Origin of the sequence: Bordetella genomosp. 4, from assembly GCF_002261185.1 — a bacterium.
In the GTDB taxonomy this organism is placed as follows: domain Bacteria; phylum Pseudomonadota; class Gammaproteobacteria; order Burkholderiales; family Burkholderiaceae_B; genus Bordetella_A.
The window spans coordinates 230,687-286,756 of sequence record NZ_NEVQ01000001.1; the positions used below are offsets into that span (position 1 = coordinate 230,687).

Consider the following 56,070-nt stretch of genomic DNA (forward strand, 5'->3'; position numbering starts at 1 on the left):
CCTGCACTTTGAACACGACGCCGGTGAATTTGGGTTCTTGAGGCTCGACCAGGCGTTCCAGTGCCTGGCGCGCTCCAGGCGCGGGGGCTTGTTCCACCAGCGCGTCCAGGACCTCCTGGACACCGAAGTTGTTGATGGCCGAGCCGAAAAAAACCGGGGTCTGCTTGCCAGCCAGAAAGGCGTCGCGATCGAAGGCAGGAGCTGCCTCCTGAATGAGCTCGATCTCGCTGTTGGCCTGTTCGAAGGCCGAGCCGAAGCGTTTGGCGATTTCGGGGTTGGACAGGCCATTGATGATGTCGTCGTCGTCGGAGCGGCGTTCCTGGCCGGGACGGAAGACGCGCATGCGATCGCGGCGAATGTCGAATACCCCGCCAAAGGCCTTGCCCATGCCGACCGGCCAGGAGAACGGCACGGCGTCCATGCCCAGGTGGCCTTCGATTTCGGAAAGCAGATCCAGGGGCTCGCGGACTTCGCGGTCCATCTTGTTGATGAACGTGATGATGGGGGTGTTCCGGGCGCGGCATACCTGCAACAACCGGATGGTCTGCGGCTCTACCCCGTTGGCAGCGTCGATCACCATGAGCGCCGCGTCTACCGCTGTCAACACCCGATAGGTGTCTTCGGAGAAGTCTTGGTGGCCCGGGGTGTCCAGCAGGTTGATGACGCAATCGCGGTATTCCATCTGCATCACGGATGATGCGACCGAAATCCCGCGCTGCTTTTCGATTTCCATCCAGTCTGACGAGGCGTGGCGCGACGCCTTGCGAGCCTTGACGCTGCCGGCGATCTGAATCGCGCCTGCGAACAGCAGGAGCTTTTCGGTCAGCGTGGTTTTGCCCGCGTCCGGGTGGGAGATGATGGCGAAGGTACGTCGCCGGGCGACTTCTTGGGAAATATTCATGGTTGATGCGATTTTACTGACGCGGATCGTACGCCGGTAACCGGCCTTGTTACATGGGCCTTGTTACGTGTGACGACGAAAAGTGGCCAGGAAGGCGCCCGCCACAATGAACAGAGAACCGAAAATGCGGTTCATCCAGCGGATATGGCGGGCACTGCGCAACAGGCGCAGCACCTTGGCAGCCAACAGGGTATAGACGCCCATGGCGACCAGGTCGGTGAACACCAGGGTCCCGGCCAGGGCCAGGTACTGCGGGGTCAGAGAGGCTGCCGGATTCACAAACTGGGGTACGACGGCCAGCAAGAAAACCGTGCCTTTAGGGTTCATCAGATTGACGAGGATGCCGCGCAGCACCAGATCGCGCACTGAGAAGTCGGCAGGGTTGCCGGCATCGACGGCGACCGGCGCCGCATCGGTACGAATCTGGCGTATGCCCAGATAGACCAGGTAGGCCACGCCCAGGTATTTCACGATCGAGAATGCGAGCTCGGACGTGGCCAGTACCGCGCCCAGACCTACTGCAACGATCACGAACTGCGCCATGATCCCGATGATCAAGCCTACCGTGTTCCAGTACCCGCGTGCAAAACCGTACTTCAGGCCCGAGGTCATGGCCGAAATGGCGCCCGCGCCCGGCGAGAAGGAAATAGCCCATGAGGCCACAAAAAAGGTCAGCCAGGTCGAGAGCGTCATGATGGTTTACAGACAGAATGACACGGGTGAAAGGAACGGAGGGTTGATATTACTTGCCCAACAAGGCCGCACGGGGCGCACCGGCAGCGCGATTGGAGCCTGCCGCGGAACGGCCGGCGCTTGCGGGACGGCCTGACGGACGGCCGTTACCGTCGGTGCTGCGAGGACCTTGCGATTGCGGACGGCTGTCTTGGCGATGGCCGCCGGCTGGGCGGTCGCCGCGAGCGGCTGACGGCTGGCGTGGATTACCTGCCTGGCCCTGACCTGCCGGGCGGCCTGCTCCCGTTCCATGGCGAGGTGCCAGGCCTGCACGGCCTGCGTGGTGTTCCGCGCCATTGCCGCCATGAGGCTCGCCGCCGTTGCGCGCGGCGCGAGATTCGCCATTTGCGCCGCGAGCGTCGTTGGCGCGATGGCCGTTCGTTCCGGCCCCGCGGCTGCCACCAGGGCGTTGGCCGCCCTGGCGTTGCTCGCTACGCGGGCTGCCGTGGCGGCGTGGTTGGCGCGTGTCTTCGTCGCGCTCTTGGCGGGCGTAAGCGGCGGCGGTGTTGCCGGCAGACGGCGTCCAGCCTTCCACCGGCAGGCGCTCGATGGTTTTGCCAATCAGACGTTCGATACCCTTGAGCAGCTTGATTTCGCTTTGGTCGACCAGCGAAACCGCCGCGCCCGTCGCCCCTGCCCGGCCCGTACGGCCGATGCGGTGCACGTAGTCTTCGGGGACGTTGGGCAGCTCGAAATTCACGACTTGCGGCAATTGGTCGATATCCAGGCCGCGCGCGGCAATATCGGTGGCGACCAGCACGGTCACGTTGCCGTCCTTGAAGCCGGCCAAGGCGCGCGTGCGCGCTGCCTGGCTCTTGTTGCCGTGGATGGCAGCCGCGCTCAGGCCGTCTTTCACGAGTTTTTCGGCCAATCGGTTGGCGCCGTGCTTGGTGCGGGTGAATACCAGCACCTGATACCAGCCGCTTTCGCGAATGATGTGGCTGATGAGGTCGCGTTTGTGGTGCTGTTCGACCAGGTGCACGGTCTGCTTCACCAACTCGGTCGCGGTATTGCGCGGGGTGACGGAGACTTCGCCGGGATTGTTCAGTACGCCGCGGGCCAGGCCACGGATCTCGTCCGAGAACGTTGCCGAGAACAGCAGGTTCTGGCGTTGCTTGGGCAGCAGTGCCAGGATTTTGCGGATGTCGCGGATAAAGCCCATGTCCAGCATGCGGTCGGCTTCGTCCAGGACCAGGATCTCGACGCCGGACAGATCCACGGTTTTCTGGCCGCAGTGATCCAGCAGACGGCCGGGCGTGGCTACCAGAATGTCCACGGGCTTTCTCAGCGCGCTGATCTGCGGATTGATGTTGACCCCGCCGAACATCACCATGGAGGTCAACGGCGTGTGTTTGCCATAGGTCTGCACGGATTCGGCGACCTGCGCCGTGAGTTCGCGCGTCGGGGTCAGGATCAGGCAGCGTGGGCGGCCCGGGCTCTTCAGAGCGGGCTTGTTTTGCATCAACAGATGCAGGATGGGCAGCGTAAAGCCGGCGGTCTTGCCGGTACCCGTCTGGGCCGCAGCGAGCAAATCGCCGCCTTTTAACACCTGGGGAATGGCTTGCGCCTGAATCGGGGTGGGCGCGGTGTAGCCGGTTTCGGCGATGGCACGCAAAAGGGGATCAGCCAGCCCGAGGTCGGCAAAAGAAACAGTGGCAGTCAAAACAACTCCAGCAACAGCCAGTCGCTCTAGTTGAGAGACTCCAATCCAGGCGGTCGAATGAGGAGATAAAGGAAAGGCCCGGCTCGTGTCGGGCCTGGCGTGGCGGCCTAGCGCCAGCGATGTGTGCTGATTGGCTAAGCACACGGCGTGTATTGTAGCCCATGCCCATGCGGTTTCACGTAACAAGAGATAGGGGACGTTACATCGCGCCCTGGGCAAAGCAGGCTCAACCTGCTGTAATGTCCCTCTCTTTGTTGAAAGGATTGAGGACACGATGAACATCCCCCGTTGGCTGGGTCTTTCTTGGTTGGCGTTGATTGCCGCTTTGTTGTCGGGTTGCGGCTACAACAGCATTCAGGCGGCAGATGAGGAGGTCAAGGCCTCGTGGTCCGAAGTCCTGAACCAATATCAACGGCGTGCCGACCTCGTGCCGCAGCTGGTGAAATCGGTCGATGCCTATATGACGCACGAGCGTGATGTGCTGACCCAGGTGACCGAGGCGCGCAGTAAAGTCGGCAGCTTGCAGATTTCTGCGGATCAGCTGGATGACCCCGCTGCGCTGGAGCGTTTTCAACAGGCGCAGAGTCAGTTGACGTCCGCACTTTCGCGTCTGATTGCTGTGTCTGAAAATTATCCGCAGCTCAAGGCGGATGGCTTGTTCCGCGATCTGATGACGCAGCTCGAGGGCACGGAAAATCGCATTTCGGTGGCGCGCGGCCGGTATGTGAAATCGGTGCAGGCGTATAACGTGCTGGTGCGTCAGTTCCCTGCCGTGATTACTGCCAAGGTGTTCGGCTATGCGCCCAAGGCCAATTTCAGCGTGGAGAACGAGGCAGCCATTTCGCAGGCGCCGAACATTCAATTCAGCAACCAGGCTCCGTCTTCTGCTCCGGCAACGACAGCGCCTGCTCCGGCTCGGTAAGCGGGTGAGGGTAAATCGGGTGTTGTCGCGTATGGTCTGGCGCAAATGTGTATCCTGGCTCCCCCGCGGGCTGATGCTGATGTTGTCCGGTATGTTGGTTGGCATGCCGGTGAGTGCGCAGCTCGCGCCGGCCGCACAGCATGATGCTGTGCCGCCAGTAATACGAACGATCCCACCCGTTTCATCTGGTACGGGAGCAGCGCCGGTTGTCCCTCTTGCACCCGCGCCAGAGACCTCTGCGTCGACGCCATCGAGGGCGTCGACGGTCTCGCCAGCCGATGGCTCGACAACGAATGCTCCCGCCGGCGTGCCGGCATTGCAGGCGCGTGTCACAGATCTGACGGGCACGCTGGATACGGCGCGTCGCCAAGGGCTGGAGCAGCGCCTGGCCGCATTGGAGCAGCGCAAGGGGGCGCAGGTCGCCGTGTTGATTGTGCCGACGACGGCGCCGGATACGATCGAGCAGTTTGCCACGCGTGTGTTCGATGCCTGGAAACTGGGGCGTAAGGGCACAGACGATGGCGTGCTGCTGATCATGGCCAAGAATGACCGCACATTGCGTATCGAAGTCGGCTATGGCCTGGAAGGCGCCATTCCAGATGCGATGGCGGGCCGCATTATTCGCGAACAGATCGTACCCAGGTTGCAGGCGGGTGATTACGCTGGGGGCATCGAGGCCGGCGTCGCGGCGATCGAGAAATTGGTCGATGGCGAGGCGTTGCCTGCTCCGTCCGCTAATTCTGACGAATCCATGTTCAGCGGTTTCAGCGTGTCGGAACTGGACTTGGCGTTTGTGATTGGAATGACCGTCTTGTTCCTGGCAGGATCTACCCTGGTAGCTGGACTGGGAGCGGCAGTCGCCTCATGGTTTTTTTTTGGTACGTGGTGGGCTGTCGTCGCCGGTGGTGTGGCGGGCCTGTTGCTGAGTGGTGTGTTGGGGGTGTTGGGGGTCAAACGCCTGTTTCGGGAATGGCTCGGCCGGGGTGGTGGCGGTGGCGGTAGTGGCGGCGGTTTTGGTGGTGGATTTGGCGGTGGCCGAGGGGGCCGTGGCGGTTTCGGCGGCGGTGGCGGGTTTCGCGGGGGCTTCGGAGGCTTCGGGGGCGGTGGTGGCCGCAGCGGGGGCGGTGGAGCGTCAGGGCGTTGGTAGGGGTGCTGTTGCTTTTCGGGGGCGCTCTGTTGGGTTCTTAAGACGTCCCGGGTGCGTGCCGGCCTGCTGCACCGGGCCTATCGCACGGGTTCGGCCCGTTAGCAGGGGCCGAAGTCCCCTGCGGGGACTGCCCCGCGCTCTACGGCCCGGCGCAGCAGGCCGGCACGCACCCGGGACTCGCGATTGAGATGAACAACGGATGCTGGCCGGCGTTAGGCGGTTGCCGGTTCTATTTCCAGTGATTCGCGTGACATGGCTTGTAGTTGCGGCATCAGGTTCAATAGGTGGCGGGAGTATTCATGCTGCGGGGCCTTGAACAGTGTTTCGGTGTCTGCGACCTCTAGGAGTTCTCCGTGACGCATGACGCCGACACGGTCGCACATTTGGCGGATGACCGGGAGGTCGTGGCTGATGAACAGCATGGTTAGGCCCAGTTGTTCCTGCAGGTCTTTGAGCAGGTTCAGGATCTGTGCCTGGATGGATACGTCCAACGCTGAGGTGGGCTCGTCGCAGATCAGAAAGCGGGGCCGTGTTGCCAGCGCGCGTGCAATGCATATGCGTTGGCGTTGCCCGCCGGAAAATTCGTGTGGATAGCGTGGGGCCGCGCTTGCGCCGAGTCCGACACCATCAAGCAGGTCGGACACAATGCTGCGGGTCTGGGCTTCGTTATCGGCCAATTTATGAAATCGGATTGGCTCTGCGACGATGTCGAGTACGCGCATGCGCGGGTTGAGGGACGAAAACGGATCCTGGAACACCATCTGGATCTGGCGTCGAAAAGCGTTCATGCGTTTTTCGTCTTTCAGTGTCGTGAGGTTGGTGCCGTTGAAAATCACGGATCCGCCGCTCGGGGTATACAGCCCGCTTATCAGACGCGCGACGGTCGATTTGCCTGAGCCCGATTCACCGACCAAGCCAAACACTTCGCCCTGTGCAATCGAAAAATTGACTTGTTTGACCGCGTCCAGCGTGCGCCGATTGCGCGCCAGAAAGGCACTCTTGAGGACAAAGCGCATGCCGATGTCTTGCACCTGGACCAGTGGCCCATTGGCTTTTTCGCCAAAATCGCGGCGCTGGCCTAACCAGTGTGTGGCGATGTCCATCGGTTTGACGGGTGTCTTGACGTCCTCGATGTAGGTTACCAAGGGGAAGCGCCGCAGTTTGACATCGGGGCGTGGGACGGCTGAAATCAAGCTGCGTGTGTAGGGATGGTCGGGGTTACCCAGGATTTTTGCGGTGGGGCCTTGTTCGACCAGCTTGCCGCGATAGAGCACAGCAACACGATCGGTGATGTCTGCGATCACGCCCATGTCGTGCGTGATGATGATCATGCCGACCTGTTTTTCTTTACATAGCTTGCGCAGCAGATCGAGGATCTGGGCTTGGATCGATACGTCCAGCGCCGTGGTGGGTTCGTCGGCAATGATGATCTCGGGTTCGCAGCACAAGGCCAGCGCAATCACCACGCGTTGACGCATTCCCCCCGAGAACTGATGCGGATACTGTTTGACCCGCAGTTCTGGCTGATCAATGCCGACTTGCCTGAGCAGATCGACCGCACGCTGCTGTGCCTGGGCGTGGCTCAAATCCAGGTGCACCAGCATGGTTTCGACTAACTGGCTTTCTACGGTTTGCAGCGGGTCCAGCGATGTCAGCGGATCTTGAAAGATCATGCCGATGCGGCGGCCGCGCACTTTGCGTTTGTCGGACTCGGGCAAGGTATCGATGCGCTGTCCATCCAGATGTACCTCGCCACCGGCGAGGCGGCCTGGATATTCCAGCAATCCGATCACAGCGTTGCCGATGGTGGATTTCCCCGCGCCGGACTCTCCGACCACACCGAGAATTTCGCCACGATCCAACGAGAGCGACACACCATCGACGGCGACCAGTGTGCCGCGCCGGCTGGCGAATTCTATGCGCATGCGGGCGATATCAAGTAATGCCATGACAGTCCTTTAGCGCAATTTGGGATTGAGGGCGTCGCGTAGCCAATCGCCGAGCAAATTGACCGACAACACTAATGCGACCAAGGCGATACCCGGAAAAATAGATATCCACCACATCCCGGAAAACAAATAGCTATTGCCGATACGAATCAATGTGCCCAGCGACGGCGCGGTGGGCGGAACCCCCACCCCCAGGAATGACAGCGTGGCCTCGGTAATGATGGCAATGGCCAGATGGATGGTGGCGATGACCAGCACCGGACCCATGACATTGGGCAAGATATGCCGGCGCAAAATCGTCAACGGACCAATGCCTATCAGTTTGGCAGCCTGCACGTATTCCTTGTTGCGCTCGACCATGGTGGAGCCACGCACCGTGCGCGCGTATTGCACCCAGCCCGAGATGCCGATGGCAAAGATCAACACATACAGCGCCAATTGGTCATGCATGTCGCGCGGCAACAGACCGCGTGCCACGCCGTCGATCAATAGCGCAATCAAAATTGCAGGGAACGAGAGCTGTACGTCGGCGATGCGCATGATGACGCTGTCGACACGGCCGCCGACGTAGCCGCTGATCAGGCCCAGCGAGACGCCCAGCACCATGGAAAACAGGACCGATGCAAAGCCGACAAACAGGGATACGCGAGAGCCATACAGGATCGCCGACAAAATATCGCGACCCTGATCATCGGTACCCAGTAGAAAGTCTGTCGTGCCTTCGGGATTCCATGCGGGTGGCGTGTTGGCATCCATGATATTCAACGATGCCAGATCGAAAGGATTGTGTGGCGCGATAAAGGGTGCGCATAGCGCTCCGACGACGATGACCAGAGTGATGACGGCAGAAATGACGGCGCTGGGTGTGCGTTTGAAGCTATACCAAAGGTCGCTGTCGGCCGCGCGCGCAAACAGTGGGGCCAGGCGGGCAATCATGAGTGCTCCTTCACTTGCTTTGCACGCGCAGGCGTGGATCGACAACGACGTACAGAATGTCGACGATGAGATTGATCAGCACAAAAAAGAACGCGGTCAATACCAAATAGGCTGCCATCACCGGGATATCGACTGTGCTGATGGCCTGGATGAAGAGCAGCCCCATGCCAGGCCACTGGAATACGGTTTCCGTAATGATGGCAAAGGCGATGATGGAGCCCAGCTGCAGGCCCGTGATGGTGATGACGGGAACCAGCGTGTTTTTCAATGCGTGGCGGAAATTGATCAAGCGCTGCGGCAGGCCACGTGCACGGGCGAATTTGATGAAGTCTGCGCGCAGGATCTCCAGCATCTCGGCGCGCACCAGACGCATGATCAGCGTCATTTGAAACAGCGCCAGCGTGATCGCCGGCAGGATCAGTGCAGCCAGTCCGGATGGCGTGAGCAGACCCGTCGTCCAGCCGCCGATCGCGATGACTTCGCCGCGGCCGAAGCTCGGCAGCCAACGCAACTGCACGCTGAATACCAGAATGAGCAGAATGCCGATCAGGAAAGTCGGCAAGGAAATGCCTGCCAACGATAACGCCATAAATGCCCGGGACAGCACGCCGTGGCGCCGCAGCGCGGTATAGATGCCCATGGGGATGCCAAAGGCCAAGGCCATCAACGCCGAGACAAAAGACAGCTCCAGCGTGGCTGGCAGGCGCTGTTCGATGAGATCGCTGACAGGCTGGCGCTGACGGTAGGAAATGCCAAAATTGCCCTGTGCAGCATTGCTCACGAAGCGTGCATACTGCACGACGAACGGATCGTTGAGCCCCAAACTCTGGCGCAGTTCGGCGCGTTGAGCCTCGGTGGTGTCTTGCCCTACCATGCTGACGATGGGGTCGCCAACGTAGCGGAACATGGCAAATGCAATGAGCGCGACGGTCAGCATGACTAGGACCGATTGCAGCAGGCGTCGCCCGATAAAAGCCAGCATGAGCGGATTCCGTGAGGGGGAAATCAGATACGCGTGATGTGACGGTTCGTACGTATCGTGTTTTCGTGTGCGGTGCATCGCGCAGCAGGGATCGACCCTGCCGCGCGAGACATGAATTCAGCTTGTCTCGCGCTGCGCGAAGCTACGAGGCAACCAGCGAGCCATATCCTCACCAGTCCGCTCATCCTCGCGCAGCGGCTCATCAAGGCATGACGACGTTGCGCAGATCCAATACGTCATCGGCGCGCTGCACGACCTGGAGCGAGTCTTTGATGCCCCAAGACATCGGCTGCTGATGCAACGGCAGGTAGCCGTAGTCTTTGCTCACGATCTCAAAGGCTTCTTTGATCATGGCGTTACGCTTGGCTTGATCGGTTTCTACGCCGATCTTGTTGGTGAGTTCGTCGACTTTCGGGTTGCAATAGCCGCCCAGATTGAATTGCCCCGCCGCTGTCTTGCTGTTTCGGCACGATGCCAGGTTCAACAGCACGTTGTGGGCATCGGTAGAGCTTGGCGTCCAGCCGAGCATATACATGCTGGTGTCGTTGCCGGCCTGCAGCAGGATCTTGCCGAAGTACTTGGACTTGGTTTGTGCGAGCAGGTTGATCTTGATGCCCACACGCGCCAGCATGCCGGCGACGGCCTGGCAGATCTTTTCGTCGTTGACGTAGCGATCGTTGGGGCAGTCCAGTGTGACGGTAAAGCCATCGGGATAGCCGGCATCGGCCAGCAGTTTCTTGGCGCGGGCGGGATCGGGTTTGTAGGGCTCGCCATAGGAGTCATCGTAGCCATTGACCGACGTCGCGACCAACGAGCCCAAAGGCTTGGCGGCGCCGCGCATGATCTTCTGGTTGATGGCGTTGACGTCTACTGCCAGCACAACCGCCTCGCGCACGCGAGCGTCTTTGAAGGGATTTTTGCCCTTGATGTTCGAGTACAGCAGTTCGTCGCGGTGTTGATCCATTCCGATGAACACGGTACGGGCCTCGGGTTCAGTCAAGGGCTTCACGCCGGGGGCGTCTTCCAGGCGTTTCCAATCCTGCACCGGCACGGGCTGAACGATGTCCATCTCGCCCGAGATCAATGCCGCGACACGCGTGGCTTCTTGAGTGATCGGTTGGAAGACGACTTCGTCGATATTCGTCTTGATGTCTTTATTCCAATAGCCGTCAAAGCGTTTGAGCGTGGTTTTCACATCGGGTTGGCGCTCGACCAGAACGAAAGGGCCCGTGCCGTTGGCATGCAGGTTGGCGTAGTTGCCTTGATTGTCGCCCTTGACGTTTGTAGCTTCGGTGGTCTTGTTTTTCTCCGACCACGACTTGCTCATGATGTAGAGAAAGGTCCACTCTCGCGGCAGAATCGGGTTGGGAGTGGGCGTGATGACTTCGATGGTGTGGTCATCGATTTTCTTGACCTCGGAAGCTTTGGCGCCGTAGCCCTTCATGTCCGAGCCCGGCGTCATGCTGCGTTTCCACGAGAAAATCACATCGTCCGCGGTAAAGGGCGAGCCGTCATGAAACTTGACCCCTTTGCGCAGCTTGAACACCCATTTGGTCGGTTCGGTGTTTTCCCAGCTCTCCGCCAATAGCGGGACCAGTTTCATGTCGCCGTCGTAACCGGCGAGTGTCTCGTAGATGTTGCCTTGAAAGCCCAGCGTGAAGGTTTCATTCAACGCCATGGGGTCCATCGAAGTGGCATCGCCCTGATAGGCCCAGTGCAGGGTCTTGGCGTGCGCGGTGCCCGCGACTGTCGCGGCGCAAATGGCCAGCGCCAACGCCGAACGCTTGATGAGAGGAGTGATACGCATAGCCCTTTGTGCTCCGTGTAATGCGCGGATTGCGCGACAGAAGTAACAGGGCCCCCGCCCCGATGGTATGTATAGGCCGGGGGCTCGGCGTATTGCTTACAACGATGCGAGGCCTTGTATGAGGCGATGCGCGACGGCGTGCGCATGATGGCGCGCAACGGCGGCGTTGATCACTGTATAGGACTTCGAATTCACGATAGACCTGACCTCGGGTGATTCGGTTGCTCGGCGTGGGATAAGTGCTGCCAAGGTACGTCGAATCTTATAGAGGCAGTGATTTAAGCGTCAACTGTTTTGGCTTGGGGTTAGTACTCGGTTGCGGCTAGTGAAAAACCCGGGTGTATGCGAGCGTGAGGCGATTGGGAAAGCTTGGACTGGGCGGCAGATTTCCCCAAGATGTATCGGCTCAGGATCCGCCATCCTGGGCCGCCAGGATGCGTGCCAGCTCGGCTATGGTGCGTTTGCGGCGTTCGTCGTCCTCGTGGCCTTTGTTCAATGCGGACCATTCGGGGCGGCTGCGGGCCTCTTTCAGGGCGTCGGGAAGTCGGCCCGAGCGCCATGCCTTGTCGGCCGGCCGATCCAGATGGACGGGATCGCGTGCGGCATGTCCGCGACGTTCCAACGCGTTGATCAGTTGACGTTGCCGCATTGCTAATAGGCGTAGTACTGCATCGTCGACGGTGATTTCGCGATAGCCGCGCAGTTTGCCCATCAGCCGTCCGCCAAAACGTTCGACGCCCTGCCAGAGTCCCCCCGCGGCAGCGCCGATCAGCATGCCGGTACCCAGGCTCAGGCCCGCGCTGAGCATATCGACGGCCGCGCCGGCCATGGCGCCCGCGGCCATGCCGGTACCTAGCTGGATTCCCATGTCTTTCAGGGCCTGGGGGTGAAATAGATCCATGCCCCAGCGGGTGTCGGTCAACGGCAGGCCGTCCTCGGCATAGTCGCTGCGGTGAAAGTTGTATAGCGCGAGCAAGGCATCGACGCAGGCCTGTTCGCGGCGCCGGACCTGTTCGCGCAACGTCGCAGCGTGTGTTTGCAGGGCCTCGTCATCGGGCGGGCTCGCAACCCGTAGCGCGGCCACGTCTATCAGCAGGTCCGCGGCCAACTGCCAGGCGGCTTGGCTGCGTTCGGTGCGCTGGAGCACCATCGCGTCTGACAGGCGATGCAATATTGAGGCATGCCGGTCCAGCAAGACTGCCAATTTGGCATACAACTGACGTTCGCCATCGAGAGGCGGCGCCACCGTGTCGAACTCCAGCGCGGCATGCAAACCCAGACGCGACATCGCATCGCGCCATTCATCGGCACGGTGGGCGGGAGCATTGACGAAGTTCAACACCGGCAACAGAGGCCGGCCGCACGCTGCCAGCAAGGCTAACTCGTCCCGATGTTTGCTCAGCACAGGATCGCGTGCGTCGATCACGTACAGGGCCGCATCGCAGTCCAGCATTTTGGTCAGCACGCGGGCTTCCTGTTCGTAGCGCCGGTGTGCTTCGGGCGAATCCAGAAAACGGCGAATACGTGCGGGACCATCGCGACGCGTATCCGGGTTGTCGAGCCTTTCGAGGTACTCCAGCAAGGCGATGCTGTCTTCCATGCCTGGCGTATCAAACCATTCCAGCACAGGTTTGCCATCCAGTTTCAGGCGTGCGCCTTCTACGTGGCGGGTGGTGCCAGGACTATCTGCGACTTCGCCGAATTCGCTATTGCGCGTCAGCGTGCGCAACAATGACGTCTTGCCAGTATTAGTGTGTCCAACAACGGCGATCTTCAGCATCGGATCACTCATTGCCAGTCTCCAGCCAGCGTAGCGGGCGATCGGCATTTTGCACAATGGCGTCCGGCGCCATGCCGGTCGCCATGAGGCGTTCACGCCATGTTTGCAGGCGGTTTGATGAAGAGGAATGTGCCTCGTGTGTGTACAGCCACACACGCGTTTGGCCAGTCTTGTCCGTCAGCGAAGCGATCAGCCCCAGCGTCCCGCGATCAGGCGTCTGGCGGGCGTCGCACGCGATCAGCAGACGCGGGGTATGGCTCTGAGCCAATGCATCCTGCAAACGATTGCGTTGCTCGCGTGAATCCAGATTGCCCGCGTCGACCACGCCGCCGGGGACATCCTCGGGCGGCCAGGGCAGATCGGTGGGCAGTTCCAAGCCGACTAACAGAGGCTGGGTGCCCAATGAATCCAGCGCGTCTGATTCGATGGAGCGTCCAGCGCCAATCTGGGGTTGATGCAAGGGATCGACCGGACGGTCAATGCCGCTGGACTGTACGGTCGGCAGCAGGCGGTCGCGCAATGTGGCGTAGCCGGGCAATGTCGGATCGATATGCAGACGCTGTTTTGCATGGATTGTTTGGGCCAGGCACAGCAACCATGCAATGAGTCGGGGCAGCAAGCCATACACCACGATCACGCCGATGAGCCAGACCGACCATTGGGCCTGTGCCGCGGCAGGCAGCGTCTGGCTGTTGTCGCTGGCGCGCACGATGTCGTCGGCCGGGATGGCGAATCCCAGCTGTGCAGGCAGCCAGCCCAGCGCGCGCGTCAGAAAAACGAAGGTCTCCGGCTGTAGTAGCGTAGTCGCCCAGACAAAGCGATAGCTGGCGGTAGAAAGCATCACCAGCAAGGTGATCAGCGCTGCGCCCAGCCCTGCCAGCCACAGGGTATGGCTGATCGTGCCGAATAGACTGCGCAAGGCCCCTGCCCGCGCCAGTAGATTCATCAACGCTTGCGGCACGAGGGCCGCATCTGGGCCTCGTGCAAATTTGCGGGTCGCCCAGAGCCACAGACGTCCCAGGCCTGTGGCCTGGCTGGGGCGCAGTAGAAATGACGCCAGCCAAAGCAAAAAGGTCAACGCATGCAGACCGAGCAGCGTGCCGACCGCCCACAGGACATTAACGGGGCGCGTTCCATCGCCTAATGTGCCCGCTGCTGAACCGATCCCGGCCAGGACAGCGATCAACAACAATAGCAGCAGGCTGATGACTGCGCCCTGACGCCAGCGCCCTATCAGTGCGTCCAGACCCTCACGGCGGCCGAGCCATTGTGCGCGCAGCAAGACGCGGTCTTGCAGAACGTCGGGTCCATTGCGCGCGTGGCGTACGGCGTCGGCGTCTTCGAGAGGCCCCCAGTGTTCTTCGCGCAGGCGTATCGCTTCGGCCAACCAGTGCGCTTGCCACGGCGGGGTGTTTTCCAAAGCCGTCGTAGGGGCGGCAGGGGGTACCATCAACGAGCGGGGGGCGCGTCGGTCTTGTCAGAGGCGCCAAACCAGTTCTGCAGCTTGACGCTGGCCTGTTGTTTGACGTCGTCATTGATGTAGAACGCCACCGTCGCCAGTGCCGCGGTCATGACGCTCAGGTCATCGGTGTAGCCCACCAGCGGCGCCAGGTCCGGAATGGCGTCTAAGGGCAACACGAAATAGCCTAATGCGCCGTAGATGACGCGACGCGCCCATTTGGGCGTATCGGGACTTTTCACGGCGTAATACAGCCATAGTGCTTTTTCCAGTGCCTGTCGACCCGCGGCCGACGCATGGCGTGTCGCCTTGCGCCAGAAGCGCTGGTCGGAATAGGCCTTTTCGTAGGTAGGGTTCGCAGTCGACATGGTGCGTTGGGCGTCAGCCCAATGGTGATCAGGTAACAACCCATTGTAGACCGCCCCGCTGACGTCTTTGTTCGAGTCTGTTGACGGCGTTGTGCGGGACGACCCGTTTACAACATTGCGTAGCGCTGGCAGAAGCATCGCTGATTGCAACGTTGTTGCGTATAAATAACGATCGTTACGTTTAATTTGACAGTTACGTTGCTTGTTGTTTCTCGGAACGTTAAATTTGCCGTTAATAACTCATTTTGTGAAAATAGAAATATTTTGTTTCGTTTGTTCCACCTATAGCAGGGCTGCCGCGACTGTACGGGTCCACGGGCTTTGCAGAGAGACATCATGATGCTGAAAAAATTGCTCGTCGCGTCCTTCGTAGTCGCCGCTTTCAGTCAGTCCCCCGTCCAAGCCGCAGGCACTCTGGTAGGCCAAGTGGGAGTACAAATGGTCATTGGGGCCGGCTGTACCATCATCAACGGCTCCGTTGCTGGCGGCATCAATCAATGGGGTACCTTGGATTTCGGCACGTATGCCGATTTAACCAACGTGGTGGATGCTCAAGCGGTGGGAACGTCGGGCAATATCCAGATCCAATGCAGTACTGGATTGACTCCGGTGTTGCAGGTTAACGCGGGTTTGCATGCCTCAGGCGGTCAGCGCTACATGCAGAACAGCACTACGACCTCGAGCACGATAGCCTATAACCTGTATTCGGATGCCGCGCGTTCCGCATTGATCCAGGCCAACACGCCCGTGGACATATCCTCGGTGTCAACGGGCACTGCGGTCAATATTCCGCTCTATGGCCGTGTGGTGCCTACCGGGCAGGCAACGCCGACGCCTGCAGCTGGCACCTATATCGATACGCTGTTGGTGACGCTCGCCTGGTGATAGCGGGTGCGTGATGCGCGCGGCGTGCTGTTGATGGCGGCACTGGGTGGAGCTCTGTTTGGGGCAGCACACGCCCAGGCCCCTACGGCGACCATCGGTTTACGCGCCATGATTGCGCCGGCCTGCGCTGCGGGCAGTCTGGATTACGGCGTGCTGGACTTTGGGTCACACGGCTCGTTGAGCAATCAAGTCGAGACAAGCAGCAGTGTCGGTGGAGGGACCATTCAAGTCACTTGCGTCAATGGCTTGAGCTATTCGATTCGCCTGGATGGCGGGTTGTATGGCAATGGGACACAACGTTATATGCGAAGCGCTGCAGGTGCCGCGATCTCGTATCAGTTGTTCGGTGATGCGCAGTTCAATGTGCCATGGAACGTCGGTATCGCGCTGAATCAAACAGGCACCGGTTCGCTGCAGCAAATCCCGCTGTATGGCCGGGTGCCTGCGCAGACAACACCGGCGGCCGGAACCTATAGCGACATCGTGCGCGTGACGGTGGAGTGGTAAATCGTGCGGACCTGGCTATGGTTGCTGGCATTGGTTGCGGCGCAAAGTGTTGCCGATCCCTCGCCTATCAGTCGTTCGTTTCAAGTACAGGCGTTCGTCGTGAACGGCTGCGTCTTTGGATCGAGCGGCAACTCGGTGAGCGATTTGGGCACGATCGATTTCGGCACCGTGACGAATCTTTCGCTTGGACAATCCGCGTCGAGTACCGCGGGTAATGGTTCCATTGTGCTGACGTGCACGCCCGGCATGAGTCTGAATGTCGGTTTGGGCAGTGGCCTGAACAGCGTCAGTACGAGCGAGCGTTATCTCAAACACGTCAGCGGTACGGAGTTGCTGGCTTATCAGCTCTATCGGGATGCTGCGCATATGACTGTCTGGGGGACCGGGGCGCAGGCATTGTCGATTGCCAATTTTTCGGTCGCGACGCAGACCTACGTCGTTTATGCGCGATTACTGCCTCGCACTGGTCTGCCGTCGGCGGGCGAGTATCGCGATACGGTGGTGGTCGAGTTGCTTTATTGAAGGCGCCGACTTGCAGGGAGTACGGGATGGCTGGGTGGTTTAGAAAGTTGTTGTGGATCGGTTGCCTGGCGCTGTCGGCGGTGAGCGTCGCACGTGCTGCCAGCGCAGTCCTGATCTGGCCGATCAATCCTGTGTTGGAATCGGACCAGTCGGCAACGGCCCTATGGCTGGAAAATCGCGGTAAACAACCGGTGACGCTGCAAGTGCGTGTGTTGGCCTGGGCTCAGGCCAACTACGAGGAAGACTATGCCGCACAGAAGGAGATCGTGGCCAGTCCGCCCTTTGCACAGATCGAGCCAGGCAAGCGGCAATTGGTGCGCTTGATTCGCCAAGGCCCCCAGCCTACACGCGCCGAGGATGCCTATCGGATCGTGATCGACGAGGTACCTGCTGCTGCAGCTCAGGCGCAACCTCAGGGCCTGGGCGTGCAGTTTCAGATGCGTTATTCGCTGCCTTTTTTTGTGACTGCCCCTGGCATCTGGACTCAGCCGCGCAACGATGTAGAGCGTGATCCTGCCACCGCAACACAGCCGAAGCTGAACTGGCAATTGACTACCGTGCAAGGCGCGCGTTATCTCGAGGTTCAGAACACAGGTACGGTGCATGCGCGGTTGAGTAGAGTGCGTTGGACGGGCGATGGCACAGAGGCCGTGCTCAACAACGGGTTGCTGGGGTATGTGCTGGCCGGTCAGCGTATGCGTTGGAAATTGCCGCCTAATGTGATGCCCAGACCGGGAATGCGATTGTCGGTACAGTTGGCAGACAACACGTCGCCTATTGAAGTTCCGGCACGCTGAGCCATGCTCGGGCGACGGCGATTTTGGATCGCGGTTTGGTGGTTCGGGATTCTGTTGGTCATCCAGAGATCGTATGCGGCCAATGCGTTGCCGCCGGCACCTGGGCCTGTGCAGGCGGATGCCGCGATTACGTACTATCTGGGGTTGACCGTGAATGGCCAGGATCGCGGACGTGTCGAGCCTGTGCAACATAGGGATGGCCATTTCTGGGTACAAGCGGCAACCCTGCGCAGCTTGGGGCTGCATGTGCCCGCGGACGCGGCGGGGCTGGTGGCGGTAGATCAACTCCCTGATGTGACGGTGGATTATGACGCTGCGCATCAGATGTTGCATCTGAGGGTGCCCAGCGAGTGGCTGCCCAGGCAACACGTGGGCGGTCAAGGCTTGATTCCGCGCGAGCAGGCACGTAGCAGCCTCGGGGCGTTGTTCAACTATGACGTTTACTATTCTGACCCGGCCCGCAATGCTCGGTCGTATGTGGCGGCATTGACAGAGCAGCGGATATTTGACGGTTTTGGCGTGATCTCCAATACGGGCGTCTATACCCGTTACCTGGGACACGATGCCGAGTTTGGCAGCAATCAGCGTGACCGCTATGTGCGCTATGACACGTATTGGCGTTACAACGATCAACGCAACATGCTCAGTTATCAAGTCGGCGATTACGTCAGTGGATCGCTCAACTGGAGCAATGCGGTACGCATGGGAGGGCTGCGGTTCTCGCGAAACTTTGCTGTGCGGCCGGATCTGGTGACTTACCCATTGTTGAATTTCAACGGTGATGCGGCGGTGCCTGGCGCAGTGGATCTATTTATCAACGGCGCCAAGGCCAGCAGCGCCGAATTGCAGGCCGGACCATTCACCCTTTCCAATGTGCCTTATATCAACGGCGCAGGCCAGGCCACCGTGGTGACAACCGATGCCTTAGGACGGCAGGTGACAACGAGCCTGCCCTTTTATGTATCGAACACGTTGCTGGCCCCTGGCCTGAGTGATTTCGATCTGTCGGTGGGCAAATTGCGCCAGGACTATGGTTTGCGTAATTTTTCGTATGACACGACGGCGGTGAGCGGTACCTATCGTTATGGTGTGAGCCAGTATCTGACGCTGGCCGCACATGGCGAAAGTGCCACGGGTCTGAAACTGGCTGGCGCGGGAGCGGATATCGGTGTGGGCGTTTTCGGTACGCTCAGCCTTGCGGCCAGCAATAGTCACAGCGACAGTGGCAATGGCCAGCAGTATCTGGCGGGCTATTCGTATTATTCGCGCAGGATTGGTTTGGCATTGCAGCGTGTACAACGTGTCGGTGACTACAGCGACCTGAGCAACGTGAATAGCGTGTTGCGTCTCGCCCGCCGCAGCGACCAGGCGACCGGGACGCTGAGCCTGGATGGATTGGGTACGCTCGGTGCGGGTTATTTTGACGTGCGTGCCGATGACGGCAGCCGTACTCGGTTGCTGAATTTGTCGTATAACCGCTCGCTGTGGGGCAACAGCAGTGTTTATTTATCGTTGAACAAAGAGCTTGGCGGCAAGGACTACAGCGCATTCCTGCAATTTGTGATTCCGCTGGGCCAAGGCGGCATGGTGAACGTCGGCGTGACGCGCGATACGCAAAACCGCTATAGCGAACGGGCGATATGGAGCCGGGCGGTTCCCAGTCAAGGCGGCGTGGGATGGAACGTGGGCTATGGAGGTGGCGCGCAACATTATCAGCAAGCCGATATGACGTGGCGCACGCAGGGCATGCAAATCCAGGGCGGTTTGTATGGTGAGCGCGACAACTATACGCGCTGGGCCGATCTGAGTGGTTCGCTGGTGTGGATGGATAACGCGGTCTTTGCCAGCAACCAGATCAACGATGCCTTTGTGGTAGTCAACACAGAGGGATATCGCGACGTGCCCGTGCGGTACGAGAACCAGTTGATGGGCCGGACCGACGAGAACGGGCACCTGCTGGTGCCGTGGGTCGCGTCCTATTACCCGGCGAAGTTCGCGATCGATACGTTGCAGTTGCCGGCAAATGTGCGGGCGGGTGATACCGAGCAGCGCGTGGCGGTCAGCCAAGGCAGCGGATTCTTGTTGAATTTTTCGTTGCAGACGCGCGTGTCTGCAACGGTGACCTTGGTGGATGCCGACGGCCAATCGTTACCGTTGGGCAGTCAGGCGACCGAGCGCAATAGCAAAGTGAGTAGTGTGGTGGGCTGGGATGGCCAGGTCTATTTTGAAGGCTTGCAGGACGATAACCGCGTACACGTCACGACGCCGGATGGCCGGCGCTGTCAGGTCGTTTTTACGCTCGATACGAGCCAAGCGCAGATCGCACAGGTGGGGCCACTGACGTGCGCGCTATCCGCATCGGGAGCTCCGTGATGAAACACGTATTGGCCGGGATGCTGGCGATGGTTGCGGCCTTGTTCAGTCCTGCGGTGCTGGCTGCATGCACAGTCTCTAACGGCATCGCGAACCTGGGGACGTTGAGTTCATTCGCGGTGGCCAGTACGTCGACCACGACACAAAGCAGCACGGGGTTCAAATGTACAGGCAGTTTGTTGTCCATACTGAGCACCAACACGATTGATGCCACACTGAATACCAACGGTAATGCGTTGGGAACCACGCCACGGCTTTACAGTGCTGAAACGGGGGCCTATCTGCCCTACTCCATTTGTAAGGATCCGAGCTGCGGAACGGTTTATAACCTTGGCGCCACCATTCAATGGAGCTCAACCACGTTTCTGGGCATTCTCGGTTTGTTCAACGCGACGGATGGCTCGCTGCCGTTGTATTTGAGGCCGGCGACGGGTATCCAATTGCCCAAGGGGACCTATAAGGACACCATCACGGTGAATTGGGTTTGGCATCTTTGTGCGGCGGGATTACTGGGCGCCTGTGTGTACGATGACGGTAATGGTACGAGCACGATCAGCGTGACGCTGGAAGTCTTGAATGATTGCTTTATCGACAGCGCGCCAAATGTGAGCTTTGGCAATGCCGCATTGATCTCGGCCTTCACACCTGTGACGCAGAATGTCCAGGTGCGCTGCACGCCGCAGGCGACTTATAGCGTGGGTTTTGATATGGGCAATAATTCGTCGGGCGGGTGGCGCCGGATGGTGAGCGGCGCCAATGCGTTGCAATACAACCTCTATATTCCCGATACCTCGACTGTATGGACCACTACGAGCACGGTGCTGGGCACAGGTAACGGGGCCACCCAACAGATACCCTATCGAGCCATCATCAACCCCGCGCAAAGCAATGTGCCCGCGGGGACTTACACCGATACCGTGCGCATGATCTTGAGTTATTGAGCGCCTCGGCAGGACAAAGACCGCGCCGTGAACGGACTTGTCTGTATAGGCTGTGCTATCTGAACGACACATCAATCGTCGCCGTAGCTTGGAATGGCCCGATGCGCGGCCTGTTGCTCAGCCATTTCAGCGACGCGATATATCCATGTTGGACAGAGGTCCCATTGAACACGCCGATAGGCATCGTATTGTTCATGGCAATGGGGGTTGACGGGGAATTGGCGTCGGCCAGCACGATACCGAAACCGCTGTCGCTGGTGGGCAAGATAGTCGTCTGATCCTGTACAGGATAAGTGGTACTGAAACTGGCCACGAGGGCTCGCGTACTGCACGCGTTGCCGGCATTCTCTCCCGTCATGTTGATCTCGACGCTAAAGGGCACAGAGCGCGCGATGGCGCCGGGTTGGGCGTCGCTCGCAGGGATGCGGCCGAAGTCTACGACGTTGCCGTTGTTCGCGCGTATCTGGATGTCGGGATTGCAGGAAACGAAACGAATCCGCCCCAGCCCAGAGATCGATGCTCGGTAGTTCGAGTTGGGATTGCTGTTCAATCCCCCTACGCCGTCGACTTGGAACAGATCATACGTATTGTTGTCGTTGATCTGTCCGGTGGCTGGCGGTGCTGCGCCGGTCGCGATGATGTAGACGGAAAACGTGACGGTCACGGTCTGCGAGGTGGCGCAGCTCGATGCCCTGGATCTGTTCCAGTATAGCGAGCAGTTCGTCCTGTTCGCGGGAGGGGACGTGCCGGGACCGATTTCCAGGCGAGCGCCTTTGACGAGCTCATAGTTCACGGATTGATAAGTCACGCCGACCTTGATGGACGGATGAATGTTCGCGATCCGGGTCGCAGGATCCCAATATAAATAACTGCGCTCGCCGCTAGGCATGGAGGCATCATCTACGCACCGGAATGTGACGGTGAAGTTTTCGGAACGCCACAGCAGCTTGCCTGGCGTCAGGTCGCCAGTAGAAACGTAAATATCATCGTTCAATGTGATGAGCCGATTGATGGCCTGGGTCTGTGCGTCCTTGCATGACAAGGCCATTGCCGCCTGCGGTGCCGCCAGCAACAGCGAAGCCGCCAGAAAAACTAGTTTGATCGAGTGTTGAAACATACCTAGTTTCCTTTAATCCCGCCGTCGCGACGGCATAGCAGGTCGACGCGCTGATAGCCCGCGCCGGATGTGTTGGTTTGATCTGCGGGCAACGCGCTCAAGTCCAACAGGCAGCGCTCGTCGGGCGCGTCGCCCCACTGTACGGAGAGCTGATCTTTGGGCTGCACGCCGCTGACGAAGATCTGGCTCTGCGGGCCTACCACGCCACGATTAAGCCCATCGGCATTGAATACGTTGGCGCCCAAGGGCAACGATTTTCCGCCTGGCAGGCCGCTCTGGATCATCAAGCTGATTCCTCGTCGCGTGTCGAAATCGACCTGCACGATAGCGCCGCGTGTGGGTACGACGTTGGCGGCGACTTTAGTGGCGTCTATGTCGCTGCCCAGATCGTCCGTGCGCAGGGCCACGCGGTTAAAACGATACGGACTCATGCCGGAGACAACGGCATAGTCGTTGCCGTCTATGCGTACGCCGGACTGGTTCTCCACACCGATGCCTTCGCCTTCGGGGGCATGAACCAGGATCATGGTCCGCTGCAAAGGCTGGCTGAGTGTCAGGCCCCCGCTATGAACCATGACGCCGCCACGGACGCCCCAGTTGAATTGGCTGTATGTTTCCGACGCCATTACGCCAGCACTGATTGCGCCTTTGCTGCCGAGGTAATCCACGTTGGCCGCGCTCGATGTGCCAGCGCCTTCGGTGTGGCCGACATTGACTCCATATGCCAGGCGGTTGTCATCCAGGGCAGTACCGTTGACCCCGGTGTTGTAGCTGCTGCCGGACGATCGCGAATGTGTGTAGGACGAGTTGGAACTCAAGGTAGACGAATCCGACCGCCCCAAAGGAATAGAGATGTTGATCCCTACCGTGCGGTCGTTGTAGCCATACTGGGTGCGCGTGTCGCGCACATAGAGGCCGTAGCTCAGCGATTTCATGCGCCCGTTCAGGCCGATTTGAATATTGCGTTCTTTGTCGTTCGAGCCCCAGTACGTCTGGTTGTTGTAGTTGGCATAGAGCGACATCGTATCTGACAGCCGCTGGTTGACCGCCATTTCCAGGCGGCTGCGTTTGTTGTAGTAGCGCGTACTGTATGCTTGGCGTTGACGCGACGAGGACCAGCTCGGCGTGCCGTCAGAGAAATCGGTCGGATCCCAATAGTCGGCCTCGTAATAGCCATTTTTCCAGTTACTGCGTTCGGACGCCGCGTCATTGAAATCGTAATAGCCCGAAGTCGAATAGCGGTGCCCGACCAGGCGGAACTCGGTTCCCAGATCATTGAGGGATTTGGAATAGAGAAAACGATAGCTTTGCCCGCTTTTGCTGCCGCCGCTGGCCAGTTCGGTATGCGCAGCAGTCACGTCCAGGGAAATCGAACCGAAGCTGCCCAGGCTTTGCGCCGCGCCTATTGCCGCGGCGCTGTAGTGTTCCGCCAGCAGCAGGCCGCCATACGGTGTCGTGTTTGATTCCAGGCCGCGGGCCACCGTGGCTTGTACGAAATTGGGCCGGTATCCGCTGTAGCCGCGCAACTGGCCCGCATTCACTTCGAAATTCCACAGCCCGGGCCGCAGCATGGTCTCTACGGCGGAGAACGCTTGTTGATAACGCTGCGTTGTGCCGTCAGCCTCGATGACGCTGACCTCCAGATTGCCGCTCATGCGATTGGGGACAATGTCGGTGATGGTAAATGGGCCAGGAGCCACGTTGACGGCATAGATCAAGTTGCCGTCCTGGCGGATCTCGACCCGTGCGTTGCTGGCGGCCACGCCGCGTACGACGGGGGCGTAGCTGCGTTGGCTATAGGGCAGCATTTCATCATCGCTGCGCAACTGCACACCGCGCATCTGCATGCTGTCGAACACTGAGCTGTCCGTGAATGTATCGCCCAGAGTCAGGCGGCTGCGCAGGGATTGCAAGTCGCGTTCTGCCCAGACGCTCTGTGTGGTCCATTGTGTGCCAGAGCCGTGGCTTTCATGGCTGACGGTCGCATTGTGGCGAAAGCGCCAAGCGCCCAGGTTGATGCCGCTATTGAACGAGGCAAAGAAATAGTCCGAATCACCGAGCTGCTTTTGATGGTTGTGGCTGCCAGTGAGGTTGTAGTTCACGAATCCTGCATTGATCCCCTGGTCGCGCAGCGAGGGCTGCACATAACCGCGCGGCAACAACACCATGTAGCGCTGCGGAATGCTCAAGTCCAGGCGCTGTTGATTGCCGTTATAGGAGGCGTATGCATCGGCAATGGCAGCCTGTAGATTGACGCAACCTGCCGGCAGCGCGTTATCGCTGTTCGTTGTGGCGGGCAGCGCAACACCCCATGAACGCAGTTGCGGTTCGGTCAGGCAAGGTTCGACTCGGCCTGTACGCGTTTTGACGAATACGATGTCTTCGCGTGCCGTTTCGCTGCCGTTGACGTGGACGCTGAAGGGATAGGTGCCAGGCAAAATGGCGCCCGGGCTGGCCAACGTCGATACATCTGCCTCGCGGACGTTACCTCGTAAAAAGTTGAGATTGAATTCCGGTTGCGCATGCGCAGCGAGGCTGCCGCTCAACGCAGACAGGGTCGCAATGACCGCTTTCGCGGAACGCGAGATGACAAGGCCCCTCCGCACCGCGATGCGGACTGTGCAAAGCAAATTAGACATGGCGGATGAACTAACTAGGTGAGGGTCAGGCGATCACGCGTCGACAAAGAGGTACATGCAGCAGGAATGTTCTTCAGTACTAACGTTGCAATGCCACGTCGGTCACTTTCGTTATGCCGCCGTAGTCGTTGATGTAGCTGAAGCTCAGGGGTTTGCCCGCTGCCAGGCGCAGCGTCTGTGCTGGTACGGCCAATGTCTGCCCGGGGGCGATCATGTCTACGTCTATACGCTGTTTGCCGGTGCCTGCTGCGTCTTGATCCTGTATCTGAGAGAACGTAATGTGCAGCGGGCTCGGATTCGTGATGGTCAGCGTTTGCCCGTCGAGCCGCCATTGCAGGGCGCGCGCGGCCTCGTCCAGCCTCATCTTGATCTGGCTCGGGCGGTAAAACAGTTTGATCCGCGTGCGTATTGCGACTTGCAATGTATTTGCGGTCTGCACGCTCGGCGGAATTTCCTGGACGTTGACCCAGAATAGCGATTCTTTGTCGGCGGGCAAGCCCTGGCCGGAATAGATCATGCGAACCAGCGCTTCTTCGCTGGGCGCCAGCCGCATCAATGGCGGGGTGATTGCGATGGGCAAGTTTTCAGGCATGCTCTTCGCGTCACCGGTGTCCAGCCAGGTTTGCACCATGTACGTAGACGAACTCTTGTTTGTGATGGCTACCGACGCGGATGCTGCCTGGCCGTTATAGATCACGCGCGTTGCCTGCACATGGATGGCGGCGTCGGCCGGACCGGACGCCGAAAAATAAAACGCTGTTGTGACCAATAGGCCTGCCATCCAACGGGAGCTGCGATTCAGAATATGCGAGAAAGTCATTGCGGTGTCTTGCGATTGGGCTTGCAATATGCGGCAGGGGAACGCGCGACGTTCGCCCCCGCATTGTCACGTCAGACAGGCCTCACGACGGGGCTGCTCGAGTCCGTCATGAGGCCTGATGCCAATTAGCGGTACTCGATCGAGAAGGTCGAGCTCGCGTTGGCTTCACCGGCGGTGACGGCGTTCGCGAACGACTTGTAACGAGCCTTCAGGTTGACGGTCGCAGTGCCGTCTGAGCCGACCGTGACGTAGGCCGGATTGGCCAAGGTCTGGTTGATCGGAAACACGTTGTCGTTGTTGTCCAGGATCTCGATACCGACGCCAGTAGCAACGCTGACTGCCAGCAGTTCAGGCTGACCTGCCGGCGTATTGCCGTCAAAGCGGACGGTGTAGTCACCTGCTTCGCAGTTTTCCAGGTCGATGGTGAAAGCCTTGGAGCTCGACACATCGCCGACGGCCTTGAACAGCGTGGTCGGGTACGTTCCGATCACAACGGTCTGGTCTTTCGTCGCCGTGGTGACATCGCAGGTCGACTGGATGATTTCGCCTTGGAACTGGACGGTGCCGCTAGCTGCATGTGCAGCCATCGGCAATGCTGCCGCCAATGCCAGACCCAAGGTTGCTCGTTTGAAAATAGAAGCCATGATTTCAGTTCACAAAAAATACGCTGAAGTTCGAAGAGGGCAGCATTCCGTAAATCCGGATTTACCCGGGAGGTTCTGGATCTTTAAAGCGCCTAGGCATTGTCTAGAGGCTTCAAAGGCTGTCCTATCCCCAATCTGAGCCATGCCGAATGCAATGACATATTTCAGAGTGGCTAGCGTATCATCTTGATAACAATAGACAATGTTTTGTACTGTCAAGAATAGTCAAGTGTGATCTAAATAGGCCTATATTCTCTGCGATTGCTGAGATTTAGGAGCAAATTAGGCCCGATATAGGCAAATTTGCAAATCTACAATGAACTTTCCAATGTTCATCCATTATTCGCAATATTTCATCTGCGAAAAAAACATATCAATTTGTAATTTAAAAGACGGTGAAAATGTATCGATTGATATGAAAAATGGAGGGGGGTGAGGCCGTTATGACACGGCGTGATTGGCGTTGATCGCCGGAAATGGACCGTTCCATCGCGACGGCGCATCTTGCGCCCTGCGGGGGCGCAATAAGCTCGGATGTTGCTAAAACGCTACGTTTACGCTGCAAGTACTAGCAGGGTAAACAATAAAAAACCCGCCAGGCACTTGCGGCCGCGGGCTGTGTGGACGTGCTGGCACAGGATTGGACTGTGGTGCCGGTGAAAGGAATCGAACCCTCGACCTTCTCATTACAAGTGAGCTGCTCTACCAACTGAGCTACACCGGCAGACGCGCCGCCATGGCAGGCATGGCGGGCGAAGGGTTTGCATTGTATAGGAAACTCGGAGCATGCATGTGCCCGCCCCGCATTTCCACCGGCAAATTCGAAGAATTTACCGATAACGAACGACGTGCTACTTGACGATGGTCAGGCGGGGACGTTTGGGTTCGTCATCATCGCCGTCGCTACCGTCGGCCGGGGCGGGTTCGCCCGGTTCGACGTCCGTGGCATCGGCAGGTACGGCGGCATCATCTGCGCTGGGAGCCTCGTAGGGCTGGACTTCGAAGCCCATGCCTGCACCTGTTTCACGCGCGTAGATCGCACTGACGGCAGCCACGGGTACCCAGACGTTTTCCGCAACGCCGCTGAAGCGGGCTTGGAATTCGATGAATTCGTTGCCCAGCACCAGTTTGTTGGTGGCCAGCGTGCCCACGTTGAGCGTGATCTGCCCATCGCGAACATGCGCCATAGGCACCCGGGTATGCTCGTCGACTTGCACGGTGATGTACGGCGTATAGCCGTTGTCGGTGCACCATTCGTGCAAGGCGCGCAACAGATACGGTTTGGTGGAAGTTTCACCCATCGTACACAGCCCTCCGCTTAGCGACGCATCACTTTTTCAGAAGGCGTCAGTGCCTCGATGTAGGCGGGACGCGAGAAGATGCGTTCGGCGTACTTTTGCAGCGGCGCGGCGTTCTTGGGCAGCTCGATGCCGTAGTGATCCAGGCGCCACAGCAAGGGGGCAACTGCCACGTCCAGCATGGAGAACTCTTCGCCGAGCATGTACTTGTTTTTCAACAGCAGCGGGGCCAACTGAGCCAGGCGGTCGCGGATGGCCTGGCGAGCGGCGGCCAGTTTCTTTTCGTCGGGCTTGCTGCTGCGGTCTTCCAAGGTGGAGACGTGCACGAACAGCTCTTTTTCGAAGTTGTACAGGAACAGGCGGGTGCGCGCGCGCATGACGGGGTCGGCCGGCATCAATTGCGGGTGCGGGAAACGCTCGTCGATGTATTCGTTGATGATGTTGGACTCGTACAGCACCAGGTCACGCTCGACCAGGATGGGCACCTGGCCATACGGGTTCATGACAGAGATGTCTTCGGGTTTGTTGTACAGGTCGATGTCGCGGATTTCGAAATCCATTCCTTTTTCGAAGAGCACAAAGCGGCAGCGTTGCGAAAAAGGGCAGGTGGTTCCGGAATAGAGCACCATCATGGCGGTGAGTCCTTGTATGAAAAGCGAAAGGCCAGCGCCGCTAATCTAGCAAACGCTGGCCCCGATTACCAGGGTGGGGCGGGCGGACAGCAGCCCGATCGGGATTAGGTTGCCGGCCCCGAAGTGTATTGCATAGTCCAGCTGTCCGGTGGGGCTAACTTCAGCGAACGTGTTTCCAATAGGAAGCGTTCAGACGCCAAGCCACCAGCAGGAACAGGCCCAGGAACAACAGCACCCAGACCCCTAATTGCTTGCGGAACAACTGTTGGGGTTCGGCCATCCAGGACAAAAACGCGGTCAGATCGGCCACATCATTGTCGTAGCTAGCCACTTTGGCAGGGTCCAGAGCCTTGAACTTAGCCTCAAGTGTAGCGTGTCCGTGGAAATTCGCGACTGGCTCGGTCTTGACCTGGGCGTAACCCTGGCTGTCGTAGGTGGTGGTGACGCGTTCCCAGCCGCCGCCCGAGACCTCATGCATGGCCACGGTGGTGAGCTCGCGCGGGCCTTGCAGTTCCCAGAGGACGTGCGGCATCCCTACGTTGGGAAAGACCAGGTTGTTCCAGCCGGTGGCCCGGGCGGTGTCCCGGTAGAACGTGCGCAGATAGGTATAGATGTAATCGGCGCCGGTGGGACCCGCGTTGATCGATTTGGCGCGGGCAATGACGGACAAGTCTGGCGGCGTGGTGCCGAACCATTTTTTGGCGTCCTGCGGCGTCATGGCGACATGCATCAGATCGCCGACTTTTTCGCCGGTAAACAGCAGGTTTTCCTTGATCTGCTCGTCGGTCAGGCCGATGTCTTGCAGTTTGTTGTAGCGCATGGAGGATGCGCTGTGGCAGTTCAGACAGTAGTTGACGAACAGCTTGGCGCCATTTTGCAGGGCGGCCACGTCGTTGACGCGGTTAGGGGCGGTTTCCAGGGGATAGCCGCCCTCGGCGGCGTAGGCGCCAGTGCACGCGAACATCAACGCGACAGCACCAATCAGCTTCTTGATCATGGTCATTCCGTTTTCGGTTCGTGGGTCAATGGGCATGGAACGTCACGCGGTCGGGCACGGGCTTGAACGTCCCTAACCGGCTCCAGACCGGCATCAAGAAGAAAAAGCCCAGATAGATCAGCGTGCCGATTTGCGACATGAGGTTGTACACGTCGTTGGGCGGTTGCGTACCCAGGAAACCCAGCACCAGGAAGTTGACGATGAAGATGCCGTAGAACCATTTATGCCACGTGGGGCGATAACGGATGGATTTGACGGGGGAATGATCCAGCCACGGCAGGAAGAACAGGATGACGACCGCACCGCCCATGGCGACGACGCCCCAGAATTTGGCGTCGATCACGCGCAGCAGGACGGCGACGATGATCAGCACGGCGGGGATGGCAATGCGCAGGATGCCTTTCAGGCTGCTCTTGAACAGCAACGCGATCGCGCCCAGGACAGCGGCGCCGGCCAGGATCCAGGTGAATTCGGCCGTGGTGGCGCGCAGCATCGAGTAGAACGGCGTGAAATACCACACGGGCGCGATGTGCGGCGGCGTCTTGAGCGGGTCGGCAGGGATGAAGTTGTTGTATTCCAGGAAATACCCGCCCATTTCCGGCGCAAAGAACACAATCGCTGCGAAGACGATCAGGAAGCCGGCGACCCCCATGATGTCGTGCACGGTGTAGAACGGATGGAACGGAATGGCGTCCTTCGGTCGGCCATATTTGTCTTTCGGACCCTGCTTGACCTCGACGCCGTCGGGGTTGTTGGAGCCGACTTCGTGCAGCGCGACCAAGTGCGCAGCGACCAGGCCAATCAGCACGAGCGGAATGGCGATGACGTGGAACGAGAAGAAGCGGTTCAGCGTGGCGTCGGACACGACATAGTCGCCGCGGATCCAGATCGACAGTTCAGGGCCGATGAACGGAATGGCCGAGAACAGGTTCACGATCACCTGAGCGCCCCAGTAGGACATCTGGCCCCAGGGCAGCAGATAGCCGAAGAAGGCTTCGCCCATCAGACACAGAAAGATGGCGACGCCAAAGATCCAGACCAGTTCCCGCGGCTTGCGATAGGAGCCATAAAACAGCCCTCGCAGCATGTGCAGATAGACGACGACAAAGAACATCGAGGCCCCTGTCGAGTGCATGTAGCGCACCAGCCATCCCCACGGAACCTCGCGCATGATGTATTCAACCGACTGGAATGCGCGTTCGGCGTCGGGCTTGTAATGCATGACGAGGAAGATGCCGGTGACGATCTGGATGACCAGCACCAGCAGGGCCAGGGACCCGAAGAAATACCAGAAATTGAAGTTCTTGGGCGCGTAGTATTCGGAAAGATGCGCCTTCCAGGTTGAGGTTACCGGAAAGCGCCGGTCCAGCCAGCCCAGCAGCCCTGTTGTCTCGACGGTTTTTTCGCCAGCCATGAATGGCTCCTTCTATACGAGGCGTATTTTGCTAAGGTCGGGGTAAAGCCGCGCGCAGCGCGCGTCAGGCCTTGTTGTCTTCGTCAACCCCGACGATGATGCGGGTGTCGCTCAGGTATTGATATGGCGGAACTTCGAGGTTATCGGGCGCGGGTTTGTTTTTGTACACGCGACCGGCCAGATCGAAGGTCGAGCCGTGGCAGGGGCACAGAAAGCCGCCTTCCCAGGATGCAGGCAGGCCGCCGCCGCCACCGGTTTCGAAGTGCGCAGTGGGAGAACAGCCCAGATGGGTACAGATGCCCACACAGACGAACAGATCGGGTTTGCGAGACCGGTCTTCGTTTTTGGCGTATTCCGGCGTGAAGCCCGGACGCTCGGAATTGGGGTCCGCGAGATAAGGGTCTTGTTTTTTGATGCCGGCGAGCTGGGCATCGCTGCGGCGCAGGATCCAGACCGGTTTGCCGCGCCATTCGACAGTGCGCATTTGACCAGGGGCCAGATCGGCAACGTCGACTTCGACGGGGGCGCCCGCAGCGCGGGCTTTTTCGGATGGGGCAAAGGTACTAACTAATGGAATGGCGGTCGCTACACCGGCCACACCACCCACCGCACAGGCCGTGGTGACCCAGAAGCGGCGAGAAGGATCTGGTGGCAGGTTGGGATCAACCGCACCATCTTCGTCATGCAACAGCGTATCCTGACTCATCTTCCCATCCTTATTGATGCGCATGCATTACCTGTATAGCATCAGGATTCACGCACGCAGCACCTGTTGTGTGAAACATGTAACAGTGTCGCAACCGCTTATTATAGCGCCTGCCCAGTCACGGGCGAACGACCTAAGGAGTATTCATGAGCAAAGCATCGGGTTTTCTCAAAGAGTTTCGCGATTTCGCGGTGAAAGGCAATGCGGTTGATCTAGCGATTGGTGTCATCATCGGCGCTGCGTTCGGCAAAATCGTCGACTCGATAGTGAAAGACTTGATCATGCCGTTGGTGAATTTCATCCTCGGTGGCTCGGTTGATTTTTCCAACAAGTTCCTCGTTTTGTCTATGCCCGAGGGCTACACCGGCCCCATGACCTATGCGGATTTGACCAAGGCCGGCGCCAATGTGTTGGCTTGGGGCAACTTCCTGACGATTCTTATCAATTTCATTCTGTTAGCGTTTGTGGTTTTCATTATCGTCAAGATGATCAACACGGCACGCCGCAAGCAAGAAGAAGCACCTGCCGCGCCTGAGGCGCCGCCCGAAGATGTGGTGGTGTTGCGCGAAATCCGCGATCTGCTGAAGAAGTAGTCCTCGATGATGCTGGTCCACGGCCGGCACCTCGGCTTGGTGTGACGCATGCCCCTGGCAGGATAGGGGCGTGCGTCATCGTCCGGGCGGTGGGCGTATGGCGTGGGCAGCCGTCGAGGCCGCATTGCCGCGATAGCTTCGGGCGGCCCGCGTCGATTTAGACCGGGTTGTCGATGTCGATGAATTCGACGCGAATGCCGAAGTGTTTTGCCACGGCTTCACCCAATGCCTGGGCGCCATAGCGTTCTGTGGCATGGTGGCCGGCGCCGATAAACCCTGTGCCGGTTTCGCGCGCCAAGTGATAGGTGGGTTCTGAAGCTTCGCCTGTGATGTAGGCATCCGCGCCGGCATCGATGGCATCGGCCAGCATGCTTTGTGCGCCGCCCGTGCACCATGCGACGCGGCGCAGCGGCTGGTCGGGATCGCCGATGAGCAGGGGCTGGCGCCCCAGGCGTTGTTGCACGCGCGCTGCCAATGCTCCCAGTGTGCCCAGGTCTGGCGCATTGCCGAGCCAGATCAGGTCGCCGTGGCCACAAGTAACGGGAGCTCCTGTGTCGTCGCGTTCGGGCGTCAATCCCAGTACACGCGCCAGTTGAGCGTTGTTGCCCCATTCAGGGTGGGCATCTAACGGCAAGTGGTACGCGAACAGGTTGAGATCGTGCGCCAGCATGAGTGCCAACCGGGTGCGGCGAGTACCGCGTACGCGAGGGTCTTCGTTTTTCCAGAACCAACCATGGTGCACGAGGACCGCATCTGCGTTTCGTTCGATGGCAGCGCGTATGAGCGCCTCAGAGGCGGTAACTCCGGTGATAATGTGGCCTACGCGCGGCTTGCCTTCGACTTGCAGGCCGTTGGGACAGTAATCTTTGAATCGCGGCGCTTGCAGCGTGGCATCCAGCCAGGCCGCCAGTTCGCGGGTGTCGATCGTTTTCATTGCCCTACCTTGTCAGGATTATGCGTCGCTATTGGCTGATATTTGCTCAGGCCGTCACGGTGTGTCTGGCCATTTTATTCGTCGTGACTACGTTGCGGCCCGATTGGCTGCGTCTGTCGGCGCCTGCACCAGCCTCCGATGCTGCGAGACCAAGCGCACCTGCCGCGCCTGTCAGTGGTGCAGGTGTACCTGCCGTCATTGAGCCTGGTGTCTCGTCATACTCCTATGCCGTGTCGCGCGCGACGCCGGCTGTGGTGAACGTGTACACCAGCAAGCATGTGAATATACCGGTCGTGCCATTGCCCGAGGATCCGATTCTGCGTCAGTTGTTTGGCCAGGTGCCGGGCTTGAGTCGCCGTCAGGCGTCCACGAGCCTGGGATCCGGCGTGATTGTGAGCAGCGAAGGCTATGTGCTGACGAACTATCACGTGGTCGAGGCAGCCGATGCGATCGAAGTGGCGCTGGCCGATGGCCGCGCCGGGACCGCGAAGGTCGTGGGAGCTGACCCGGATACCGATCTGGCTGTGTTGAAACTGGCTGACAACTTGCGGCCGCTGCCGGTAGCGGTGTTGGCGACCGACCGCAGTCTGCATGTAGGCGACGTGGTGTTGGCGATTGGCAACCCGTTCGGGGTGGGACAGACCACGACGCAGGGCATTGTGTCGGCATTGGGCCGTAATGGCCTGGGCATCAATACATACGAGAATTTCATCCAGACCGATGCTGCGATCAACCCTGGCAACTCTGGCGGTGCGCTGATCGATACACAAGGCAATCTGGTGGGGATCAATGCAGCGATTTATTCCGAGACGGGCGGGTCTCTGGGAATCGGATTTGCGATTCCTGTCGATACGGCGCGCAAGATCATGGAAGAAATCATCAAGACGGGCGCGGTACGGCGGGGCTGGCTGGGAATCGAGCCGCAAGACATCACTCCCGATTTGGCACGCGCCTTCAGTCTGCCGGCCAATACCAAGGGTGTGGTGATTGCCGGGGTGATTCGTGATGGTCCTGCAGGCAAAAGCGGGCTGCGTGTCGGCGATATCGTTCAGACGGTGGATGATGCCGAGGTGCAGGATACGATGACGCTGCTGCGCTTGATCGCAGCATTACCGCCTGGAGAAAAGGCCACGCTGGGCGTGATGCGCGGCGGCAAGTTGCGCGATATGTCTGTGACTATCGGGACGCGGCCAACACAACCCCGCTGAATCGGAAGAGTGGGCAGGCCGGCGTCCCCATACGGCATCCGGGCTGCGCGAGAAATCGGATCCGCGTTCAGCAGATGCCCGGTGTTCCGAGCTGGGCATAAACGATACTGCCCCCAGGACGGATGCGAATCCAACGTCTGGGGGCAGTGTTATTGGGGCGTCTAGGTACGGTTACCGTTGTTCGGTGAGGCTGCCTGTATCGTCTGAATCGGTGTCTTTGCTGGTGGGTGTGACCATGCGCGCGACGATCAGGCCGACCTCGTACAGCAGGCACAGCGGGACGGCCAGCATGAACTGACTGACGACGTCGGGCGGGGTGACGACTGCAGCAATGACAAAAGCCCCGACGACGACGTAGCCGCGCGCGCTGCGCAGTTTGCTCAATTCGACAATGCCGGTCTTGACCAGTAAGACCACGGCAACCGGGACTTCGAACGTGATGCCGAATGCCATGAACATCGTCATGACGAAGCTGAGATAGGCTTCGATATCCGGCGCAGGCGTGATGGATTGCGGCGCGAAGGTCGCAATGAAATGAAAGACCGTACGAAACACGAAGAAATAGCAAAAGGCCATGCCCAACATGAACAGCAGCGTGCTGGATACGATGAGCGGCAGGGCCAGGCGTTTTTCGTGACGATAGAGGCCGGGCGCGACAAAGGCCCAGGCCTGATACAGCACGACCGGCAACGAAATGACAAAGGCCGCCATCAAGGTGACCTTGACTGGCACCATGAACGGCGTGATGACGCCCGTGGCGATCATGCGTGTGCCTTCGGGCAGCGAAGACAGCATGGGTTGTGCCAAGACGTCGTAAATGACGGAGGCGCCCGGATAGAGAAACAGCACTACGAAAACGCCGATCACGGTGATGGCGGCCTTCATGAGGCGGCTGCGTAGCTCGACCAGGTGCGAGATAAAGGTTTCTTGCGGCTGATCCTGGTCCAGCTCGTCGTGCTTGGCGGTCTGAGTCACGGCGTGGTCGAGGTTTTCGGTTGGGGGGCGGTCGCCGGGTCAGCGGAGACGGCTGCAGTATCGGTGGCGGCCGGTGTCGGCGTGCTGGCCGCTGCCGTGTCGGTCGCGGCCGGCTGGGCGGTATCTAGCGCAGGAGTGCCCGCCGCCGTTGGGCGGTCAGCACTGCCAGCGGGAGTTTCGACTTCTTTTTTCAGGTTCGAGATGCTCTGCGTAGCCTCGCGGGCAGTATCGTTCAGATTGGTGCGCAACGAGTTTTCGGTCTCTCGCAGCGAGGTTTTTACGCTGCTCGCAGCATCGTCCATTTCGCTTTTGAACTTGCGCAATTCGTCCAGCTCGATCTCGCGTTGGATATCGCTTTTGACGTCATTGACGTAGCGTTGGGCACGGCCGAGCAAATGTCCGACGGTGCGTGCCACTTTGGGCAGCCGTTCCGGCCCGATGACAATCAGCGCAATGACGCCAATCACCATCAGCTCAGTGAAACTGACATCAAACATGCGACATCTGCTCGCTTAAACAAAGGGACAAGGACAACGTGGCAAGGCAACGCCCGCGGGCGTTGCCTGAGGGGGTTACACCCTAGCCACGCGGATCAGGAGTTGTTGGTCTTTTCTTTGGCCTGGACGTCGATGGTGTCGTCGGCGACTTTCTGCTGCGAGACCTGTTCGGGCTTCGTATCGCTGTTGGCTTCTTTCATGCCTTCCTTGAAGCCCTTGACGGCGCCGCCAAGGTCTCCGCCGATATTGCGCAGTTTCTTGGTGCCGAATACGAGTGCCACGATGACCAGGACGATCAACCAATGCCAGATGCTAAAGCTACCCATGATGACGGTTCTCCGGGGTTATGCGTTGGGAGCCACGCGCCCTTTCCAGGGACGCTGACCGCCGATGATATGGAAATGCAAATGCGGTACTTCCTGGCCGCCGTCGATGCCGGCGTTGGCAACGAGACGGAATCCCCCATCGGGGCCCGGTCGGCAGCCATTTTCCGCTGCTAGGCGGGATGCCAATACTGTCATTTTACCTAACCAGCCCGCATCGTCTGCGCTGACGTCCTGCAGCGAGACAATGTGTCGACGCGGGATGAGCAGCAGATGGACGGGTGCGGCTGGATTGATGTCGTGAAACGCAACGAATTCCTCATCTTCGTAAACGATTTTTGAGGGAATTTCGCCGCGGGCGATTTTGCAGAAGATACAGTTGTCGCTCATGGTTGTTCCGTACTCAAGACGCGGGGCGCCGTGCTTTTTCTTCGAGGCCCGAGAGGCCCTCCCGTCGTGCCAGCTCGGCCAACACGTCTTCGGGGCGCAGATTGTAGTGAGTCAACGTGACGAGACAATGAAACCACAGATCGGCGGTCTCGCTGATGATGCGGTCTGGCACGCCGTCTTTGGCCGCCATGACGAGCTCGGTGGCTTCCTCGCCGATTTTCTTCAAAAAGGCATCGGGGCCTTTGGCCAGCAGTTTGGCGACATACGACGATTGTGGATCGCCGCCGTTTTCGGGGCGGCGGGTCTCCAGGGTGTCGGCGATACGCGCGAGCGTGTCGGCGCCGGATAAGGACTGGCTCATTTGTAAATGTGTTCCGGGTCTTTCAGGACGGGGTCGACAGTCACCCAGGAGGCGCTGTCGGCCGGGCCCTCGAGGTGGCGGAAAAAACAGCTGGCCCGCCCGGTATGGCAGGCGATACCGCCTTCTTGGTGCACCTTGAGCAGGATGACATCGCCGTCGCAGTCCAGGCGCAGATCGTGCACGGTCTGTGTATGGCCGGATTCTTCGCCTTTGCGCCAGAGGCGTTGGCGAGAACGAGACCAATAGACGGCGCGCCCCGTGGCGGCAGTTTCGGCCAGGGACTCGCGGTTCATCCAGGCCACCATCAGGATTTGGCCGTTTTCGGCGTCTTGAGCGATGGCGGGAATCAGGCCGTTGTCGTCAAAAACAACTTCGGCCATCCAGGCGGGATCGGTATTCATGGGTACAGTCTAATCCAGTCTGACGGCGATGCCTTGGTTGGCCATGAATGTCTTGCATTCGCGCACCGTGTGTTGGCCAAAGTGGAAAATGCTGGCTGCGAGCACCGCACTGGCTCGCCCTGCGGTGACGCCGTCGGCCAAGTGCTGCAGGCTCCCTACTCCGCCCGACGCGATGACGGGCACCGGCACGGCGTCCGACACGGCCCGCGTCAGTTCGATATCAAAGCCCGATTTCGTGCCGTCGCGGTCCATGCTGGTCAACAGGATTTCGCCTGCGCCATAGGCCGCCATCTGCCGTGCCCATTGCACGGCATCCAGGCCGGTCGGCTTGCGGCCACCGTGGGTGAAGACTTCCCAACGGGCGGGCTCGCCGGCAGCGGAGACCCGGCGCGCATCGATCGCGACCACAATGCACTGCGAGCCGTGATAGCTGGCCGCGGCCCGTACCAATTCGGGATTGGCCACCGCCGCACTATTGATGCTGATCTTGTCGGCACCTGCATTGAGCAGGCGCTGCACATCGGAGACCTGACGTACGCCGCCGCCGACGGTCAGCGGAATGAATACCTGCGAGGCGACCTGTTCGATGATGGGCAAAATCAGATCACGATCATCGCTGGTGGCGGTGATGTCCAGGAACGTGAGCTCGTCGGCGCCCTGCTCGTCGTAACGGCGGGCGATTTCAACCGGGTCGCCAGCATCGGTCAGATTGACGAAATTGACGCCTTTGACGACGCGTCCCGCCGTGACATCCAGGCAGGGAATGATGCGGCGGGTCAGCGCACCCGACGGTCCGGCAGCATTCGAGGACGCCGCCGGGCTGATGGCTGTCGTGGCGGTGGACGTGTTCATGGGTTGAGTTCGTCGGCGCGGGCTTGGGCAGCTTGAAAATCAAGCGTGCCTTCGTAGATGCTGCGGCCCAGAATGGCACCCTCGACGCCTTCATCTTCGACGGCGCACAGGGCTTCGATGTCTTTCATGTCGGCAATGCCGCCCGAGGCGAACACGGGAATGCGGACGTGCTGCGCGAGCTTGACCGTGGCATCAACGTTGACGCCCGAGAGCATGCCGTCGCGGCTGATGTCGGTGTAGATGATGGATTCGCAGCCGTAGTCTTCGAACTTTTTGGCCAGGTCCAGCACGTCGTGGCGGGTGAGCTTGCTCCAGCCGTCGGTGGCGATCTTGCCATCGCGAGCATCCAGGCCCACGATGATCTGGCCGGGGAAGGCGCCGCAGGCGTCTTGCAGGAATCCCGGATTCTTCACGGCAGCCGTGCCGATGATGACGTACGAGATACCGGCATCCAGATAAGACTCGATGGTGTCGAGATCACGGATACCACCGCCGATCTGCACGGGAATTTCATCGCCCACAGCGTCCAGGATGGCTTTGATGGGGGCGTCGTTCTTGGGTTTGCCTGCGACGGCACCGTTCAGATCGACCAAGTGCAGGCGGCGTGCGCCCAGGTCGAGCCAGTGCGTCGCCATGGCGGCGGGTTCTTCGGAGAATACCGTTGCCTCGTCGAGGTCTCCCTGGCGCAGGCGGACGCAGCGCCCGTCTTTGAGATCGATGGCGGGGATCAGCAGCATGGTGAATAGCGAGCGTTGAAAAAGAGGGTTGAAAAAGGTCCGGCCCGAGGCTCGTACGGGAGTTATGGGTTCCAGTCTACAAAATTGCGGTACAAGCGCAAACCGTGCGCCGCACTTTTCTCGGGGTGAAATTGCACCGCGAAAATGTTAGCGGCCGCGACAGCGCACGTAAACTTGCCGCCATAGTCGGTTTCCCCGATAGTCAGCGCGGGATCGGCAGGCGCGGCATAGTAGCTGTGTACAAAATAAAAATGCGTGAGGTCCGGAATCCCGTCCCACAAAGCATGGGAGCGCGTTTGGCGGACTTGGTTCCACCCCATGTGAGGAACTTTCAGGCGCTCATCGCCCGTACTGGATGGGGTGCCATCCGCAAACTGGTCGCCCGAGAATCGGCGCACGGTGCCGGGGAACACGCCCAGACAAGGGGTGTTGCCCTCTTCGCTCGTCTCGAACAGCATTTGTTCGCCTACGCATACGCCCAACAGCGGTTTGGCGCGAGCAGCGCGTACGACGGCGTCGCGCAGCCCCGATTCGTTCAAGGTACGCATGCAGTCGGCCATGGCGCCCTGGCCGGGAAATACGACGCGATCGGCCGCATCAATATCGGCGGCACGGTTGCAGATGCGGATGTCGGCATCGGGCGCGGCGTAGCGCAGCGCGCGCGCCACGGAATGGAAATTGCCCATTCCATAATCGACGATGGCAATGGTGGTCACTGAATTCTGCCTGGGGTGGAGTTACAGCACGCCTTTGGTGGACGGCACGACATCGCCCATGCGCGGATCGACTTCCAGTGCCATGCGCAGCGAGCGGCCGAATGCCTTGAAGACGGTCTCGCACTGATGATGGGCATTGAAGCCGCGCAGATTGTCGATATGCAGCGTGGTCAACGCATGATTGACGAATCCCTGGAAGAATTCGCGGGTCAGGTCCACGTCAAAATTACCGATGCGCGCGCGCGTAAACGGGATGTGATATTCCAGGCCCGGCCGACCAGAAAAGTCGATGACCACACGCGACAGGGCCTCGTCCAGCGGCACATAGGCATGTCCATAGCGGCGCAGGCCGGCCTTGTTGCCGACGGCCTTGGCGACGGCCATACCCAACGTGATGCCGACGTCTTCGACGGTGTGGTGCGCGTCGATGTGCAGATCACCCTCGGCCTTGATGTCCAGGTCGATCAGGCCATGCCGGGCAATTTGATCCAGCATGTGGTCCAGAAACGGAACGCCTGTGTCCAGGTTTTGCTTGCCGGTGCCGTCGAGATTGACGGACACGCGGATGCGCGTTTCGTTGGTGTTGCGGGTGATATCGGCGGTACGCATAAAAAGAGGGGCGAGCCTAATGGGAACGGAGAATGTCTTGTAGAGCGGATAGCAGTGCGGTGTTTTCGGCGGGCGTGCCTATCGAGATTCGCAGGCAGTTGGCCAGCAACGGGTGCGCGCTGGATACGTTCTTTACCAGTATTTTGCGCGTTTTCAGCGCAAGATGCACAGTGTTACCGTCGAACTCGCCGGAAAAGCGGGCGAGAATGAAGTTTCCAGCGCTCGGAAACACGGTGACGTCCGGCAAATCGGCCAGCGCCCGGGCCAGCGGTTCACGATCGGCGCGCAGTTGCGCTGCCTGTTGGTCGAGAACGGATTTGTGGCGTAATACCACGCGCAACGCGGCTTGCGTCAGAACGTTGAGGTTGTACGGCGGACGGACCTTGTCGAACTGTGCGATCCAGTCGGGATGGCCGGACAGGTAACCGAAGCGTAGCCCCGCCAGGCCGATCTTGGAGACGGTACGCAGGATCACGGCATGGGGCAGCGTCGGCAGGCGCGTCATCCACGTATGGTCGGCAAAGGGCTGATAGGCCTCATCCAGGACGACCAGTCCGGGCGCGGTATCGATGATGGCCTGTACGGCCTCGTCGGGCCACAGTCCCCCCGTGGGGTTATTGGGCAAGGCTAAAAAGACCACCTTGGGACGATGCTGAGCGATAGCCTGCAACATCGCGGGCAAATCCAACTGCAGATCCGCAGTCAGCGGTACGCCGACGAAACGCGCATGATCGAAGCGCGCCGCCATGTCGAAATAGACAAACGACGGCCAAGGCGACAGCACGGTGTCGCCGGGTTCGCAACAGGCTTGAACGATTAGGTGGATGAGTTCGTCGGACCCGTTGCCAAACAACACGCCGGACTCGGCAGGAATGCCGAACGCCTTGCGTACGTCATGAGCGAGTTCGGTAGTGTCGCCGGCCGGATAGCGATTGAGCGCCGTATCGTGGACGGCGCGAGCGATGTCCTCGCGTACCGCATCCGGCAGCTCATACGGGCATTCCATGGCGTCGAGTTTGATACCGCCCGCGGCAGGCGGCACTGGATAGGCGCTCAACGCCCGAATATCCGCTCGAACCGTACCGGCGATGCGGTCGGCCGCGGTGCGCGACGTCATGGCTTGTCCAGCCGGTATTGCGCGCTGGCTGCGTGAGCTTGCAGACCCTCGCCCAGCGCGAGTTCGGCGGCAATGCGGCCCAGTGTCTGAGCGCCTTGATGGGATACCTGAATCAAGCTGGAGCGTTTTTGGAAATCGTACACGCCCAGCGGCGAAGAAAACCGCGCGGTGCGGGACGTGGGCAGTACGTGGTTGGGGCCGGCACAATAGTCGCCCAGCGATTCGGAGCTGAAACGACCCATAAAGATGGCGCCAGCATGCCGGATGCGCGCAGTCCAGTGCTCAGGTTGCTCTGTCGAGATTTCCAAGTGCTCGGGAGCGATGTCGTTCGCGATGGCACAGGCCTCGTCCAGATCCTGCACCAAAATCAACGCGCCGCGATTGGCAAGGCTCACGCGCAGAATGTCGGCGCGCGGCATCGTGGGCAACAGACGCTCGATGGCGGCCTCGACCTCGTTGATGAAGGCGGCATCGGGGCACAAGAGAATGGATTGCGCCAATTCGTCGTGCTCGGCCTGCGAGAACAGGTCCATGGCGATCCAGTCGGCCGGGGTATTGCCGTCACAGATGACCAGAATCTCGCTGGGGCCTGCGATCATGTCGATGCCCACGGTGCCGAATACGCGGCGCTTGGCGGCCGCAACATAGGCGTTGCCCGGACCGACGATCTTGTCCACTGCCGGCACGGTCGCCGTGCCGTAGGCCAATGCGCCGATAGCTTGGGCGCCGCCGATGGCGAATGCGCGATCCACACCTGCGATAGCCGCCGCTGCCAAGACGATCGGATTGCGTACGCCGTCAGGTGTGGGCGTGACCATGATCAACTCGGGAACGCCCGCCACTTTGGCGGGGATCGCGTTCATCAGGACCGACGAAGGATAGGCAGCCTTGCCGCCCGGCACGTACAAGCCCACGCGGTCCAGCGGGGTGATCTGCTGGCCCAGCAAGGTGCCCTCGGCGTCGGTGTAGGTCCAGGTCTCGCCACGCTGGTGTTCGTGGTAGGCGCGCACGCGATCGGCGGCCGTTTCCAGCGCATTACGTTGAGCGGCTGGCAAAGCCGCCAATGCGGCATGCCAGTCGGCCTTGGGAATTTCGAGAGCGTCGGCCGACGACACGGCAACGCGATCAAAGCGCTGGGTATATTCCAGCAGCGCCGTATCGCCCCGATGGCGTACGTCCGCCAGAATGCCGGCCGCGGCGCGGTCGATGGATTCGTCTTCGGTGGCTTCGAAAGCCAGCAGTTTGGACAGCGCGGCAGCAAAATCCGGCTGACGGGAATCGAGGCGATTGATCAGGGCCATGGCGTCATGGTGAAGCAAAGAGACCCCCGGTGGCGCCATATATCAGGGCGGCCGCCGGAGCAGGTAAAGACATAGTGTAGCGGGCGCAGGCCTTGTCAGGCCGCGGCGCCGGCATTTGCCGCCCGTTGGAACGCGTCCAGCAGGGGCTGCAGCCGCGCGCCGCGCGTCTTGAGCGAGGCCTGATTGACGATCAGGCGCGACGAGATGGCCATGATGTCCTCTACGGCGACCAGGTCATTGGCGCGCAGCGTACCGCCCGAGGACACCAGGTCGACGATGCAGTCGGCCAGTCCGACCAGCGGGGCGAGCTCCATCGAACCATAGAGCTTGATGATGTCGACGTAGACGCCCTTGGCCGCGAAGTGCTCGCGTGCCGATTGCACGTATTTGGTGGCTACGCGCAGGCGTGCGCCTTGGTGGACAGCGGCTTCGTAGTCGAATCCGTTTCGCACCGCGACGCACAACCGGCATTTGGCGATGTTCAGGTCGATGGGCTGGTAGAGGCCGCCAGGATGCTGGGCTGCGTGCTCGATCAGCACGTCTTTACCGGCGATGCCGAGATCGGCAGCGCCGTACTGGACGTAGGTGGGAACGTCGGATGCACGAACAATGATCAGGCGCAGGCCGGGGTCGCTGGTAGGCAGAATCAGTTTGCGCGAGCTTTCCGGATTTTCGGGGACCTCGATACCGGCCTCAGCCAGCAGCGGCAGTGTTTCTTCGAAAATGCGGCCCTTGGATAGCGCCAGGGTGATGGGAGCGTTGGCGACTGGGCTCATAGGGCTTCCTTGCCGCTTAAGCGCTGAATGTCAGCGCCCAGCGCGCGTAGTTTGACTTCCATGCGGTCGTAGCCGCGATCCAGATGGTAAATACGATCGACGGTGGTTTGCCCTTCGGCCGCCAGGCCGGCGATAACCAGGCTGGCCGAGGCGCGCAGGTCGGTGGCCATGACCGTGGCGCCCGACAGGCGTTCGACGCCTCGCACTACGGCGGTGTGGCCGTCGATGTCGATGTCCGCGCCCATGCGGCGTAGCTCTTGTACGTGCATGTAGCGGTTTTCAAAGATGGTTTCCACGATCACCGAGGTGCCTTGCGCGATAGTGTCCAAGGCCATCAGTTGGGCTTGCATGTCGGTGGCAAAACCGGGGTATTCATGAGTGCGGAAGCCGACCGCGCGCGGCCGGCCGTGCATGGCGCCACGAATCCAGTCCGGGCCCGTTTCCAGCGTCAGGCCGGCTTCGGTGAGCTTGTCCAAGGTCGCGCCCATCATCTCCGGGGCGACGTTGCGCAGGACGATGTCGCCGCCCGCCGCACCGACCGCGCAGAGAAAGGTCCCGGCCTCGATCCGGTCGGGGCTGACACGATGCTCGGCGCCATGCAGGCTGTCCACGCCATCGATCACGATGCGGTCCGTACCATGGCCCTGGATACGCGCGCCCATTTTGATCAGCAGCTCGGCTAGATCGACCACTTCGGGTTCGCGGGCGGCATTTTCGAGAACGGTCTGGCCTTCGGCCAATACGGCGGCCATCAGCAGGTTTTCCGTGCCTGTGACGGTGACCATGTCCGTGAGAATGGACGCGCCTTTTAACCGTGGAGCTTTGGCGATGACGAAGCCGTGTTCGATGCGAATGTCGGCGCCCAATGCCGCCAGGCCCTTGATGTGCTGGTCGACCGGGCGTTGACCAATGCTGCATCCGCCCGGCAGGCTGACGCGGGCCTCGCCAAAGCGTGCAAGCAGCGGCCCGAGCACCAGGATCGAGGCGCGCATGGTCTTGACCAGGTCGTACGGAGCCTCCAGGTTGTCGACCTGGTCGGCCTGCAGAGTCACGATGCCATCGGCGCCGCGCTCGGCCTTGACCCCCATGCGGGCCAACAGGCGCAACATGGTGGACGTGTCATTCAGGGCCGGCACGTTGGCGAGCGAGACTGTGTCGGCCGTCAGCAAGCCTGCGCACAGAATGGGCAATGCCGCATTTTTGGCGCCAGAGACCGTGACCTCGCCGCGCAGGGGCGTGCCGCCGGTGATGCGTAACTTGTCCATTAGTTGCCCGCCTTGGTGTATTCGTCGGGTGTCAGGGTGCGCATGGATAGCGCGTGGATCTCGGCTTTCATGCGGTCGCCCAGTGCGGCGTAGACGAGCTGATGGCGTGCAATCAGGCGTTTGCCTTCGAATGCAGGGCTGACGATGACTGCGTCAAAATGCGAGCCATCGCCCTGCACATCCAGATGATCGCAAGGCAGCCCGTCGGCGATATATTGGCGAACCTGCTCGGGGGTAGGCAGCATGGCGTCAATTCCTGAGTTTGTAGCCGCTGGCCAAGAGCCGCAAGGCACAGATCACCAAGACGGCGAAGACCCCTGCCACGACGGCCAGGCTATGCCATGGCGAGACGTCCGATACGGAGAAGAACCCGTAGCGAAAGCCATCGATCGTATAAAAAATGGGGTTCCAGTGCGACACGGTTTGCCAGAACGGCGGCAGTGTGTGAATGGAGTAGAACACGCCGGACAGAAATGTGGCTGGCATGATCAGAAAGTTTTGGAATACAGCGAGCTGGTCGAATTTTTCGGACCATAGGCCGGCGATCAGGCCCAATGTGCCCATGATCCCGCAAGCCAGAATGGAGAACACGACGATCCACCCCGGGTGGGCCAAAGGCAACGATGTGAAGCAGATCGCCACCAGCCACACACAGGCGCCTACGGCTAAGCCACGCACAATCGCGGCCAGCAGATAGGCCGAGAAAATCTCGCGATGCGATAAAGGAGGCAGGAGCACAAACACCAGGTTGCCGGTGATACGGCTCTGGATCAACGACGATGACGGATTCGCGAAAGCATTTTGCAGCATGCTCATCATCATCAATCCCGGAATCAGGAATGCGGTGTACGGCACGGTGTTGTACACCATGACCCGCCCTTCCAGCACGTGAGCAAACACCAGCAGGTAGAGCAAGGCCGTGACGACGGGGGCGGCAATGGTCTGGAATGCTACTTTCCAGAAACGCAGGAGCTCTTTGCGCAACAGCGTGGGAAAGCCGGAGCCCGCATCCAGGCGAGGCTGCACCAATGGCTGTTCGGTCGGGGTCAGCGGCGGGGTCACGACAGGGCCTCTTCAGGTTCGAGTTCGGCCGACAGCGGGGTATCCTGATGCATGATGCGCACAAAGGCGTCTTCGAGGTCTACGCCGCCTACGCGCGCCAGCAAGGCCTGCGTAGTGTCCAGTGCCACAATGCGACCGCCTTTCAGCATGGCGATACGGCCACACAAGGCCTCGGCTTCTTCGAGGTAGTGCGTGGTCAGCATGATGGTGTGGCCGGCTTTGTTCAGCCGTGAGATGAATTCCCACAGGGTGCGGCGCAGGTCGACATCCACGCCCGCTGTGGGCTCGTCCAACACAATCACTGGCGGACGATGCACCAACGCTTGGGCGACGAGAACGCGTCGCTTCATACCGCCCGACAAGGCGCGCATATTGCTGTCGGCCTTGTCTGCCAACCCTAAATTGAACAGGATTTCGTCGATCCAGTCGTCATTTTTGCGCAAGCCAAAATAGCCCGACTGGATGCGCAGCGTTTCGCGTACGGTGAAAAACGGGTCGTAGACCAGCTCTTGCGGTACGACGCCTAGCGCGCGGCGGGCCATTTTATAGTCGGCGGAGACATCGTAGCCACAGACGCTGGCATTGCCGCTGGAGGCACGCGCCAAGCCGGCGAGAATGGAGATCAAGGTGGTTTTGCCGGCCCCATTGGGCCCCAGCAAGCCGAAAAACTCGCCGGGCTCGATGCGCAGGCTGACATCGTTCAGGGCCTGAAACCCCTGGCCGGGGGTACGTCCAAGCCATTTCTTCCAACCCGCCTGGCGTGGTGGATAAATCTTGGATACGTGTTCTAGACTGACTGCTGACATGGCGACGGCGAAGGCCCGGGAAAGAGCGAATCGCCCATTATAAATGGCGGCCCCGCCGGGAATGCTTTGTCCCGGTTGCCGCCTGGGTTTATTGGTTGCGCTGGTTTAGCGCCTTGATCAGCCCGTCAATGCCGGATTGCTCGATTTGTTGCGCGAATTGATTGCGATAGTTCTGGATCAGCCAGATGCCTTCGACGTTCATGTCGTAGATCCGCCAGCCTTGCTGGGGGTCCTTTTCGAGTCGATAGTCAACACCGACGGGCTGGCCGTTTGCCTGCGTGATCAGGCTGCGTACGACCACATCGTCGGCGTTGGGATCATCCCGGAATGGCAGCAGTTTGATGGACGTGTTTTGAGTCACACCGGTCAGGGCGCCGCTGTAGGTGCGGACCAGCGTGCCGCGAAAGGCGTTGGCCAAGGCGGTTTGTTGCTCGGGCGTGGCTTGGCGCCAGTAACGGCCAGCAGACAGCTGTGTGGTTTTGCGGAAATTGACGTACGGCAGGATGTAGGTGTCGACGACCTGGTTGATGTGGGCGAGATCGCCGGATTTGACCTTGGAATCGGCCTTGAGCACGTCCAGCGCCTCGTTGGCGGCATCCAGCACGAACTTGTCGGGCGCGCCGTGGGCATCGGGCTTGGCCTGAGCCACGGTAGCGGCCATCAGGCCGATGGTTGCGGCCAGGAATAGACGTTGCAGCAAGGAAAAAGCGGAAATTCGCATAAGAGCTCCTTTTGAGTGGGGCGTCCTGGTTATTGGGTGGGCGTGGGCGCAGGGGCGGCAGGTTGAGCCGGCGCGGCGGCGTCGTCATCGTCCTCGATGCTGTAATCCGGCAGGTTGCCCTCGCCCTCGGCGCTGCCGCGCACCATGGCGGCGCGGCGTTGCAGGTAGGCGTCACGAATGAAACTGTAGGGGTCCAGCGCTACCCGATCGACCATATCGGTGGTGTCGAGCAAGCTGGCGCGCGTATCGACGAGATCCAGACCCCACAAGCTATTGCGGATCGGTACGTTCTCGATGGCACCGGGGCTGCTGTAGGTGTAAATACCGCCTTGCCAGTCGCCGATCAGGCCCACGCCGTCACGCACGGTGCTTGAGCCAAAGAACGGCAGCACCAGATAGGGACCTTGGCCAAGGCCCCATACGCCCAGCGTCGTGCCGAAGTCGTTGGGGATCTTGCGGGCGCCATTGGCCGAGGCCACGTCAAAGCAGCCGCCTACGCCCATGGTGGTGTTGAACAGGAAGCGTCCCAGCGTGTTGACGAAATCGTGGCCGCGGCCCTGCAGGAAGCTGTTCGTGGCCGACCAGAGATCGCCTACGTTGCTGAACATGTTGTGGACGCAGCTGCGTACCGGCTCAGGCGTGACATAGGTATATGCCTGTGCGACAGGCTTGAACAGAGCCCGGTCGATAGTGTCGTTGAACTTGTATACGCCGCGGTTGAAGCCTTCCCAGGGATCGCGCGGATCCGGGTTGCCTGGAGCCGCGCAACCGGCGGTCAGCGCGCAGACGGCCAGGGCAGAGGCAAATCGAGCGTAGGTGGGCATAGTCATGATGGGGTCAATGCCAAGCAAAGGTTCTGTTCACAGGTCGCCTGCCGAAGCAGGCTGGGCAAAGGTATTCGGTCAATGTCCGTCAGCGCGGTATTTCAGTTCGTTGGCGGCGCACTGGGCTGTTCGCCGGATTTGTCCGAATTAGACCCTTGGTTTTGCGCGCTGTTGTAGAGGAATTGGCTAATCAGGTTTTCCAGGACAACGGCGCTTTGGGTATAGCGGATTTTGCCTCCATCGGCAAAATTTTGCTCGTCGCCGCCCGCTGTCAGCCCAACGTACTGCTCGCCCAGCAGCCCTGAGGTCAGAATGGAGGCCGACGTGTCTTTGGGAAATTGGTAGCCTTCTTCCAGGTTGAGGGCGACCACGGCCTTGAAAGAACGGTCGTCAAAGGTGATGCTGCTGACGCGCCCCACCACCACGCCGGCGCTTTTGACGGGCGCGCGCGCTTTCAGGCCGCCGATATTGTCAAAGTCGGCGGTCAACGTGTATGTCGGCGCAAATGAGAAACTGCTGAGGTTGCCGGCACGCAAGGCCAGAAACACCAGGGCGGCTGCGCCGAGCAGCACGAAGAGGCCTACCCAAAAATCGGTTTTTTCGCGTGACATGATGCAAATCCGTATTAATTGCCAAACATCAGGGCGGTAAGCAGGAAATCCAGGCCCAGCACGGCGAGCGAGCCTACGACGACGGTGCGGGTGGTGGCTCGCGCCACGCCCTCGGGGGTAGCGCGGGCGTGCCAGCCTTCGTAGAGCGCGACGAGCGTGACCGTGACTCCGAAGACAATGCTTTTCAGGACGCCATTGGCGACGTCATCCCAGACGTCCACGCCGTTCTGCATCTGCGACCAGAACGCGCCGGCATCCACCCCAATGAGCAGTACGCCGACGATCCAGCCGCCCAGGATGCCTACCATGGAAAATACAGCGGCCAAGACCGGCATGGCGATGATGCCGCCCCACAAACGCGGCACGAGCACCCGCCGCATCGGATCGACGGCCATGACTTCCATGGCCGAGAGCTGCTCGCCAGCCTTCATGAGGCCAATTTCGGCGGTCAGCGAGGTGCCCGCACGGCCGGCAAACAGGAGGGCCGTCACCACGGGACCGAGTTCGCGAACCAGGGACAGGGCGACCAGCAGACCGAGGGCTTCTTCGGAACCATAGCGGTTCAGTGTGTAATAGCCTTGCAATCCCAGCACGAAGCCGACAAACAGGCCCGATACGACGATGATCAGCAGGGAATAGTTGCCGATGAAGTGAACTTGCTGGGAGACCAGCCGGGGACGCGACAACGCGATGCCGCTGCGCGCCAGGAGACTGTTTACAAAGCGGGTGAACCCGCCGACGCCGCTGATGCTGTCACGCACCCAACGGCCCAGGGCGCTGATCGCTCGAACTGGCCCGATCATGATTTTCGGCCTCCGAGGGAAGACTGGGCTGCGTCGGTTTTTGGAGATGGGGTCGAGTTCGCCCTGGCTTCGGAGCCGCCCGCCTGTTTGGCCAGCCACGCCTGAAACGCCGGCGTGTCGGGATACTGAAAGGCGACCGGGCCATCGGGCTCGCCGCGCAGGAATTGTCTGACGTACGGGTCTTGCGACTCAGATAAGGATTGCGGCGATCCGGAGATGACCAGACGGCCCTGGCCGACCAGGTAGACCTGATCGGCAATTGCAAAGGACTCCTGCACGTCGTGGGTGATCAGCACCGAGGCACAATGCAGTCGGTCGGATAGGTCGCGGATCAGACGGGCCGTGATCCCCATCGAAATCGGGTCGAGCCCAGCAAAGGGTTCGTCGTACAAAATGAGTTCGGGCTCCAGCACTACCGCACGAGCCAGGGCCACCCGTCGGGACATGCCGCCAGAGATTTCCGCTACGCGCAGATGCGCCGCAGCACGCAGCCCAACCGCGTCGAGCTTGTCCAGCACGCGGGACACAACCTCTGCCTCAGGCAAGCGGGTGTGCTCGCGTAGGGGAAAGGCGACGTTTTCAAAGACGTTCAGGTCTGTAAACAGCGCGCCTTGCTGAAAAAGCACGCCCATGCGCTTGCGCAAGGCCTGCAGCTCATCGTGGCCGATTTGGCTCAGATCGGTGCCGAATGCACGGACTTGGCCGCGCAGGGGCTGAAGCTGGCCAGTCGCGGCACGCAATAGCGTGGTTTTGCCCGAGCCGGAGCCGCCCATGATGGCTACAACCTGCCCGGGCTGGACGGTCATGGTGATGTCTTGCAGCACCGTGAATTCGCCATAGCCCAGCGCCACTGCGTCCAGTGACAGAACGGGGGGCGGGCTATCGGGCGTGTGATCGGGCATAGGCAACAAGTTGGGCCTGGACGGGTGAACAGTGTCCGACAAAGGGGACGACCATAGAGTTTTTGGCCGAGCCGGTCAAGGCGTCGGCCATCGAATACTGTACCTGTCAGGCGACCGTGATTCTCGCGGCGGCATGTTGCAGGCGAATGTTATTGTAACTTGCCGCCTCACATCGAGTGTCGCCGCAAACGTGTCCTTACTGCAGCGTAATGTTGCCTTTTTGGATGACTTCTGCCCACTTTCGGGTTTCGCTGGCGATGAATTTGGCGAAATCGTCCGGCGTGCCGCCTCCTGCCTGGCTACCCGTATCGGCAATGGCCCGTTGCACTTCCGGGTCTTGCAAGATGTTGTTCAACTCCGTGTTGAGTTTGGCAATGATGGGGGCGGGCGTACCTGCCGGCGCGATGATGCCCTGCCAGTTATATGACTCGAACCCGGGCAATCCTGCCTCGCTCAGCGTCGGAACATCGGGCAGCACAGTCAGGCGTTTGGCGGACGTCACGGCAATAGGATGAACCTTTTTGCTCTGAATGGCGGGCAACGCCGCGTAACCCATTTCGAACATCATCGAAATATGTCCACCCATCAGATCCGCGGACGCCGGGCTGCCGCCTTTATAGGGCACATGCACGATATCGATGTCTGCCTGTTCGCGGAACATTTCGCCTGACAAGTGGTGAGCGCCGCCCACGCCCGAGGAACCAAAAGTCAGCGTCCCCGGTTTTTTCTTGGCCAGATCGATCAACTCCTGCAGATTTTTGACCGGCAAGGTGTTTGTCACGCTCAGGACGAGGGGACTGTTTTCGACCAGGATGATGGGGGCCAGATCTTTGTCCGCTTTGTAAGGCATCTGAGCCATCAGACTAGGGTTGACTGCCAAGGGGGCCAAGTTGCCGGCGCCAATGGTGTAACCATCAGGAGTGGCTTTGGCCACCAGGTTGGTACCGATGACGCCTCCCGCACCGGCCTTGTTTTCGACGACGACGGTTTGCTTGAGCGCATCGCCCAGCTTGCGCGCGATCAGGCGCATACGGGTGTCGGCAAAGCCCCCGGGCGCATAAGGCACGATCAAGGTAATGGGCTTGGACGGCCAGTCACCGACATCCTGGGCGCGGGCGAGCGATGCGCCGGTCAGGGCAGTGACAGCCAACAGGCTGGCGAGCAAGGGATGTAAAGATTTCATGCGCGGGCTCCTCTTTTCTTAGACGTAGCGCGGAGCCGACTATTATGACCTTTATGGGGCCTGCCCGCCCGCGCCGGCGCTAAAAGCGATAGCCGACCGCCAAGGTCGTGACCCACGGATCAATGCGTGCGGTGCCGATGCGCTGACCGTCGAGTTTCACCTTCGACGAGATGTCGATATAACGAATATCCGCGTTCATGAACCAGCGGTCGCTGAGTTTGATGTCAACGCCCAGCTGCCCGGCCAAGCCCCAGGAGTCGCTCAGCTTCAGACTGGAGCCGGACAGCGGGCCGCGCGTGTGCGTGTCAAAGAAATGAGTGTAGTTCAGCCCCACGCCGACATAGGGCTGTATGGTGTGATCCGGGAGGAAATGCCATTGCACGCTGAGTGTGGGCGGCAGCTGTTTGGTCGTGCCGATCTTTCCCAGTCCGGTGTCACCGGATACATTGTGTTGAAAGGGCAATGCGCCGAGCAACTCGATGCCGATATGCCGCGTGGCCATGTAGGTCACCGTGAAACTCGGCCGCACGTTGCTGTTGACGTTGAGATCGACCGTGCCACCGAGCACGCTGCCATTATCGGATTTAGGGCTGACTTGGGTCACGCCCAGCTTAAAAAGCCAATCGCCGGCTTCGTGAGCGTGGACGGTTATGGCGCTCAGGCTGGCCGCACAGAATGTGGCGGCCACGGTACTGCGTAATGACATGACTTCTCCGTAAAGGCCGAGGGCTATCGGCACGGAGATGGTGGCAGGGTCTCTCGATATCCGGCTTGATCCAGATCAAGCATGGCAGCATTACTCGAAAATTGATGGGGCGCTGGCGTCACGGCTAGGCGCCCTGTTCGATGACATGCCGCGCGGCATCGAGAAAACGGCGGCCAAGCAACGGCAGCGGGGCGAGCGTGGAGTGAGTGGCCCAGATCTCCACATGGGCTTCGGGACGAATGGGCCGGATGGCCACGCGCTCAGCCAACTCTGGTGTGATGCACCAGCGGTCTACGAGAGCTGGACCCAAGCCCTGGAGGACGAAAGCACAGGCTGTGACTGGCGAGTGGACTTCGACCGCGGCAGGACAGGGTTGCGTGTCGCCAAAGAACGCGGTGAGCGCGTGATTGAGAGGTGTCCCGACGGGATAAGCGATCCACTGCGCAGAACCGAAATCATGCGCGTGCACGCTGTCGTGGCTTGCCAAGGGGTGATCCGGCGGCGCGATACAGACAATGGGTACGGTTCCGAGCCGCACAGAATTCAGATGCGGGTGCTGAGGTGGGGACATAGACAACCCGACGTCGGCGCGCCCCGTCAGAAAGTAGCCCGCGAGTTCGTCAAACGTGACGCTGCGGTAGTCGACCCGGCTGCGTTCCGTGCGCCCGCGCATAGCCAGTAGCGTACGCGGCACCAGGCGTTGCCCGTAGCTGGCCGAGCACACCACGCGCAATACGCCGGCGCCTGCCTCGCCCAGGGCAATCGCGAGATCGTTTACGCGCTGGATGCCGCCATAGACTTGCTCGACCTCCGCGTACAGGCGTAGTGCTTCGGGGGTGGGCGTCAGCCGGCTCTTTGCGCGTTCGAAAAGCGGATAACCCAGGCGTGATTCGGTGAGCGACAGCACGCGGCTGACCGCGGGTTGCGAGACGTGCAGCAATCGGCCTGCCCCACTGATCGAGCCCGCCATCATGATGGCGCGAAAGACTTCGATCTGGCGCAGGTTCAGAGGCCTCGCGGCGGTGTGAGATGAGGCGCCTGCCTCAGTGATCGCGTCGTCCTGCATCGCGGGTTTCCTGTCTGGGGCAATAACGGCGGATTATAGGTCTGGGACATTTTTCGATGAGGGTTCGGCTGGGTCCCGGTGATAACCTGACTTGCCGGAAAACGCCGGGCTATTCCGCGTTTTCCTTGCTTCCGGGCCCGCCGGCAAGGCCGGGCCGTGAGAAGCGCGGCAATGAAACCAGACTACATATATCCAGGGGAATTACATGTATCGAACTCTCGCCCGTTGTTTGAGCGTCCTAGCTGTTGCCTGCACCGCAGCGGGCGCTGCCGTCAGCGCCCATGCCGCTTTTCCCGACAAGCCGATCACCTTCATCGTTCCATCCGCTGCAGGCGGATCGCCTGACGTATTGTCGCGTCTGATCACTACACAGATCGCCAAGGACACTGGCGCGACGCTCGTGATCGAAAACCGTCCCGGTGCGGCGGGCAACATCGGCGTGTCGCTGATCAAACGCGCAGCGGCCGATGGCTACACCATCGGCTACGGCAATATCAATACCTTGGCCGTGAACCGCTCGCTGTTTAAAGCCCTGCCTTACGATGTGGACAAAGACCTGGTCCCGGTTGGGCAGATGTTCAACATCTATAACGTGCTGATCGTGCCTGCCGATTCACCGATCAAATCAGTGCAGGACTTGATCGAGCGCGCGAAGGCAGAGCCAGGCCGCCTCTCGTATGGCGCTTCGGGTGTGGGCACCACTGGCCATATGGGTGGCGAGCTCTTCAAGAGTATGGCCAAGATCGATGTCATGTTCATTCCCTACAACGGCGGGCCGGCCGCGATGCAGGACTTGATGGGCGGACGGTTGGACTTTACCTTTGCAAATACGTCGGAGGCGGTGCCGTTGATTCAAAGCGGTAAAGTTCGCGCCTTGGGTGTCAGCAGCCTCAAACGCCTGGCTTTGCTGCCTGACGTACCTACGCTGGACGAAAGCGGCCTGAAGGGCTACGAGACAATCGCCTGGGGAGGTGCGGTGGCTCCTGCGGGGACGCCGGCCAATATCATCCAAAAGCTCAACGCCGACTTGAACAAGGCGCTGGAAAATCCCGAGGTCCAAAAATCGTTGGCAGCGCTCGGTGCGGATCCTGCCGGCGGCAGTCCCGAAGATTTCAAGCGGCTCATGGACGCAGAAACCGCCAAATGGGGCAAACTGATCGAGAGCGCAGGTATCCAGAAGCTGGACTGACCAACAAAACCATCATCATTCTATGCAAGCTGATCTGATCATTACGAATGCCCTGCTGGTTGACGGCAGCGGCGCAGAACCCGTGCGGGGTCATCTAGCCATTAAAGGCGAGCGTATTGCCGCGCTGGGCGATTTCCCGTGTCCGGACGGTGTCCCGGTCCTGGATGCCGCCGGGCGCGTATTAGCGCCGGGTTTTATCGACTCGCATACGCATGATGATGGCTATCTACTGGCACACCCGGAAATGACGCCCAAGGTGTCGCAGGGCATCACGAGTGTGGTGACGGGTAACTGCGGCATCAGCCTGGCCCCGCTGACGCGTCAGGATGTGCCGCAGCCGCTGGACCTGCTCGGCCCTGCCGAGTTGTTCCGTTTTTCCACATTTGCGCAGTGGATAGAGGCTTTGCGTGAGGCGCCGGCCGCCACCAATGTGATTCCATTGGTGGGGCACACGACGCTGCGTGTGGCGGTGATGGGCGATGCGGTCGATCGCGCAGCCGACGCGGGTGAGCGTCAGGCCATGCGCGAGCTGCTGGCCGAGGCGTTGGCCGCAGGCGCTTTCGGTGTATCGACCGGTACGTTCTATCCCCCTGCCGCTGCTGCGCCCACCGACGAGATCATCGATGTTTGCGCGCCGATGGCTGGACGTCATGTCATTTACGCGACGCATTTACGCGATGAAGCCGATCACGTCGTGCCGGCGATGGAGGAGGCGCTGGCCATCGGGCGTGCCGTCGACGCCCGGGTCGTGTTCTCACATCACAAAGTCGCCGGCAGCCGCAATCATGGCCGCACCCGCGAAACGCTCGACATGATCACCCGGGCCGCGGCGAGTCAGCCAGTCTGCCTGGATTGCCATCCGTACCCTGCGACATCCACGATGCTGCGCCTGGACCGTGTGCGCATTGCCAGCCGCACCATGATCACCTGGTCCAAAGGGTATCCGGCGGCCACGGGGCGCGATTACGCCGATGTAAAGGCCGAGCTGGGCCTGGACGACGAAGCCATGCTGGCGCGGCTGGCGCCCGCGGGCGCGATCTATTTTCTGATGGACCCCAACGATGTGCGGCGTATTTTCCAACACCCGCTCACCATGGTCGGATCTGATGGCCTGCCCTTTGATCCGCACCCGCATCCGCGTCAATGGGGCACTTTTCCCCAGGTGTTGCGCCGCTTGGTGCGCGAAGAAGGCGTGTTGACGCTCACGGCGGCCATTCATCGCATGACGGGATTGGCTGCGACCCAGTATGGCCTGGCGCAGCGGGGCCTGCTCCAGCCCGGTTATTATGCTGACTTGGTGTTGCTTGACCCGGAGCGCGTCAACGATCTGGCGACCTTTGAAAAACCCGTCCAGGTCAGTCAAGGCATTGACGGAGTCTGGGTCAACGGCCAATCGGTCTGGGATGGCAATCAAGCCAGCGGCGCACGGCCAGGCCGGGTGTTGCGACCCGGGGCGCCGGCATGAGCCCATAGCGGCCGCCGCAACAAGCAGAATTGGAATGGAGCGCCGGCCGGGCGCTCGTATGTGCATGGAAACGAAACGTATGTTGGGTGTATTGGGTGGGATGGGACCGATGGCGGGCGCAGCGTTTGCGCTGCGATTGGCGGCGCTGACGCCGGCTGACAGGGATCAGGAGCACATTCCTGTTCTGCTGTTGAATGATCCGCGGATACCCGACCGCAGTACCGCCCGGCTGGCCGGCGGCGAAGACCCCTTGCCAGCGATGCGCGCCGGCATCGAGTTTCTGAATACGTCGGGGGCGGATCTGATCGCCATTCCCTGCAATACCGCGCACCTCTGGTACGACGAATTGGCCGAGGCCTCGCAATGTCCCGTGCTGCATATCATCGAGGCCGTTGCCGACGACCTGCGCCGTCAAGGCGTGGCGCGGGGCCGGATCGGATTGATGGGTACCGCGGCGACATTGGCGTTGGGCCTGTATCAACGCACCCTGGAGCAGCACGGCTACGAATGCATCGTGCCGCAGGACGACGAGGTAGAGTCATTGTGTATGACGTCTATTCGTGCGGTGAAATCCAACCGGCTGGATGATTCTCTGGCGCCTGCTGTGGAATGCGTGCAGCGGTTGCGGGCACGCGGCGCTGATGCCGTCGTGTTGGGATGCACCGAGTTGCCGTTGGCCATTCCTCACGCGGTGCGGCCGTCTTTGGGCATGGTGACAACCGATTCGATTGATGCGCTC

Annotated in this window: 57 protein-coding genes, 1 tRNA gene and 1 pseudogene (2 of these 59 only partly in view); 13 read left to right on the top strand and 46 right to left on the bottom strand. The window is 60.2% G+C overall.

Annotated features, from left to right (window positions below; translation table 11 throughout):
* From CAL20_RS01075 to CAL20_RS01085, 3 genes are all read right to left on the bottom strand, one after another.
* Positions 1–901, bottom strand: partial view of a peptide chain release factor 3 gene (locus tag CAL20_RS01075; RefSeq protein ID WP_094824057.1) — the 5' portion only. It extends 707 nt beyond the left edge of the window; only the first 901 of its 1,608 coding nucleotides appear in the window; the start codon lies at positions 899–901; the stop codon falls past the left edge of the window.
* A 63-nt stretch (positions 902–964) separates the two neighbouring features.
* Positions 965–1,594 (bottom strand): LysE family transporter, encoded by a 630-nt coding sequence (locus CAL20_RS01080; RefSeq protein WP_094824058.1) that lies wholly within the window; start codon positions 1,592–1,594, stop codon positions 965–967.
* A gap of 49 nt (positions 1,595–1,643) precedes the next feature.
* Positions 1,644–3,296: a DEAD/DEAH box helicase gene (locus CAL20_RS01085; RefSeq protein ID WP_176456633.1), complete on the bottom strand. Its 1,653-nt coding sequence runs from the start codon at positions 3,294–3,296 to the stop codon at positions 1,644–1,646.
* A gap of 274 nt (positions 3,297–3,570) precedes the next feature.
* Here CAL20_RS01085 and CAL20_RS01090 point away from each other — a divergent pair, with 274 nt between their 5' ends.
* Positions 3,571–4,218 carry a LemA family protein gene (locus CAL20_RS01090; protein WP_094824059.1) on the top strand — a complete coding sequence of 216 codons (648 nt, stop codon included), beginning with the start codon at positions 3,571–3,573 and terminating at the stop codon, positions 4,216–4,218.
* Between the two features lie 73 nt (positions 4,219–4,291).
* Positions 4,292–5,365 carry a TPM domain-containing protein gene (locus tag CAL20_RS01095; RefSeq protein WP_254924449.1) on the top strand — a complete coding sequence of 358 codons (1,074 nt, stop codon included), beginning with the start codon at positions 4,292–4,294 and terminating at the stop codon, positions 5,363–5,365.
* A 212-nt stretch (positions 5,366–5,577) separates the two neighbouring features.
* On the opposite strand, the gene CAL20_RS01100 is transcribed toward CAL20_RS01095, so the two are convergent.
* The 7 genes from CAL20_RS01100 to CAL20_RS01130 all read right to left on the bottom strand — a co-directional run bounded on the left by CAL20_RS01100 (position 5,578) and on the right by CAL20_RS01130 (position 14,646).
* Entirely contained in the window at positions 5,578–7,314 is a 1,737-nt protein-coding gene (locus CAL20_RS01100; protein WP_094836977.1) for an ABC transporter ATP-binding protein, read from the bottom strand.
* 9 nt (positions 7,315–7,323) lie between these two features.
* A complete protein-coding gene (locus CAL20_RS01105) occupies positions 7,324–8,250 on the bottom strand; it encodes an ABC transporter permease (protein WP_094824061.1) in 927 nt (308 codons plus the stop codon).
* A 10-nt stretch (positions 8,251–8,260) separates the two neighbouring features.
* A complete protein-coding gene (locus CAL20_RS01110) occupies positions 8,261–9,232 on the bottom strand; it encodes an ABC transporter permease (RefSeq protein ID WP_094836978.1) in 972 nt (323 codons plus the stop codon).
* Between the two features lie 202 nt (positions 9,233–9,434).
* Positions 9,435–11,039 (bottom strand): ABC transporter substrate-binding protein, encoded by a 1,605-nt coding sequence (locus CAL20_RS01115; protein WP_094824063.1) that lies wholly within the window; start codon positions 11,037–11,039, stop codon positions 9,435–9,437.
* Between the two features lie 406 nt (positions 11,040–11,445).
* The gene (locus CAL20_RS01120) at positions 11,446–12,831 is read right to left on the bottom strand and encodes a GTPase/DUF3482 domain-containing protein (protein WP_094824064.1); all 1,386 of its coding nucleotides are present in this window, start codon (positions 12,829–12,831) and stop codon (positions 11,446–11,448) included.
* The gene (locus CAL20_RS01125) at positions 12,824–14,269 is read right to left on the bottom strand and encodes a DUF2868 domain-containing protein (protein WP_094836979.1); all 1,446 of its coding nucleotides are present in this window, start codon (positions 14,267–14,269) and stop codon (positions 12,824–12,826) included. The genes CAL20_RS01120 and CAL20_RS01125 overlap by 8 nt, the downstream gene beginning before the upstream one ends.
* The gene (locus tag CAL20_RS01130; protein ID WP_094836980.1) at positions 14,269–14,646 is read right to left on the bottom strand and encodes a YkvA family protein; all 378 of its coding nucleotides are present in this window, start codon (positions 14,644–14,646) and stop codon (positions 14,269–14,271) included. Before CAL20_RS01130 ends, CAL20_RS01125 begins: the two co-directional genes overlap by 1 nt.
* Positions 14,647–14,982: 336 nt before the next feature.
* On the opposite strand from CAL20_RS01130, the gene CAL20_RS01135 reads away from it, so the two are divergent.
* The 6 genes from CAL20_RS01135 to CAL20_RS01160 are packed head-to-tail and all read left to right on the top strand — an operon-like array spanning position 14,983 to position 20,671.
* On the top strand, positions 14,983–15,531 hold the full coding sequence (locus tag CAL20_RS01135) for a Csu type fimbrial protein (protein ID WP_217903956.1): 549 nt from the start codon (positions 14,983–14,985) through the stop codon (positions 15,529–15,531).
* Positions 15,532–15,537: 6 nt separating this feature from the next.
* Complete coding sequence (locus CAL20_RS01140; protein WP_094824067.1) at positions 15,538–16,038, top strand: Csu type fimbrial protein; 501 nt, start codon at positions 15,538–15,540, stop codon at positions 16,036–16,038.
* A gap of 3 nt (positions 16,039–16,041) precedes the next feature.
* Complete coding sequence (locus CAL20_RS01145) at positions 16,042–16,560, top strand: Csu type fimbrial protein (RefSeq protein ID WP_218830686.1); 519 nt, start codon at positions 16,042–16,044, stop codon at positions 16,558–16,560.
* A 26-nt stretch (positions 16,561–16,586) separates the two neighbouring features.
* On the top strand, positions 16,587–17,357 hold the full coding sequence (locus CAL20_RS01150) for a fimbrial biogenesis chaperone (protein WP_094836982.1): 771 nt from the start codon (positions 16,587–16,589) through the stop codon (positions 17,355–17,357).
* Between the two features lie 3 nt (positions 17,358–17,360).
* Positions 17,361–19,730, top strand: coding sequence for a fimbria/pilus outer membrane usher protein (locus CAL20_RS01155; protein WP_094836983.1), 2,370 nt, complete (start codon positions 17,361–17,363; stop codon positions 19,728–19,730).
* Positions 19,730–20,671 (top strand): Csu type fimbrial protein, encoded by a 942-nt coding sequence (locus CAL20_RS01160; protein ID WP_094836984.1) that lies wholly within the window; start codon positions 19,730–19,732, stop codon positions 20,669–20,671. The genes CAL20_RS01155 and CAL20_RS01160 overlap by 1 nt, the downstream gene beginning before the upstream one ends.
* A 55-nt stretch (positions 20,672–20,726) precedes the next feature.
* Here the strand turns inward: CAL20_RS01160 and CAL20_RS01165 are convergent, their stop codons facing one another.
* The 10 genes from CAL20_RS01165 to petA form a co-directional block, all read right to left on the bottom strand.
* Positions 20,727–21,788 carry a fimbrial protein gene (locus CAL20_RS01165; RefSeq protein WP_094836985.1) on the bottom strand — a complete coding sequence of 354 codons (1,062 nt, stop codon included), beginning with the start codon at positions 21,786–21,788 and terminating at the stop codon, positions 20,727–20,729.
* 2 nt (positions 21,789–21,790) lie between these two features.
* A complete protein-coding gene (locus tag CAL20_RS01170) occupies positions 21,791–24,427 on the bottom strand; it encodes a fimbria/pilus outer membrane usher protein (protein ID WP_094836986.1) in 2,637 nt (878 codons plus the stop codon).
* Positions 24,428–24,506: 79 nt separating this feature from the next.
* A complete protein-coding gene (locus CAL20_RS01175) occupies positions 24,507–25,247 on the bottom strand; it encodes a fimbrial biogenesis chaperone (RefSeq protein ID WP_218830687.1) in 741 nt (246 codons plus the stop codon).
* A gap of 125 nt (positions 25,248–25,372) precedes the next feature.
* Entirely contained in the window at positions 25,373–25,891 is a 519-nt protein-coding gene (locus CAL20_RS01180; protein ID WP_094824074.1) for a fimbrial protein, read from the bottom strand.
* Positions 25,892–26,539: 648 nt separating this feature from the next.
* Positions 26,540–26,615: transfer RNA gene (locus CAL20_RS01185), tRNA-Thr, on the bottom strand.
* A gap of 127 nt (positions 26,616–26,742) precedes the next feature.
* Positions 26,743–27,192, bottom strand: coding sequence for a ClpXP protease specificity-enhancing factor (locus CAL20_RS01190; protein WP_094824075.1), 450 nt, complete (start codon positions 27,190–27,192; stop codon positions 26,743–26,745).
* A 17-nt stretch (positions 27,193–27,209) separates the two neighbouring features.
* The gene (locus CAL20_RS01195; RefSeq protein ID WP_094824076.1) at positions 27,210–27,821 is read right to left on the bottom strand and encodes a glutathione S-transferase N-terminal domain-containing protein; all 612 of its coding nucleotides are present in this window, start codon (positions 27,819–27,821) and stop codon (positions 27,210–27,212) included.
* Positions 27,822–27,981: 160 nt separating this feature from the next.
* Positions 27,982–28,824 carry a cytochrome c1 gene (locus CAL20_RS01200; RefSeq protein ID WP_094824077.1) on the bottom strand — a complete coding sequence of 281 codons (843 nt, stop codon included), beginning with the start codon at positions 28,822–28,824 and terminating at the stop codon, positions 27,982–27,984.
* Positions 28,825–28,843: 19 nt separating this feature from the next.
* The gene (locus tag CAL20_RS01205; protein ID WP_094824078.1) at positions 28,844–30,232 is read right to left on the bottom strand and encodes a cytochrome b; all 1,389 of its coding nucleotides are present in this window, start codon (positions 30,230–30,232) and stop codon (positions 28,844–28,846) included.
* 64 nt (positions 30,233–30,296) lie between these two features.
* Entirely contained in the window at positions 30,297–30,938 is a 642-nt protein-coding gene (petA, locus tag CAL20_RS01210; protein ID WP_094824079.1) for a ubiquinol-cytochrome c reductase iron-sulfur subunit, read from the bottom strand.
* 146 nt (positions 30,939–31,084) lie between these two features.
* On the opposite strand from petA, the gene mscL reads away from it, so the two are divergent.
* Positions 31,085–31,531, top strand: coding sequence for a large conductance mechanosensitive channel protein MscL (gene mscL / locus CAL20_RS01215; protein WP_094824080.1), 447 nt, complete (start codon positions 31,085–31,087; stop codon positions 31,529–31,531).
* Positions 31,532–31,688: 157 nt separating this feature from the next.
* Here mscL and CAL20_RS01220 read toward each other — a convergent pair whose 3' ends face one another.
* A complete protein-coding gene (locus CAL20_RS01220; protein ID WP_094836987.1) occupies positions 31,689–32,465 on the bottom strand; it encodes a Nif3-like dinuclear metal center hexameric protein in 777 nt (258 codons plus the stop codon).
* Positions 32,466–32,485: 20 nt separating this feature from the next.
* Between CAL20_RS01220 and CAL20_RS01225 the strand changes: the two genes are divergently transcribed.
* On the top strand, positions 32,486–33,673 hold the full coding sequence (locus CAL20_RS01225) for a S1C family serine protease (RefSeq protein WP_094836988.1): 1,188 nt from the start codon (positions 32,486–32,488) through the stop codon (positions 33,671–33,673).
* Positions 33,674–33,844: 171 nt separating this feature from the next.
* Here the strand turns inward: CAL20_RS01225 and tatC are convergent, their stop codons facing one another.
* The 25 genes and pseudogenes from tatC to CAL20_RS01350 form a co-directional block, all read right to left on the bottom strand.
* Positions 33,845–34,648, bottom strand: coding sequence for a twin-arginine translocase subunit TatC (gene tatC / locus CAL20_RS01230; RefSeq protein ID WP_094824083.1), 804 nt, complete (start codon positions 34,646–34,648; stop codon positions 33,845–33,847).
* Positions 34,645–35,145: a Sec-independent protein translocase protein TatB gene (gene tatB / locus CAL20_RS01235; protein WP_094824084.1), complete on the bottom strand. Its 501-nt coding sequence runs from the start codon at positions 35,143–35,145 to the stop codon at positions 34,645–34,647. The genes tatC and tatB overlap by 4 nt, the downstream gene beginning before the upstream one ends.
* Positions 35,146–35,240: 95 nt before the next feature.
* Positions 35,241–35,471 (bottom strand): Sec-independent protein translocase subunit TatA, encoded by a 231-nt coding sequence (gene tatA, locus CAL20_RS01240; RefSeq protein WP_094824085.1) that lies wholly within the window; start codon positions 35,469–35,471, stop codon positions 35,241–35,243.
* Between the two features lie 18 nt (positions 35,472–35,489).
* Complete coding sequence (locus CAL20_RS01245; protein WP_094824086.1) at positions 35,490–35,858, bottom strand: histidine triad nucleotide-binding protein; 369 nt, start codon at positions 35,856–35,858, stop codon at positions 35,490–35,492.
* Between the two features lie 13 nt (positions 35,859–35,871).
* Positions 35,872–36,219 carry a phosphoribosyl-ATP diphosphatase gene (locus CAL20_RS01250; protein ID WP_094836989.1) on the bottom strand — a complete coding sequence of 116 codons (348 nt, stop codon included), beginning with the start codon at positions 36,217–36,219 and terminating at the stop codon, positions 35,872–35,874.
* A complete protein-coding gene (hisI, locus tag CAL20_RS01255; RefSeq protein ID WP_094836990.1) occupies positions 36,216–36,620 on the bottom strand; it encodes a phosphoribosyl-AMP cyclohydrolase in 405 nt (134 codons plus the stop codon). Before hisI ends, CAL20_RS01250 begins: the two co-directional genes overlap by 4 nt.
* 9 nt (positions 36,621–36,629) lie before the next feature.
* Positions 36,630–37,472, bottom strand: a complete 843-nt coding sequence (gene hisF / locus CAL20_RS01260) for an imidazole glycerol phosphate synthase subunit HisF (protein WP_254924450.1) — start codon at positions 37,470–37,472, stop codon at positions 36,630–36,632.
* Positions 37,469–38,209 (bottom strand): 1-(5-phosphoribosyl)-5-[(5-phosphoribosylamino)methylideneamino]imidazole-4-carboxamide isomerase, encoded by a 741-nt coding sequence (gene hisA / locus CAL20_RS01265; protein ID WP_094824089.1) that lies wholly within the window; start codon positions 38,207–38,209, stop codon positions 37,469–37,471. The genes hisF and hisA overlap by 4 nt, the downstream gene beginning before the upstream one ends.
* 62 nt (positions 38,210–38,271) lie before the next feature.
* On the bottom strand, positions 38,272–38,925 hold the full coding sequence (gene hisH / locus CAL20_RS01270; RefSeq protein WP_094824090.1) for an imidazole glycerol phosphate synthase subunit HisH: 654 nt from the start codon (positions 38,923–38,925) through the stop codon (positions 38,272–38,274).
* A 21-nt stretch (positions 38,926–38,946) separates the two neighbouring features.
* Positions 38,947–39,534 carry an imidazoleglycerol-phosphate dehydratase HisB gene (gene hisB, locus CAL20_RS01275; protein WP_094836991.1) on the bottom strand — a complete coding sequence of 196 codons (588 nt, stop codon included), beginning with the start codon at positions 39,532–39,534 and terminating at the stop codon, positions 38,947–38,949.
* A 16-nt stretch (positions 39,535–39,550) separates the two neighbouring features.
* A complete protein-coding gene (gene hisC / locus CAL20_RS01280) occupies positions 39,551–40,651 on the bottom strand; it encodes a histidinol-phosphate transaminase (RefSeq protein ID WP_094824092.1) in 1,101 nt (366 codons plus the stop codon).
* Positions 40,648–41,952, bottom strand: coding sequence for a histidinol dehydrogenase (hisD, locus tag CAL20_RS01285; RefSeq protein WP_094836992.1), 1,305 nt, complete (start codon positions 41,950–41,952; stop codon positions 40,648–40,650). Before hisD ends, hisC begins: the two co-directional genes overlap by 4 nt.
* Positions 41,953–42,047: 95 nt before the next feature.
* Positions 42,048–42,728: an ATP phosphoribosyltransferase gene (gene hisG / locus CAL20_RS01290; protein ID WP_094824094.1), complete on the bottom strand. Its 681-nt coding sequence runs from the start codon at positions 42,726–42,728 to the stop codon at positions 42,048–42,050.
* A complete protein-coding gene (gene murA, locus CAL20_RS01295) occupies positions 42,725–43,993 on the bottom strand; it encodes a UDP-N-acetylglucosamine 1-carboxyvinyltransferase (protein ID WP_094824095.1) in 1,269 nt (422 codons plus the stop codon). Before murA ends, hisG begins: the two co-directional genes overlap by 4 nt.
* Positions 43,993–44,238 (bottom strand): BolA family protein, encoded by a 246-nt coding sequence (locus CAL20_RS01300; protein ID WP_094824096.1) that lies wholly within the window; start codon positions 44,236–44,238, stop codon positions 43,993–43,995. Before CAL20_RS01300 ends, murA begins: the two co-directional genes overlap by 1 nt.
* A 4-nt stretch (positions 44,239–44,242) precedes the next feature.
* Entirely contained in the window at positions 44,243–45,055 is an 813-nt protein-coding gene (locus CAL20_RS01305) for an ABC transporter permease (protein ID WP_094824097.1), read from the bottom strand.
* On the bottom strand, positions 45,052–45,861 hold the full coding sequence (locus tag CAL20_RS01310) for an ABC transporter ATP-binding protein (protein WP_094824098.1): 810 nt from the start codon (positions 45,859–45,861) through the stop codon (positions 45,052–45,054). Before CAL20_RS01310 ends, CAL20_RS01305 begins: the two co-directional genes overlap by 4 nt.
* A gap of 88 nt (positions 45,862–45,949) precedes the next feature.
* A complete protein-coding gene (locus tag CAL20_RS01315) occupies positions 45,950–46,582 on the bottom strand; it encodes an MlaC/ttg2D family ABC transporter substrate-binding protein (RefSeq protein ID WP_094824099.1) in 633 nt (210 codons plus the stop codon).
* A gap of 29 nt (positions 46,583–46,611) precedes the next feature.
* Positions 46,612–47,412: an MlaA family lipoprotein gene (locus CAL20_RS01320; RefSeq protein WP_094824100.1), complete on the bottom strand. Its 801-nt coding sequence runs from the start codon at positions 47,410–47,412 to the stop codon at positions 46,612–46,614.
* 95 nt (positions 47,413–47,507) lie between these two features.
* Positions 47,508–48,017, bottom strand: coding sequence for an outer membrane lipid asymmetry maintenance protein MlaD (mlaD, locus tag CAL20_RS01325; protein WP_094824101.1), 510 nt, complete (start codon positions 48,015–48,017; stop codon positions 47,508–47,510).
* Between the two features lie 14 nt (positions 48,018–48,031).
* Complete coding sequence (gene mlaE, locus CAL20_RS01330) at positions 48,032–48,820, bottom strand: lipid asymmetry maintenance ABC transporter permease subunit MlaE (protein ID WP_176456634.1); 789 nt, start codon at positions 48,818–48,820, stop codon at positions 48,032–48,034.
* A 77-nt stretch (positions 48,821–48,897) separates the two neighbouring features.
* Positions 48,898–49,722 (bottom strand): annotated as a pseudogene (locus tag CAL20_RS01335) (ABC transporter ATP-binding protein); the annotation flags it as partial.
* A 196-nt stretch (positions 49,723–49,918) separates the two neighbouring features.
* Complete coding sequence (locus CAL20_RS01340) at positions 49,919–50,905, bottom strand: Bug family tripartite tricarboxylate transporter substrate binding protein (protein WP_094824103.1); 987 nt, start codon at positions 50,903–50,905, stop codon at positions 49,919–49,921.
* A gap of 79 nt (positions 50,906–50,984) precedes the next feature.
* Positions 50,985–51,611, bottom strand: a complete 627-nt coding sequence (locus CAL20_RS01345; RefSeq protein ID WP_094824104.1) for an OmpW/AlkL family protein — start codon at positions 51,609–51,611, stop codon at positions 50,985–50,987.
* A 124-nt stretch (positions 51,612–51,735) separates the two neighbouring features.
* Complete coding sequence (locus CAL20_RS01350; RefSeq protein WP_094824105.1) at positions 51,736–52,677, bottom strand: LysR family transcriptional regulator; 942 nt, start codon at positions 52,675–52,677, stop codon at positions 51,736–51,738.
* Between the two features lie 205 nt (positions 52,678–52,882).
* Between CAL20_RS01350 and CAL20_RS01355 the strand changes: the two genes are divergently transcribed.
* From CAL20_RS01355 to CAL20_RS01365, 3 genes are all read left to right on the top strand, one after another.
* Positions 52,883–53,866: a Bug family tripartite tricarboxylate transporter substrate binding protein gene (locus CAL20_RS01355; RefSeq protein WP_094824106.1), complete on the top strand. Its 984-nt coding sequence runs from the start codon at positions 52,883–52,885 to the stop codon at positions 53,864–53,866.
* Positions 53,867–53,888: 22 nt separating this feature from the next.
* Positions 53,889–55,331, top strand: a complete 1,443-nt coding sequence (locus tag CAL20_RS01360; protein ID WP_094824107.1) for an N-acyl-D-amino-acid deacylase family protein — start codon at positions 53,889–53,891, stop codon at positions 55,329–55,331.
* A gap of 64 nt (positions 55,332–55,395) precedes the next feature.
* On the top strand, positions 55,396–56,070 hold the 5' portion of the coding sequence (locus tag CAL20_RS01365; protein WP_256981317.1) for an aspartate/glutamate racemase family protein. The gene runs 60 nt beyond the window's last position; 675 of the gene's 735 nt are visible here — the first part of the coding sequence; the start codon lies at positions 55,396–55,398; its stop codon lies beyond the right edge, outside the window.

Excerpts from the sequence above, each read along its gene's own strand:
- CAL20_RS01080 (WP_094824058.1), bottom strand. The coding sequence starts at position 1,594 with ATGACGCTCTCGACCTGGCTGACCTTTTTTGTGGCCTCATGGGCTATT.
- CAL20_RS01090 (WP_094824059.1), top strand. The coding sequence starts at position 3,571 with ATGAACATCCCCCGTTGGCTGGGTCTTTCTTGGTTGGCGTTGATTGCC.
- CAL20_RS01095 (WP_254924449.1), top strand. The coding sequence starts at position 4,292 with ATGCTGATGTTGTCCGGTATGTTGGTTGGCATGCCGGTGAGTGCGCAG.
- CAL20_RS01100 (WP_094836977.1), bottom strand. The coding sequence starts at position 7,314 with ATGGCATTACTTGATATCGCCCGCATGCGCATAGAATTCGCCAGCCGG.
- CAL20_RS01105 (WP_094824061.1), bottom strand. The coding sequence starts at position 8,250 with ATGATTGCCCGCCTGGCCCCACTGTTTGCGCGCGCGGCCGACAGCGAC.
- CAL20_RS01110 (WP_094836978.1), bottom strand. The coding sequence starts at position 9,232 with ATGCTGGCTTTTATCGGGCGACGCCTGCTGCAATCGGTCCTAGTCATG.
- CAL20_RS01115 (WP_094824063.1), bottom strand. The coding sequence starts at position 11,039 with ATGCGTATCACTCCTCTCATCAAGCGTTCGGCGTTGGCGCTGGCCATT.
- CAL20_RS01120 (WP_094824064.1), bottom strand. The coding sequence starts at position 12,831 with ATGAGTGATCCGATGCTGAAGATCGCCGTTGTTGGACACACTAATACT.
- CAL20_RS01125 (WP_094836979.1), bottom strand. The coding sequence starts at position 14,269 with ATGGTACCCCCTGCCGCCCCTACGACGGCTTTGGAAAACACCCCGCCG.
- CAL20_RS01130 (WP_094836980.1), bottom strand. The coding sequence starts at position 14,646 with ATGTCGACTGCGAACCCTACCTACGAAAAGGCCTATTCCGACCAGCGC.
- CAL20_RS01135 (WP_217903956.1), top strand. The coding sequence starts at position 14,983 with ATGATGCTGAAAAAATTGCTCGTCGCGTCCTTCGTAGTCGCCGCTTTC.
- CAL20_RS01150 (WP_094836982.1), top strand. The coding sequence starts at position 16,587 with ATGGCTGGGTGGTTTAGAAAGTTGTTGTGGATCGGTTGCCTGGCGCTG.
- CAL20_RS01155 (WP_094836983.1), top strand. The coding sequence starts at position 17,361 with ATGCTCGGGCGACGGCGATTTTGGATCGCGGTTTGGTGGTTCGGGATT.
- CAL20_RS01160 (WP_094836984.1), top strand. The coding sequence starts at position 19,730 with ATGAAACACGTATTGGCCGGGATGCTGGCGATGGTTGCGGCCTTGTTC.
- CAL20_RS01165 (WP_094836985.1), bottom strand. The coding sequence starts at position 21,788 with ATGTTTCAACACTCGATCAAACTAGTTTTTCTGGCGGCTTCGCTGTTG.
- CAL20_RS01170 (WP_094836986.1), bottom strand. The coding sequence starts at position 24,427 with ATGTCTAATTTGCTTTGCACAGTCCGCATCGCGGTGCGGAGGGGCCTT.
- CAL20_RS01175 (WP_218830687.1), bottom strand. The coding sequence starts at position 25,247 with ATGACTTTCTCGCATATTCTGAATCGCAGCTCCCGTTGGATGGCAGGC.
- CAL20_RS01180 (WP_094824074.1), bottom strand. The coding sequence starts at position 25,891 with ATGGCTTCTATTTTCAAACGAGCAACCTTGGGTCTGGCATTGGCGGCA.
- CAL20_RS01190 (WP_094824075.1), bottom strand. The coding sequence starts at position 27,192 with ATGGGTGAAACTTCCACCAAACCGTATCTGTTGCGCGCCTTGCACGAA.
- CAL20_RS01195 (WP_094824076.1), bottom strand. The coding sequence starts at position 27,821 with ATGATGGTGCTCTATTCCGGAACCACCTGCCCTTTTTCGCAACGCTGC.
- CAL20_RS01200 (WP_094824077.1), bottom strand. The coding sequence starts at position 28,824 with ATGACCATGATCAAGAAGCTGATTGGTGCTGTCGCGTTGATGTTCGCG.
- CAL20_RS01205 (WP_094824078.1), bottom strand. The coding sequence starts at position 30,232 with ATGGCTGGCGAAAAAACCGTCGAGACAACAGGGCTGCTGGGCTGGCTG.
- petA (WP_094824079.1), bottom strand. The coding sequence starts at position 30,938 with ATGAGTCAGGATACGCTGTTGCATGACGAAGATGGTGCGGTTGATCCC.
- mscL (WP_094824080.1), top strand. The coding sequence starts at position 31,085 with ATGAGCAAAGCATCGGGTTTTCTCAAAGAGTTTCGCGATTTCGCGGTG.
- CAL20_RS01220 (WP_094836987.1), bottom strand. The coding sequence starts at position 32,465 with ATGAAAACGATCGACACCCGCGAACTGGCGGCCTGGCTGGATGCCACG.
- CAL20_RS01225 (WP_094836988.1), top strand. The coding sequence starts at position 32,486 with ATGCGTCGCTATTGGCTGATATTTGCTCAGGCCGTCACGGTGTGTCTG.
- tatB (WP_094824084.1), bottom strand. The coding sequence starts at position 35,145 with ATGTTTGATGTCAGTTTCACTGAGCTGATGGTGATTGGCGTCATTGCG.
- tatA (WP_094824085.1), bottom strand. The coding sequence starts at position 35,471 with ATGGGTAGCTTTAGCATCTGGCATTGGTTGATCGTCCTGGTCATCGTG.
- CAL20_RS01245 (WP_094824086.1), bottom strand. The coding sequence starts at position 35,858 with ATGAGCGACAACTGTATCTTCTGCAAAATCGCCCGCGGCGAAATTCCC.
- CAL20_RS01250 (WP_094836989.1), bottom strand. The coding sequence starts at position 36,219 with ATGAGCCAGTCCTTATCCGGCGCCGACACGCTCGCGCGTATCGCCGAC.
- hisI (WP_094836990.1), bottom strand. The coding sequence starts at position 36,620 with ATGAATACCGATCCCGCCTGGATGGCCGAAGTTGTTTTTGACGACAAC.
- hisF (WP_254924450.1), bottom strand. The coding sequence starts at position 37,472 with ATGAACACGTCCACCGCCACGACAGCCATCAGCCCGGCGGCGTCCTCG.
- hisA (WP_094824089.1), bottom strand. The coding sequence starts at position 38,209 with ATGCTGCTGATCCCCGCCATCGATCTCAAAGACGGGCGCTGCGTCCGC.
- hisB (WP_094836991.1), bottom strand. The coding sequence starts at position 39,534 with ATGCGTACCGCCGATATCACCCGCAACACCAACGAAACGCGCATCCGC.
- hisC (WP_094824092.1), bottom strand. The coding sequence starts at position 40,651 with ATGACGTCGCGCACCGCGGCCGACCGCATCGCCGGTACGGTTCGAGCG.
- hisD (WP_094836992.1), bottom strand. The coding sequence starts at position 41,952 with ATGGCCCTGATCAATCGCCTCGATTCCCGTCAGCCGGATTTTGCTGCC.
- hisG (WP_094824094.1), bottom strand. The coding sequence starts at position 42,728 with ATGAGCCCAGTCGCCAACGCTCCCATCACCCTGGCGCTATCCAAGGGC.
- murA (WP_094824095.1), bottom strand. The coding sequence starts at position 43,993 with ATGGACAAGTTACGCATCACCGGCGGCACGCCCCTGCGCGGCGAGGTC.
- CAL20_RS01300 (WP_094824096.1), bottom strand. The coding sequence starts at position 44,238 with ATGCTGCCTACCCCCGAGCAGGTTCGCCAATATATCGCCGACGGGCTG.
- CAL20_RS01310 (WP_094824098.1), bottom strand. The coding sequence starts at position 45,861 with ATGTCAGCAGTCAGTCTAGAACACGTATCCAAGATTTATCCACCACGC.
- CAL20_RS01315 (WP_094824099.1), bottom strand. The coding sequence starts at position 46,582 with ATGCGAATTTCCGCTTTTTCCTTGCTGCAACGTCTATTCCTGGCCGCA.
- CAL20_RS01320 (WP_094824100.1), bottom strand. The coding sequence starts at position 47,412 with ATGACTATGCCCACCTACGCTCGATTTGCCTCTGCCCTGGCCGTCTGC.
- mlaD (WP_094824101.1), bottom strand. The coding sequence starts at position 48,017 with ATGTCACGCGAAAAAACCGATTTTTGGGTAGGCCTCTTCGTGCTGCTC.
- mlaE (WP_176456634.1), bottom strand. The coding sequence starts at position 48,820 with ATGATCGGGCCAGTTCGAGCGATCAGCGCCCTGGGCCGTTGGGTGCGT.
- CAL20_RS01340 (WP_094824103.1), bottom strand. The coding sequence starts at position 50,905 with ATGAAATCTTTACATCCCTTGCTCGCCAGCCTGTTGGCTGTCACTGCC.
- CAL20_RS01345 (WP_094824104.1), bottom strand. The coding sequence starts at position 51,611 with ATGTCATTACGCAGTACCGTGGCCGCCACATTCTGTGCGGCCAGCCTG.
- CAL20_RS01350 (WP_094824105.1), bottom strand. The coding sequence starts at position 52,677 with ATGCAGGACGACGCGATCACTGAGGCAGGCGCCTCATCTCACACCGCC.
- CAL20_RS01355 (WP_094824106.1), top strand. The coding sequence starts at position 52,883 with ATGTATCGAACTCTCGCCCGTTGTTTGAGCGTCCTAGCTGTTGCCTGC.
- CAL20_RS01360 (WP_094824107.1), top strand. The coding sequence starts at position 53,889 with ATGCAAGCTGATCTGATCATTACGAATGCCCTGCTGGTTGACGGCAGC.